This window comes from Immundisolibacter sp. (assembly GCF_050250495.1).
In the GTDB taxonomy this organism is placed as follows: domain Bacteria; phylum Pseudomonadota; class Gammaproteobacteria; order Immundisolibacterales; family Immundisolibacteraceae; genus Immundisolibacter.
This window is the reverse complement of sequence record NZ_JBFWOM010000011.1, coordinates 21293-78188: the sequence shown is the minus strand read 5'-3', so window position 1 is coordinate 78188 and position 56896 is coordinate 21293. Positions and strand designations below refer to the sequence as shown.

51 protein-coding genes and 1 tRNA gene (1 of these 52 only partly in view) are annotated in these 56896 nt (G+C 68.2%); 15 read left to right on the top strand and 37 right to left on the bottom strand.

Features of this window, described 5'->3' with window-relative positions:
- The 14 genes from AB7F93_RS09250 to AB7F93_RS09185 all read right to left on the bottom strand — a co-directional run.
- Positions 1 to 300, bottom strand: the 5' portion of a protein-coding gene (locus AB7F93_RS09250) for a DegT/DnrJ/EryC1/StrS family aminotransferase (RefSeq protein ID WP_428302614.1). It extends 969 nt beyond the left edge of the window; the window shows 300 of its 1269 coding nt (coding positions 1-300); it begins with the start codon at positions 298 to 300; its stop codon lies off the left edge, out of view.
- A gap of 9 nt (positions 301 to 309) precedes the next feature.
- Positions 310 to 957 carry an acetyltransferase gene (locus tag AB7F93_RS09245; protein WP_428302613.1) on the bottom strand — a complete coding sequence of 216 codons (648 nt, stop codon included), beginning with the start codon at positions 955 to 957 and terminating at the stop codon, positions 310 to 312.
- 2 nt (positions 958 to 959) lie between these two features.
- A complete protein-coding gene (locus tag AB7F93_RS09240) occupies positions 960 to 1583 on the bottom strand; it encodes a sugar transferase (RefSeq protein WP_428302612.1) in 624 nt (207 codons plus the stop codon).
- A gap of 233 nt (positions 1584 to 1816) precedes the next feature.
- A complete protein-coding gene (locus AB7F93_RS09235; protein WP_428302611.1) occupies positions 1817 to 2401 on the bottom strand; it encodes a Uma2 family endonuclease in 585 nt (194 codons plus the stop codon).
- Between the two features lie 205 nt (positions 2402 to 2606).
- Positions 2607 to 3776 (bottom strand): glycosyltransferase family 4 protein, encoded by a 1170-nt coding sequence (locus AB7F93_RS09230; RefSeq protein WP_428302610.1) that lies wholly within the window; start codon positions 3774 to 3776, stop codon positions 2607 to 2609.
- Between the two features lie 277 nt (positions 3777 to 4053).
- Entirely contained in the window at positions 4054 to 6000 is a 1947-nt protein-coding gene (gene asnB / locus AB7F93_RS09225; RefSeq protein ID WP_428302609.1) for an asparagine synthase (glutamine-hydrolyzing), read from the bottom strand.
- Between the two features lie 65 nt (positions 6001 to 6065).
- Positions 6066 to 7136, bottom strand: coding sequence for a hypothetical protein (locus AB7F93_RS09220; RefSeq protein ID WP_428302608.1), 1071 nt, complete (start codon positions 7134 to 7136; stop codon positions 6066 to 6068).
- Positions 7137 to 7176: 40 nt separating this feature from the next.
- A complete protein-coding gene (locus AB7F93_RS09215) occupies positions 7177 to 8313 on the bottom strand; it encodes an O-antigen ligase family protein (protein WP_428302607.1) in 1137 nt (378 codons plus the stop codon).
- A 255-nt stretch (positions 8314 to 8568) separates the two neighbouring features.
- The gene (locus AB7F93_RS09210; RefSeq protein ID WP_428302606.1) at positions 8569 to 9360 is read right to left on the bottom strand and encodes a class I SAM-dependent methyltransferase; all 792 of its coding nucleotides are present in this window, start codon (positions 9358 to 9360) and stop codon (positions 8569 to 8571) included.
- A 13-nt stretch (positions 9361 to 9373) separates the two neighbouring features.
- The gene (gene murJ / locus AB7F93_RS09205) at positions 9374 to 10678 is read right to left on the bottom strand and encodes a murein biosynthesis integral membrane protein MurJ (protein WP_428302605.1); all 1305 of its coding nucleotides are present in this window, start codon (positions 10676 to 10678) and stop codon (positions 9374 to 9376) included.
- Positions 10679 to 10862: 184 nt separating this feature from the next.
- The gene (locus AB7F93_RS09200) at positions 10863 to 11825 is read right to left on the bottom strand and encodes a Nudix family hydrolase (protein WP_428302604.1); all 963 of its coding nucleotides are present in this window, start codon (positions 11823 to 11825) and stop codon (positions 10863 to 10865) included.
- A gap of 10 nt (positions 11826 to 11835) precedes the next feature.
- Entirely contained in the window at positions 11836 to 13053 is a 1218-nt protein-coding gene (argJ, locus tag AB7F93_RS09195) for a bifunctional glutamate N-acetyltransferase/amino-acid acetyltransferase ArgJ (protein ID WP_428302603.1), read from the bottom strand.
- A 27-nt stretch (positions 13054 to 13080) separates the two neighbouring features.
- Positions 13081 to 15795, bottom strand: coding sequence for a preprotein translocase subunit SecA (gene secA / locus AB7F93_RS09190; RefSeq protein ID WP_428302602.1), 2715 nt, complete (start codon positions 15793 to 15795; stop codon positions 13081 to 13083).
- Positions 15796 to 15803: 8 nt separating this feature from the next.
- Entirely contained in the window at positions 15804 to 16727 is a 924-nt protein-coding gene (locus AB7F93_RS09185; RefSeq protein WP_428302601.1) for a M23 family metallopeptidase, read from the bottom strand.
- Between the two features lie 60 nt (positions 16728 to 16787).
- On the opposite strand from AB7F93_RS09185, the gene AB7F93_RS09180 reads away from it, so the two are divergent.
- A complete protein-coding gene (locus tag AB7F93_RS09180; RefSeq protein WP_428302600.1) occupies positions 16788 to 17219 on the top strand; it encodes a DciA family protein in 432 nt (143 codons plus the stop codon).
- 53 nt (positions 17220 to 17272) lie between these two features.
- On the opposite strand, the gene AB7F93_RS09175 is transcribed toward AB7F93_RS09180, so the two are convergent.
- Complete coding sequence (locus tag AB7F93_RS09175) at positions 17273 to 18424, bottom strand: alkane 1-monooxygenase (RefSeq protein ID WP_428302599.1); 1152 nt, start codon at positions 18422 to 18424, stop codon at positions 17273 to 17275.
- A gap of 163 nt (positions 18425 to 18587) precedes the next feature.
- Positions 18588 to 20015 (bottom strand): aldehyde dehydrogenase family protein, encoded by a 1428-nt coding sequence (locus AB7F93_RS09170; protein WP_428302598.1) that lies wholly within the window; start codon positions 20013 to 20015, stop codon positions 18588 to 18590.
- A gap of 95 nt (positions 20016 to 20110) precedes the next feature.
- Between AB7F93_RS09170 and AB7F93_RS09165 the strand changes: the two genes are divergently transcribed.
- Positions 20111 to 20803, top strand: a complete 693-nt coding sequence (locus AB7F93_RS09165; protein WP_428302597.1) for a class I SAM-dependent methyltransferase — start codon at positions 20111 to 20113, stop codon at positions 20801 to 20803.
- Between the two features lie 64 nt (positions 20804 to 20867).
- Here AB7F93_RS09165 and AB7F93_RS09160 read toward each other — a convergent pair whose 3' ends face one another.
- From AB7F93_RS09160 to AB7F93_RS09110, 11 genes are all read right to left on the bottom strand, one after another.
- Positions 20868 to 21554, bottom strand: coding sequence for an OmpW/AlkL family protein (locus AB7F93_RS09160; RefSeq protein ID WP_428302596.1), 687 nt, complete (start codon positions 21552 to 21554; stop codon positions 20868 to 20870).
- A gap of 189 nt (positions 21555 to 21743) precedes the next feature.
- Positions 21744 to 22892 carry an acetylornithine deacetylase gene (gene argE, locus AB7F93_RS09155; RefSeq protein ID WP_428302595.1) on the bottom strand — a complete coding sequence of 383 codons (1149 nt, stop codon included), beginning with the start codon at positions 22890 to 22892 and terminating at the stop codon, positions 21744 to 21746.
- A 1-nt stretch (position 22893) separates the two neighbouring features.
- A complete protein-coding gene (locus AB7F93_RS09150; RefSeq protein WP_428302594.1) occupies positions 22894 to 24138 on the bottom strand; it encodes a CaiB/BaiF CoA transferase family protein in 1245 nt (414 codons plus the stop codon).
- Positions 24139 to 24335: 197 nt separating this feature from the next.
- Complete coding sequence (locus AB7F93_RS09145; protein ID WP_428302593.1) at positions 24336 to 25583, bottom strand: DUF1329 domain-containing protein; 1248 nt, start codon at positions 25581 to 25583, stop codon at positions 24336 to 24338.
- A gap of 253 nt (positions 25584 to 25836) precedes the next feature.
- Positions 25837 to 26445, bottom strand: coding sequence for a nucleotidyltransferase family protein (locus AB7F93_RS09140; RefSeq protein WP_428302592.1), 609 nt, complete (start codon positions 26443 to 26445; stop codon positions 25837 to 25839).
- Complete coding sequence (locus AB7F93_RS09135; protein ID WP_428302591.1) at positions 26442 to 27446, bottom strand: XdhC family protein; 1005 nt, start codon at positions 27444 to 27446, stop codon at positions 26442 to 26444. The genes AB7F93_RS09140 and AB7F93_RS09135 overlap by 4 nt, the downstream gene beginning before the upstream one ends.
- A 76-nt stretch (positions 27447 to 27522) precedes the next feature.
- Positions 27523 to 28101 (bottom strand): class I SAM-dependent methyltransferase, encoded by a 579-nt coding sequence (locus AB7F93_RS09130; RefSeq protein ID WP_428302590.1) that lies wholly within the window; start codon positions 28099 to 28101, stop codon positions 27523 to 27525.
- A 55-nt stretch (positions 28102 to 28156) separates the two neighbouring features.
- Entirely contained in the window at positions 28157 to 29305 is a 1149-nt protein-coding gene (locus AB7F93_RS09125; RefSeq protein WP_428302589.1) for a CaiB/BaiF CoA transferase family protein, read from the bottom strand.
- Between the two features lie 43 nt (positions 29306 to 29348).
- Positions 29349 to 30509 carry an amidohydrolase family protein gene (locus tag AB7F93_RS09120; RefSeq protein WP_428302588.1) on the bottom strand — a complete coding sequence of 387 codons (1161 nt, stop codon included), beginning with the start codon at positions 30507 to 30509 and terminating at the stop codon, positions 29349 to 29351.
- A 12-nt stretch (positions 30510 to 30521) separates the two neighbouring features.
- On the bottom strand, positions 30522 to 31646 hold the full coding sequence (locus AB7F93_RS09115) for an amidohydrolase family protein (RefSeq protein ID WP_428302587.1): 1125 nt from the start codon (positions 31644 to 31646) through the stop codon (positions 30522 to 30524).
- A gap of 17 nt (positions 31647 to 31663) precedes the next feature.
- On the bottom strand, positions 31664 to 32920 hold the full coding sequence (locus AB7F93_RS09110; protein ID WP_428302586.1) for a CaiB/BaiF CoA transferase family protein: 1257 nt from the start codon (positions 32918 to 32920) through the stop codon (positions 31664 to 31666).
- A gap of 130 nt (positions 32921 to 33050) precedes the next feature.
- Between AB7F93_RS09110 and AB7F93_RS09105 the strand changes: the two genes are divergently transcribed.
- Positions 33051 to 34619 carry a class I adenylate-forming enzyme family protein gene (locus AB7F93_RS09105; protein ID WP_428302585.1) on the top strand — a complete coding sequence of 523 codons (1569 nt, stop codon included), beginning with the start codon at positions 33051 to 33053 and terminating at the stop codon, positions 34617 to 34619.
- 110 nt (positions 34620 to 34729) lie between these two features.
- Positions 34730 to 35260: a hypothetical protein gene (locus AB7F93_RS09100; protein WP_428302584.1), complete on the top strand. Its 531-nt coding sequence runs from the start codon at positions 34730 to 34732 to the stop codon at positions 35258 to 35260.
- A 20-nt stretch (positions 35261 to 35280) separates the two neighbouring features.
- On the opposite strand, the gene AB7F93_RS09095 is transcribed toward AB7F93_RS09100, so the two are convergent.
- The 5 genes from AB7F93_RS09095 to AB7F93_RS09075 form a co-directional block, all read right to left on the bottom strand.
- A complete protein-coding gene (locus tag AB7F93_RS09095) occupies positions 35281 to 36978 on the bottom strand; it encodes an N-acyl-D-amino-acid deacylase family protein (RefSeq protein WP_428302583.1) in 1698 nt (565 codons plus the stop codon).
- 49 nt (positions 36979 to 37027) lie between these two features.
- Complete coding sequence (locus AB7F93_RS09090) at positions 37028 to 38149, bottom strand: amidohydrolase family protein (protein WP_428302582.1); 1122 nt, start codon at positions 38147 to 38149, stop codon at positions 37028 to 37030.
- Between the two features lie 96 nt (positions 38150 to 38245).
- Positions 38246 to 38656 carry a hypothetical protein gene (locus AB7F93_RS09085; protein WP_428302581.1) on the bottom strand — a complete coding sequence of 137 codons (411 nt, stop codon included), beginning with the start codon at positions 38654 to 38656 and terminating at the stop codon, positions 38246 to 38248.
- Positions 38657 to 38697: 41 nt separating this feature from the next.
- Positions 38698 to 39099: an acyl-CoA thioesterase gene (locus AB7F93_RS09080; protein ID WP_428302580.1), complete on the bottom strand. Its 402-nt coding sequence runs from the start codon at positions 39097 to 39099 to the stop codon at positions 38698 to 38700.
- Between the two features lie 81 nt (positions 39100 to 39180).
- Positions 39181 to 39256: transfer RNA gene (locus AB7F93_RS09075), tRNA-Glu, on the bottom strand.
- A 101-nt stretch (positions 39257 to 39357) separates the two neighbouring features.
- Between AB7F93_RS09075 and pcnB the strand changes: the two genes are divergently transcribed.
- The 11 genes from pcnB to AB7F93_RS09020 all read left to right on the top strand — a co-directional run bounded on the left by pcnB (position 39358) and on the right by AB7F93_RS09020 (position 49146).
- On the top strand, positions 39358 to 40707 hold the full coding sequence (pcnB, locus tag AB7F93_RS09070) for a polynucleotide adenylyltransferase PcnB (RefSeq protein WP_428302579.1): 1350 nt from the start codon (positions 39358 to 39360) through the stop codon (positions 40705 to 40707).
- Positions 40704 to 41210: a 2-amino-4-hydroxy-6-hydroxymethyldihydropteridine diphosphokinase gene (gene folK / locus AB7F93_RS09065; protein WP_428302578.1), complete on the top strand. Its 507-nt coding sequence runs from the start codon at positions 40704 to 40706 to the stop codon at positions 41208 to 41210. The genes pcnB and folK overlap by 4 nt, the downstream gene beginning before the upstream one ends.
- 64 nt (positions 41211 to 41274) lie before the next feature.
- Positions 41275 to 42069 (top strand): 3-methyl-2-oxobutanoate hydroxymethyltransferase, encoded by a 795-nt coding sequence (gene panB / locus AB7F93_RS09060; RefSeq protein WP_428302577.1) that lies wholly within the window; start codon positions 41275 to 41277, stop codon positions 42067 to 42069.
- Positions 42069 to 42938 carry a pantoate--beta-alanine ligase gene (gene panC / locus AB7F93_RS09055; protein WP_428302576.1) on the top strand — a complete coding sequence of 290 codons (870 nt, stop codon included), beginning with the start codon at positions 42069 to 42071 and terminating at the stop codon, positions 42936 to 42938. The genes panB and panC overlap by 1 nt, the downstream gene beginning before the upstream one ends.
- A 36-nt stretch (positions 42939 to 42974) precedes the next feature.
- The gene (gene panD / locus AB7F93_RS09050; protein WP_428302575.1) at positions 42975 to 43355 is read left to right on the top strand and encodes an aspartate 1-decarboxylase; all 381 of its coding nucleotides are present in this window, start codon (positions 42975 to 42977) and stop codon (positions 43353 to 43355) included.
- 188 nt (positions 43356 to 43543) lie between these two features.
- Positions 43544 to 44620, top strand: a complete 1077-nt coding sequence (locus AB7F93_RS09045) for an efflux RND transporter periplasmic adaptor subunit (protein WP_428302574.1) — start codon at positions 43544 to 43546, stop codon at positions 44618 to 44620.
- 7 nt (positions 44621 to 44627) lie between these two features.
- Positions 44628 to 47750: an efflux RND transporter permease subunit gene (locus tag AB7F93_RS09040; protein WP_428302573.1), complete on the top strand. Its 3123-nt coding sequence runs from the start codon at positions 44628 to 44630 to the stop codon at positions 47748 to 47750.
- Positions 47751 to 47826: 76 nt separating this feature from the next.
- Positions 47827 to 48204 (top strand): hypothetical protein, encoded by a 378-nt coding sequence (locus AB7F93_RS09035; RefSeq protein ID WP_428302572.1) that lies wholly within the window; start codon positions 47827 to 47829, stop codon positions 48202 to 48204.
- A 3-nt stretch (positions 48205 to 48207) separates the two neighbouring features.
- Positions 48208 to 48501: a DUF1330 domain-containing protein gene (locus tag AB7F93_RS09030; RefSeq protein ID WP_428302571.1), complete on the top strand. Its 294-nt coding sequence runs from the start codon at positions 48208 to 48210 to the stop codon at positions 48499 to 48501.
- Positions 48498 to 48851 carry a DMT family protein gene (locus AB7F93_RS09025; protein ID WP_428302570.1) on the top strand — a complete coding sequence of 118 codons (354 nt, stop codon included), beginning with the start codon at positions 48498 to 48500 and terminating at the stop codon, positions 48849 to 48851. The genes AB7F93_RS09030 and AB7F93_RS09025 overlap by 4 nt, the downstream gene beginning before the upstream one ends.
- 4 nt (positions 48852 to 48855) lie before the next feature.
- Positions 48856 to 49146, top strand: coding sequence for a DUF2845 domain-containing protein (locus AB7F93_RS09020; protein ID WP_428302569.1), 291 nt, complete (start codon positions 48856 to 48858; stop codon positions 49144 to 49146).
- A 166-nt stretch (positions 49147 to 49312) separates the two neighbouring features.
- Here the strand turns inward: AB7F93_RS09020 and AB7F93_RS09015 are convergent, their stop codons facing one another.
- The 5 genes from AB7F93_RS09015 to AB7F93_RS08995 all read right to left on the bottom strand — a co-directional run.
- On the bottom strand, positions 49313 to 50494 hold the full coding sequence (locus AB7F93_RS09015) for an aromatic ring-hydroxylating oxygenase subunit alpha (RefSeq protein WP_428302568.1): 1182 nt from the start codon (positions 50492 to 50494) through the stop codon (positions 49313 to 49315).
- The gene (locus AB7F93_RS09010; RefSeq protein WP_428302567.1) at positions 50491 to 52035 is read right to left on the bottom strand and encodes a DUF1329 domain-containing protein; all 1545 of its coding nucleotides are present in this window, start codon (positions 52033 to 52035) and stop codon (positions 50491 to 50493) included. Before AB7F93_RS09010 ends, AB7F93_RS09015 begins: the two co-directional genes overlap by 4 nt.
- Positions 52036 to 52131: 96 nt before the next feature.
- Positions 52132 to 53571 carry a DUF1329 domain-containing protein gene (locus AB7F93_RS09005; RefSeq protein WP_428302566.1) on the bottom strand — a complete coding sequence of 480 codons (1440 nt, stop codon included), beginning with the start codon at positions 53569 to 53571 and terminating at the stop codon, positions 52132 to 52134.
- A 247-nt stretch (positions 53572 to 53818) separates the two neighbouring features.
- Positions 53819 to 54652 (bottom strand): universal stress protein, encoded by an 834-nt coding sequence (locus tag AB7F93_RS09000; protein ID WP_428302565.1) that lies wholly within the window; start codon positions 54650 to 54652, stop codon positions 53819 to 53821.
- Positions 54639 to 56896: Lon protease family protein (locus AB7F93_RS08995; protein ID WP_428302564.1), on the bottom strand; the 2258-nt coding region annotated here is incomplete at its 5' end. The genes AB7F93_RS09000 and AB7F93_RS08995, both read right to left, overlap by 14 nt.

The window sequence follows — 56896 nt, the reverse complement described above, 5'->3', positions numbered from 1 at the left end:
CACCGGCGTCGCACCCGCATTCACCACGCACGACACGCTTGCGATGAAGCTACGTGGCGTCACCACCACCTCGTCCCCCGGCCCGATGCCGAGCGCCTTCAGCGCCACATCCAGAGCCAGCGTGCCATTGGCCAAGGCCACGGCGTAGCGTGTTCCCGCCCACGCGGCAAACTCCTGCTCAAACTCGCGACCCTCAGCGCCCGTCCAATAGTTCACGCGGTTGGACAGCAACACCCGTCGCACAGCCTCGGCTTCTTCTTCGGTGAAGCTCGGCCACGGCGAAAAGCCCGTACCCAGCATCCTTTTCCCCTACTTCACTAGTGGCCGGGCCGGGTTGCCCACTACGGTCATGCCGGGCGGCACACTCCTGGTGACGACCGCCCCCATGCCCACCACAGCGCCGCGGCCTATTACGAGGGGCTCGCTGGGCCGGCCCTGCTTCAGTACCGCGCCCGTTCCAATGTAGGCGTGGTCCTCGATGATCACGTTGCCGTTGCACTTCACGCCCGGAGCAAAGGTCACGTAATCGCCAATCACGCAGTCGTGCTCCACATAGCTATACAGGTTTGCCTGGAAGTGCCGGCCGATGCGAATGTTGCTGGTCAGCGTCACAAACGGACACAAGATTGCCCCCTCGCCCAATTGGACGTCGTCCAGTTGCACCACGTTGGCGGCGCGTATCTCAAAGAAACGTAATCCATCCGCAGCGCAGCGCTGCACCAACTGCTCACGCACGATACTGTTGGCGATGGCCACGCTAATCCAGCGCTCCTGTGCCGGTCGGGCCAGCCATTCCGCATAGGTCGACACCGGATGTCCGTTGATTTGCGGTGCCGGCGGCTGATCATCCACAAATACCAGCTCGTGCGGTATGTCACTCACCGCCCACTGCGCGCGCGCCAATGGCATAACGCCACGACCACAGCCGCTGGCGCCAAAAATGGCCGCTTGAATCATGCTTACCGTTCCCGTGGCGTTGGACTTAGCGGCCCGCCGCCTGAGCCGGTAAACCGCGGCATGGTGGCCTCTCCGTTCGCGCTGATGCCTTCGCGCGCGAGCACCTTGCGCAGGGTCAGCCACAGGATGCGCAGGTCCAACCACAAGCTTTGGCGGTCTACGTACCACACATCCAGGCGGAACTTGTCTTCCCAGCTCAAGGCATTGCGGCCATTTACCTGCGCCCATCCCGTGATACCCGGGCGCACCTGGTGACGGCGCGCCTGCTCGGGCGTGTATAGCGGCAGGTACTCCATCAGCAGCGGACGCGGGCCCACCAGGCTCATGTCGCCGCGTAGCACGTTCCACAGCTCGGGCAGCTCGTCCAGGCTCGCCGAACGCAGAAGTCGGCCGAACGGCGTCATGCGCTCGGAGTCGGGTAGCGGTTGGCCGTCCGGGCCGACGGTGTTGCGCATGGTGCGGAACTTGATCATCTGGAAGGGCTTGCCATGCAGGCCGGGGCGCGTCTGTCGAAAAAAGACAGGGCTTCCAAGGCGATGGCGTACCAGTAGCGCGAGAGCCATCAGCGGGAAAGATAGGACCGCCAATACGATGGCCGCTACACAAAAGTCCAGTAGGCGCTTCACGCAGGTGCCACGGCGTTAAGCAAGTTTGCGTTCTGACCGTTCAAATCAAGGCGCTCTTTCGTCCATTGCCGTGGGCTTGAGTTCATGGCCAAGTCAAGTCAACTGGATTTACGGGTCAGGTTGAAAATGGCGCCGGTTCCGGCGGGCCGCTCGACCAAAGCACGGCCGACGAAGCCCGACGCCCCCGTGACGAGCACAGGCGCTGCCGATCCGCGCGACACCACCTTGCAGCCTCAATCCGCCGTCAGCGCGGCGATCGACTCCCAGTCGATCTCCACCTGCGCCAGCGCGTCGATCGCCTGGCGGCCCATGAACTCGCGCACTTCGGGCACGCCAAAGTGCCCGTCATGCAGGCGATAGACGGTCACGATGCGGTCCACCGGGTGCACCAGCCAGTACTCGCGTACCTCGGCGCGTTCATACAAGGCACGCTTGAGGATGTGGTCGTGCCCGGCGGTGGCCGGCGACAGCACCTCCACCACCCAGTCCGGCGCGCCGCGGCAGCCGCGCTCATCAAGCTTGCGCGGATCGCACACCACCGACAGGTCCGGCTGCACCACGGTGTCGACCGCGTCGTCCGCCTCGCCGGCACGCGGCAGGCGCACGTCGAACGGCGCGATGAAGGCGCGGCTGGGATGGCCGGCCAGCGCGTTGGCCACTTGGCGAAACAGTTCCCCCAGCACTTCCTGGTGTCGCCGCGCCGGCGCGGGCGCCATGGCATAGGCGACGCCGTCGATCAGTTCCCAGCGGCCGTCGTCCGGCCAGCCGCAGTACTCGGCGTAGGTGTGGCGCGCCTGGTCGCGCTTGGCCAATCCCATCGTGCGTTTCTCCAGAAGGCCTGGTCGGATTATGGGTCAGCCTGCCCAGCGCGCGGCCTGCTGGTGGGAGCAGCGCTCCTGGGAGATGCGCATGTGGGAGCGGCGCCCTCGCCGCGAATCCTCCAGTCCAGGCATTTGGCCCGAGGACGGGCCTCCCACAGCAGAAAGCCCCGCGGAGGCGGCGCGCTCGCCGCGAAAACGCCGCTCACCCCGTGCCGCTCGGCTTGGCCTGTGTCGGCGCGGGCGCGATACCCAGGACCTCCAGCAGCCGCGCGTTGATCCGGCGTACGTCGAACCGCTCCTCGGCCAGTTGTCGGCTGCGCCGGCCCATGGTTTCGATCAGCGCCGGATTCTCGATGAACCGCAGCATCCGCTCGGCCAGCGCGTCGACGTCGCGCACCGGCACCAGAAAGCCGTTCCCGCCGTCGATGACGGTCTCGCGGCAACCGGGTGCGTCGGTGGTGATCACCGGCCGGCCCATCGCCATCGCCTCCTGCGTGCTGCGCGGCACGCCCTCCCGGTAGGACGGCAGCACGTACACGCTCGCCCGGGCTAGCCAGGGCTGCACGTCCACATGCCCCGGCCATTCCAGCACGCCCTGCGCCACCCACGCCTCGACCTCGGCCCGGCTGAACCCGCCGGGGTTCGGGTCGAGGTCGCCGAGCAGCACGAAACGCGCGGCCGGATGACGGGCCTTTACCCGCCGGGCGGCCTCGGCGTACTCGGCAATGCCCTTCTCGCGCAGCAACCGCGCCGCCAGCACGAAGGTGACCGGCTCCAGCACCGGCGGTGCCGGGGACCACTCGGCGAGGTCGACGCCCGTGCCGCGGATACAGATCGCCCTGTTGGCCGCCACCCAGCGTGCGGTGACAAACGCCTCCACGTCGTCAGGGTTCTGGAACACCACCCGATCGGCGCGCGCCAGTGCCGTTCGGTAAAGGCGGCTCACGCCCGCTTGCAGCAGGCGCCGACGCCAGGGTAGGTACTCGCCCGAGTGAGTGAACACGTAACCGAGGCCGGGAATCAGGGCAAAACGTCGCGACACACCCGCCAGCCAGGCGGCCAGCGTGCCGTAAATCACCGGCTTGATGAAATAGGCGAAGCTCGTGTCCACGCGCAGGCGGCGCAACACCGCGGCCAGGCGCAGCATGTCGAACCCATCGCGCAGCGGGTTCATGCCGGTGCGGTCCAACGAAATGTCCACCGGCTGAGCGCCCAAGGCTCGCACGATGTCACGCTGCCGGTCGTCGTAATCCGGCGCCAGCGCGAACACCTCCACGCCGGCCTGCGCCAGATCGCGCACCAGCGGGCCGCGGAAATTGCCAATCGAAAAGGCCTGGCTGGAAATCAGGGCCAGGCGGCGGGGAGTGGGCATGTTGGAGAAGGTCAGGTCTTGGGGGCGGGAGGCTATCTGCGGCAGTTCAGAGGGAAGTCCGCGCGGTGTCCCCCCAATCGGCGTCAAGCTGGGTCTACCTGTGGGGCTCGGTCTAGTTGTGGGAGGCCCGCCCCGCCGCGGCGCGTATCGTCGAGCCGCGAGCCGAACGCGCGCGCGGCCCCGCCTCCCGGCGGACCACCTCGCGGACGTGGGCAGTCTGATCCGTGGACAAACACATGGGGAATTTCCATCGCCAGCGTCACCGGTACGCGCAATGCTACCCCGCCGCCTTGGCCTGTTCGCGCCACGCCTGGAACATGAGCACGTCCCACAGGTAGTAATGCCAGCGCCGCGTGCCGGCCTGGTGCTCTGACCACAGGCGGCGGATGGGCGCCGGGTCGAAAAATCCTTCCTCGCGCAGGCGTTTTTCGTCCAGCAGCGCCTCGCCCCAGTCGCGCAGCGGGCCGCGCAGCCAGGCGTCGATCGGCACGCCAAAGCCCATCTTGGGTCGTTCCATGAGCTGCCGCGGCACGTAGCGATACAGCACCTGCCGCAGCAGCCATTTGCCTTGTCCGCCGCGGTACTTGAGGTCGGTCGGTACCCGCCACGCGAATTCCACCAGGCGGTGATCGAGCAACGGCACGCGCGCTTCGAGACTCACCGCCATGCTGGCGCGGTCCACCTTGGTCAGGATGTCGTCCGGCAGGTAGGTGAGCATGTCGAGCAGCATCATGCGCTCGCGAAGGCCGGGCAGCGCGGGGAGGCGATCAAGATCGCTCAGGACGGTCCGCGGTTCACGCGCGTCGAGCACCAGGCGTTCCGGATCTTTCCAGTGTGAGACCAACGTTCGATAGAAGGCCGCGCCGTCGCGATGTTCCAGCACCTCGGCCAGTTTTGGTAGACGGTCCCCGAGATTCGGCAGGCGCAGCCGAGCGGGTAAGACACCACGCTGTAGCGCGTCGAGCGCCTGCCCCGGCGCGTTGCGCAGCAAGAAGGCCACGACCCGCCTCGCCGGCAATGGCAGCAGACGCAGCTTCTGCCATATCCGTTGGCCCATTACGTAGCGGTTATAGCCACAGAACAGCTCATCCCCACCGTCGCCGGAAAGCGCCACCGTCACGTGCCGCCGGGCGAGCTGGCTGACCAGGAAGGTCGGAATCTGTGACGAGTCCGAAAACGGCTCGTCGTAAATCGTCGGCAGCTTCGGGATCACCGCCAGCGCTTCGGCGGGTGTCACGTACAGCTCGGTGTGGTCGGTGCCGAGATGGCGCGCCACGGCCTTGGCGTGCTGCGACTCGTCGTAGCCTTGCTCGTGGAAGCCGACGGTGAACGTGCGCACCGCCCGTGCCGACTGTGCCTGCATCAGTGCGACCACGGTGGTTGAATCGAAGCCGCCGGAAAGAAATGCGCCGAGCGGTACATCCGCCACCATGCGCCTTGCGATAACGTCCCGCAGAAGCGCGTCGAGTTCGTCGGTCAGCGCCTGCGGCGTACCCGTGGCGCTGCGCACGCCGCGCTCCGCAAGCGCCGGTAGATCCCAATAGCGCTGCGGTGCCCCGACCTCGCGCCCACTGTCCCGCACCGCGACGAAATGTGCCGGCAGCAGCTTGTGGATGCCGCGGTAGATGCTCCACGGTGCCGGCACGTAGTTGTGCCGCATGAACAGCGCGAGCGCGTCGCGGTCGATCTCGCCCTGCCAGGCGGGGTGCCGGGTCAGCGCCTTCAGCTCCGAGCCGAACAGGAACGTCCCGCCACTGTGCCCGTAGTACAGCGGCTTCTCGCCCATGCGGTCGCGCGCCAGGAACAGCGCGCGTTCGGCGGCATCCCACAGTGCGAACGCGAACATGCCGTTCAGGCGCTGCAGCGCACCCTCCACCCCCCAGCGCCGTACCGCCGCGAGCAGGGTTTCGGTGTCCGAATGCCCGCGCCAGTCGAAGCCGGCGCCCCCCGCGTCGAGCTCGGCGCGCAAGTCGCCGTGGTTGTAAATCTCGCCGTTGTAGGCAATGACGAAACGCCCGCACGGCGACACCATCGGCTGGTGACCGGCTGGGGACGGATCGAGAATGGACAGCCGGCGATGGGCGAGCCCGATGCCGGCCGCGGTGTCCCACCAACTGCCGCTGTCATCCGGCCCGCGGTGCCGAAGGGTGTTGCCCAGAGCTTGCAGAATTGCGTCCGGGGAGTACACACCCCCACGTGAAAAATATCCTGCAAAGCCACACACAACACCCTCACCTCTCTACTTGAAGTAATAAGGAGACCATCGCCGCTTGCCAACCCCTTACCCACTCACTGACGGTTAGGCTTTCCGGGCCATCTGATGATGGTGTTGGCCAGCAGTTCCGCGTCATAGTCGTGCTGAGCGGACTCGCGTATTGTGAGGATCTCCGAGATTCCAAGCTCATCAAGGTCGTCCTTGAGACGGCGGGCGGAGTCGCCGTCGAAACAGCAGGGGTCGTCGCTATTGTAAGAAAGGAAAAGAGAAGTCGAAGACCCGTGAATATCTTTAATGAGGCCAAGCGTACTCACGTTGTTATGGAATCCGCTGCTGTGTTGCTCCGCGTCACCCAAGTTATTGACGGTGAGTCTGTGTGAAAGCGGCATTACCCCACTCATCAGAAAGCACGCGTCGACGAGGCGAGTCAGCAAACTGCACGTATAAAGACCGACAGTCGCGCCGCCGGACAGGCCGACGTAGAAAAAATCATCGTATGACTTTCGAAGAGCTACTACGCTCATTACAGCGCTATCAATGAAGATACGAATGTAATGAGACCTTCCGGTGTCCAGCGTCTCGAAAACCCCGTGCTGCATGGCCGGGTTCTCTACAAGCAATCCGGGGTCTAAAGTCGCCCATCCGTCCCACGTTTTGATCTTTACGGGCGTGTGTGCGACATCAATTCCAGTAAACGGCATACTAACCAGAAGAATATCTACCCCATACGTGAGGAGTTCTGTCAGGAAACGATGGGCATACGGCTCGTGATCATTCGGGAGTCCACCGTGGCCGTGATTGTAAACTACAAGCTTGCGGCGGTTGCCAATCCGTTTCGCCTGGCTTCTCAAAAGAAGAGCGTGAGGTGAAAAGTCCGTGACCTGATATCTGAAGGAATAGCAGGCGACTTCGATATTCGGAGGCTTGAATGCAAGGGGCGGAACACGTTTCGAGCACTCGTCTGCATCGAGTGACTCCGGGCCAATTACCTGAAAATCGTCATATAGCCAAACGAGGTCTCCGCTTATTAACTCTTTGAGCGCGGGGGACCCGACGCCAGCAAGAGAAACGTGGGAGTAGCACACTCCTACAGAAATGACGAGAGCCAGCAGATTATCCGCAGCACGCCGCAGCAACGGGTCCATTAGGGGTCGAGCGACGCGCATAGAAACCCCACGAGCTAGTCTAAGTTTTCTTCTCATTGGGACGCGGGGCGGCGAGATCGATAGCGAGCAGAGGCAAAAGCCAGAATATTGGTTGCCGTAACGTGAAATGGAACATGGAGAACAGTCCAATTGCCAGGAGCATTCCGGTAATAGACGGGTTTCTGCACCGGACGACAGTGTAGAAAATCCACGAAGAATACGCCAGTAATAGCGACAGGCCGACGATGCCTGTCTGGGTACCCCAGTCGAGAAAGGTGTTATGGGCTTCCTCGCCCTCAAAAGGACCGTTAAAGCCAGAGTGTGCCCCAGGGCCCAACCCGAAGACGGGCTCGTGCAAGATAGCCGCAACCGAGTTCCGCCAAAGCGCGCCACGTCGACTGACCTGAGCGCGATCCACCGCCGAAACGACTCCGTCATTGGAGTTCGCTGGAGAATCGTTCCCAATTCGAGGGGCGGTCTCGCCGGGCGGGAGGGGCGGCTGGGAAATAAGAACAGGCGCCAACGCGCCAAGGACGCCCAACATGGTTGGTCGAAAATACCATCCCGAACCGCACAGCAACGTTAGCACTAGAATCGTACTAAGCCACCGACAAGGCGCACTGAGGCAAGGCCCAGTCGGACGCCATTGGAAGAGCCCGTATGTCATTTTGACGTCGTATAACAATGCTCCGCCAACGAAAAACCCTCCCAAAAGCCACGCAGCCACGAGCGCGTCGCTCCGGCTTTTCCAGCCTAGAATCATAGCCAATAATGCTGCAAAGAAGACCAGAAACGCGCGCAATCCAAGGGGGTGCTGATGCAGGTAGTGAAGGGCCAGGAAGGGCAAGGGGAGCGCAATCAGAGCAAACTGATTTGGGTTGTTGGACAGGTGCTGCCACCTGACCCCATAGTAGAGTACATTGACCTCAGTCCACTCGCTAAGGAACCATCCCAGAACGAGCGCGGCCACGGTGCTGGCGACAAAGGCATGCAGAATTTTCTCCACCAGCAATCGGGCGTCGGTTTCACGAAGCGTGACATAGTTGACAGCAAGCAACGCACAGAACAAATAAGCGAGAGAATCATGCGTCGGTGACGGCCGAGTTTGGCTGGCTGGGTAGGAAGAACCGAAAAAGCCCATCGACAACAAGGCCGCAGCAGCGACCACAAGCGCCACAAGGCCCAAGCTGAATCGAGACGGCCAGGCTCGATTCTGAGATAGCGTGACGAGCGCCCAGGTGCTCAAGAGTAGTTCGCCGGGGCCAACGGGGATCGCCTGTAGTCTGAGCTGCGAGCTCACGGACAGCACAAAGCCGAAAGAAAATAGCCACAAGCCCAATTGGGGGTTTGCGAATTGACGGATGACTGTGCCGCCTATACGCGAGATAGTGCTATGCTTGCTTGCACACTGCGGCGTGGAATATTCCATGTATTATTGGACTGCGACGCAATAGGAATATGGCGAGGTGAACCGGTTCGGGGGTATGCCCCAGCCTGCACGTTCAACGCGCGAATAGATGTTGCAAGCTTGGTAAGCGAGACGAATCCCGCGACTAGCTCGGATGGGAGGGGTAATGATGCTTGGCAGTCCCAAAAGGTATCCGCTTTCCGTGACATTAAGACCGGCGCTAGCGTGGGCCGCTGCAAGCGAAGTCTTTGTATGTGGCACATGAAGTCTATAGATTGCGGGTCTTAGCAGCCGGTAGGCCAAGCCATACAGGCCCCGCATAGTGGGCACTAGGGTAAACATGGAGCCGCCGGGGCGCAGGTAGCGCGCACAAGCCGTGAGTACATCTGCGGGATGTCGGAAGTGTTCAACCACTCCGAAAGATACAACAATGTCGAAGTGACCGAGCCAGTCCGATGGAGGATCAAAGAGGTCGCCCTGTCGTATGTCGCCACAGACATTGGCATTGTCAAGAATCGCCTGTGCGCGCCTGACGCCAGAAGTAGTGTAGTCGATGCCACTGACTTCGAGGCCAAACCGCGTGCTGAAGTATGGCAACCAGCGAGACGTCCCACACCCGATTTCTAAAAGTCGGGTTGTGCGCTGTTCTGTTACGGGGAGGTGGTCGCTAAATAGTTTGTCTAACAGCCGGTAAAAATGATGCTCTGTCGGGTTGCTCAGGGGGTCGATAGGGAGGGGCAGCGCCTGATTCTCCCACTCATTTTCCCAGTATGACTGGGTTGTGATCGCTCCCGACGACGGATTTTCTACTGTCATGCGACGTGTCCTGCTACGTGTCGATCGTGTGCTGGGGTTGGGGGTGGCGCGCAGCCCTCAAGCTGCAACCGATGACCATAATAGCCCAGACCGCAAATGCGGTGACGGTTCCTAGTGCGATGCCTCTCAATCCCATGGATGGGAGCAGCCAGCTGTCAACAGCCAAATTGGTGAAGAAAGCGGCCAGGTTTATCAAGGCGAGTGTTCTGTTATGGCGTAGGCTATTCAGGAGGCGCACTCCAATGACAGCGGCCATGTAAAACGGAAGCTGGAATAAATACACAGTTTGTATTGCCGTCACGCTCTCAGCGTCGGAGCTGTGGAATGCGCCGCGTTCGTACAGCAGGGAGACGACCGTCGCGCAATTCGGCGCCCAAGTCGCCAGTACGAGCAACGAGATGGCAGCTGCTATCAAGAGCCAACGGCGGAAGTGATGTATGAGCTCGTTCTTGTTGGCCGATGTGGCGAGGCGGGAAAAGGTGGGTAGAATGACGTTGCCGATCGATACAGTTAGAAGTGCGATTACGAAAATCACTGGGCGTGTGGCGTAATTGTAGGTCGATAATTCGCCTTGTGGCCTGCTGGATGCTAGAAGGATGTCGGTCAGTATCACCCCTGCCAGCGTTGCTGATGAGATGACGTTCAAGAAGTAGTGCCTATTCACGCTCTTGCTGGCGGCGGGTTGCGGGTCGCGGTAAGGTTGCAAGAGTGATCGGTGCGTTAAATGCCGACCTAGTAGCCATAGGCAGATGCTTCCGCATAATGTGCCAATTGCGGTAGCGTAGATATGTAAAGTCTTTGAAAAAAGGATGGTGAATAGGATCGCGCCAATTGGCGCGAAGGCGGGGAATATTGAGGCGTTAAAAAAGCGTTTTTGGCTGTTTAAGTAGGCGGTCTCGATACCGGTGACGCCGACAAAGAAGAGTATCGGTGTTATCAGCCATAGAAGATGGATTGTGAGCGTGTGGGGTGCGGAGAGATCTACGTTCGACCGTTGTTCAAGTAACGAGTAGAGTACCGGCCAGGCGAGTGCGCTTGCGGCGAGAAGGCCACCAACTGATCGTCGCGCATATCGGATAACGTTCGTCACTTCGTTGTTGGCTTGATGGTGTGTTAGCCGTGTAAGTTCCGGGACGAGTACCGCCAGGAGCGTTCCGCCGGCGAGCACGTTGACCAGTAGCGACGGGACACTGACGGCCAGCTGATATGCGTCGACTGCACTGCTGGTGCCGAAGTAGTAGGCGAGTACGGTGTCTTGGGCAAGCATGGCGCTGCCTGCAAGGCCAGAGAGCAGCCCGACGGTCAGGACCGTACGCACCTGCGATCGGTGAGACGGTTCTTTGGTGGGAGGTGTCACGGGAGCGTCTTGGGTGAAGCGGCGGTGAGCGTCCCCGGGAAGAATGCCGGAGTGTGCATTGTTGAAGGTCGGTGCATTAGAGTGAAGATCACAACGACGATTGAGTGCGTAGTGGTGAGGACCGATCTGCGGTGCAGGTTGCAGGTCATCGCCAGAGCGACCGTTGGGCCGCGATGCCTCTCCCGCCCATTGAGCGCGACATCGTTGCGTCTTCCTGTCGGACACCGCCCAGCGCATAGACCGGCAGGCCGGATGCGTCGACGAGGTGCTTGAATCGCTGCCAACCGAGGGGGGGCTGGCCCGGATGGCTGGCAGTAACGGCTACCTGCGACAGCACGGCAAAGTCGCAACCTATGTGCGCGGCCTTCTCAAGCTGCGACGCATCGTGGCATGAGGCGGCCAGCCACAGGGACTGCGGCACCGGGCGCTTTGTGGTCGCTGCGAGCACGCGTCCCGGCAGGTGCACTCCGGCGGCGCCCAGTTCCATGGCCAGTGCCGCATCACCGTGTAGCAAGAGCGCGATGCCGTGTTGGCGGGCTCGCGCCAGGGCGTGTTCAGCGAGGTGTCGGTAGGCGGCGGAATCGAGCCCCGGGCTGCGCAGGCAGGCGAGGCGCACGCCGCGCGTGGCCCAGTGGTCGATGTGCGCGAGGTAGGCGTCGGGGGCGCCAGTGTACTCGGCGGAAATGGCGTAAAGATCGGGCAGGCGCGCGGCGGTCAGCAGCGGGCCGTTGGCGGGCGGCAGGCTCCCGGGGTCGATGGTGTCCGGCTGCGCCCAGTGCAGCGCCTGGCCCTGCACGCCGCGTGGCTCGCCGTTCCAGGCGGTGATTTCAAAGGTATGCAGCACGACTTGCCGGGCCGGGTGGTTTGCACCGGCGGGGTAGTGGTGACGGTGCCGGATGAGCGGCTCCGCGGCAACGATCTCGATGCCGAGTTCCTCGCGCAGTTCGCGGGCGAGGGCGGCTTGCGGGGTTTCGCCGGGTTCAAGCTTGCCGCCTGGGAATTCCCAATAGCCGGCGAGGTGGGTGCCAGCCATACGCTGACTCAGCAGCACGTCGCCATCGGCCCGGCGCAGCACGCCGACGGCGACATGTAGCGGCTCGGTGCTCATGGCGCGTGGCTCAGGTGCGGTACTCGGCGTTGATGCGCACGTAGTCGTAGGAGAAGTCGCAGGTCCATACGGTGGTGCGTGCCGTGCCGCGGCCGAGGTCCACGCGCACGGTGATTTCCTCCTGCGCCATCACGGCCTGGCCCTGTGCTTCGGTGTAGTTGCCGGCGCGGGCGCCGCCGCGCACGATGCAGACCTCGCCCAGGTGCACGTGCACGGCGTCGAGGTCGAGGTTGTCGAGGCCGGCATAGCCGACGGCGGCCAGGATGCGGCCCCAGTTGGGGTCGCTAGCGAAAAATGCGGTCTTGACCAGCGGCGAGCGGGCGATGGCGTAGGCCACTGTTGCGCATTCGGCCTCGTCGCGCCCGCCCTCGACCGCCACGGTGATGAACTTGGTGGCGCCCTCGCCGTCGCGCACGATGGCCTGGGCGAGTGTGCGGCACACGTCGTCAACGGCCGCTTGCAGCGTCTCCCCCGCGGGGCTGTCGAGATCATCCACCGCGACGGCGCCCTGGCCGGTGGCGATCAGCACGCAGGCGTCGTTGGTGGAGGTGTCGCCATCCACAGTGATGCGGTTGAAGCTGCCGCCCATGGCGCGTTCCAGGCAGCGTTGCAGCGCGGTCTGCGACACCGCGGCGTCGGTGGCGACGTAGGCCAGCATGGTCGCCATGTTCGGGTGGATCATGCCCGAGCCCTTGGCGATGCCGGTGACGGTCAGCGGCCCGTGCGGCGTGTCGCGGGTGACGCTGTGGCCCTTGGCCACGGTGTCGGTGGTCATGATGGCGCGGGCGGCGGTGTTCCAGCCGCGGGCATCGAGACCGGCGAGTGCGGTCGGCAGCACGGCGGTGATGCGATCGACCGGCAGCGGCTCGCCGATGACGCCGGTCGAGAATGGCAGCACGGCATCCGGCTCGCAGCCGGCGAGGCGAGCCAGCTCCGCGCAGCAGGCCTGCGCGGCGGCCATGCCGGGCCCGCCGGTGCCGGCGTTGGCGTTGCCGCTGTTGATCAGCAGATAGCGCGGCGCGGTGGTGGCGAGATGGCGCCTGGCGAGCGTGACCGGCGCGGCGCAGAAGGCGTTTTGCGTGAATACGGCCGCCGCGCGGCCGCCGGGCGCGAGTTCCAGCAGCACCACGTCGTCGCGGCCGGGCTTGCGCACGCCGGCGGCGACACTGGCGAGCCGCACGCCGGCGATCGGCGCAAGCGGGCCGGGCGCACTCAGACGAACCGCCATGTCAGCGTCCCCGGCGCGCGCCGGGCGTCATTGCAACTGCCCGTGACATTGCTTGTACTTACGTCCGGAGCCACACGGGCAGGGCTCGTTGCGGCCGACCTTGCGCTCGCCGCGCACGAAGGGCGCGGCTGTAGCCATCGGCCGGTCGGCCACCGCCACGTCGGCGTCGTCGGGTTGCGTGGCGCCGGCGAGTGCGCTCGCGTCCGCGTGCTGGTAGTCGTACTCACCGGCCGGGCGGCGCTGGCGGTCCACGGCCTCGACGTCCTCCTCGGCGCGCACCTGCACGCGCAGCACCGTCATCGCGACGTCGGTCTTGACGCGCTCCAGCATCTGCGTGAACAGCTCGAAGGCCTCGCGCTTGTACTCCTGCTTCGGGTTCTTCTGCGCGTAGCCGCGCAGGTGAATGCTGTGCCGCAGGTGGTCCATGGCGGCCAGATGGTCCTTCCAGTGGCTGTCCAGCACCTGCAGCATGACGGCCTTCTCGAAGTGCCGCATCACGGCCGGCTCGACGCGCGCCTGCTTTTGGGCAAGCTCGTCCAGCACGATGGCGACCAGCCGCTCGCGCAGCGCATCGCCGTCGACGTTTGGTTCCGCGGCCAGCGCCTGCGGCTCGGCAGCGCTGCCGAACTCGTCGTGCAGCGTGTCCTTGAGGCTCTTCAGATCCCACTGCTCCTCGACGCTGCCGGGCGGCAGGAAGCGGTCGATGAGCGCCCCCGCCACATCGCGCACCATGGCCTGCACGGTGTCGGCCACGTCGTCGGCCTCCAACAGTTCGTTGCGCTGCTGGTAGATGAGCTTGCGCTGCTCGTTGGCGATGTCGTCGTATTCGAGCAGCTGCTTGCGGATGTCGAAGTTGCGGCCCTCGACCTTCTTCTGTGCATTCTCGATGGCGCGCGTCACCCAGCGGTGCTCGATGGCCTCGCCGGGCTCAAGCCCCAGTTTCTGCATCCAGCCGGACACCCGGTCCGACGCGAAGATGCGCATCAGGTCGTCCTGCAGCGACAGATAAAACCGCGACGAGCCGGGATCGCCCTGGCGCCCGGAGCGGCCACGCAGCTGGTTGTCGACGCGGCGGGATTCGTTGCGCTCGGTGCCGACCACGTGCAGGCCGCCCAGCTCGACCACCCGGTCGTGTTGCGTTTGCCATTCGGCGCGGATGCGCTCGCGCTCGGCGGCGTCCTCCACGCCGTGCAGGCGCGCTTCGAGGTTGCCGCCGAGCACGATGTCGGTGCCGCGGCCGGCCATGTTGGTGGCGATGGTGACGGCGCCGATCTCGCCGGCGCGGGCGATGATCTGCGCCTCCTGCTCGTGGTACTTGGCGTTCAGCACCTGGTGCGGCACGCCAGCCTTCTTCAGGCGCCCGGACACCAGCTCGGAAGTCTCGATGGACGCGGTGCCCACCAGCACCGGCTGGCCGCGCTCGTGGGCGTCCTTGATGTCGGCGAGCACGGCGTCGTACTTCTCGTCGACCGTCAGGAACACCTGATCGCCAAGATCCTTGCGCACCATCGGCCGGTGTGTCGGGATCACCACGACTTCCAGGCCGTAGATTTGTGCGAGCTCGAAGGCCTCGGTGTCGGCGGTGCCGGTCATGCCGGACAGCTTGTCGTAGAGGCGAAAGTAGTTCTGGAAGGTGATGGTGGCGAGGGTCTGGTTTTCCTGCTTGACGGCCACACGCTCCTTGGCCTCGACCGCCTGGTGCAGGCCCTCCGACCAGCGCCGGCCGGGCATGAGGCGCCCGGTGAACTCGTCGACGATGATCACCTCGCCCTGATTGACCACGTAGTGCACGTCGCGCTGGAACAGCGTGTGCGCGCGCAGGCTGGCGTTCAGGTGATGCATCAGGGTGATGTTGGCCGCGTCGTAGAGGCTCTCGCCCTCGTCCAGCAGGCCGGCCGCAGTCAGCAGCTCCTCGGCGTGCTCGTGGCCGGCGTCGGTCAGCACCACCTGACGGGTCTTCTCGTCGACGTGGTAGTCGCCGGGGCCGTCGGGCTCGGTCTGGCGCGTGAGTTTTGGCACCAGCACGTTCACCTTGGCGTACAGCTCCGTGCCGCCCTGCGCCGGGCCGGAGATGATCAGCGGCGTGCGCGCCTCGTCGATGAGGATGGAGTCGACCTCGTCCACCACCGCGTAGTGGCGGCGCTGCACGCGGTCGTCGGCCGTGAAGGCCATGTTGTCCCGCAGGTAGTCGAAGCCGAACTCGTTGTTGGTGCCGTAGGTGATGTCGGCGGCGTAGGCGGCCTTGCGCTCGGCGGGGTCGAGGTTCGACACGATGATGCCGGTCGACAGCCCCAGGAATTCGTAGACGCGGCCCATCCAGGCACCGTCACGGCGGGCGAGGTAGTCGTTGACCGTCACCACGTGCACGCCGCGGCCCGCGATGGCGTTGAGGTACGCCGGCAGCGTCGCGACCAGCGTCTTGCCCTCGCCGGTGCGCATCTCGGCGATGCGGCCCTCGTGCAGCACCATGCCGCCGACCAGCTGCACGTCGAAGTGGCGCATGCCAAGCACGCGCCCGGCCGCCTCGCGCACCACGGCGAAGGCCTCCGGCAGCAGTTGGTCCAGCGTCTCGCCGGCGCCGTGGCGCTGCTTGAGCGTGTCCGTCCAGGCGCGCAGTTCGGCGTCGGTGAGCGCCTCGAACTGTGCGGCGAGCGCGTTCACGCGCGCCACGGCCTTGAAGTAGCGCTTCACCTCGCGCTGGTTGCGACTGCCGACGATGCGGCGCACGAGTGCCTGCAGCATGGCCGGCCTCAGCGCGCGGCGGTGCGCAGCGGCTCGCTGGCCGCCAGCGCGTTCAGGTAGCGGGCCGGATCGACCAGCCGGCCGTCGCGCAACACTTCCACGTGGACGTGCGAGCCCGTGGTGTGGCCGGTGCGGCCGACGCGAGCGATGAGTTGACTGCGTTTCACTGTCTGACCTGCTTTGACCAGATTGGCCTGATTGTGGGCGTAGCGGGTGCGAAAGCCGTCACCGTGGTCGATCTCGACCACGTTGCCGTAGCCGGATTCCCAGCCGCTGCTGACTACCTTGCCGCCCGCTATTGCGCGGATCGGTGCCCCGGGCGGGGCGCGAAAATCGATGCCGGTATGGAAATCACGAATACCGCTGAACGGATCGCTCCGGGCGCCGAACGACGACGACAACTGCGCGCCCCGCACCGGCGTTGCCAGCAGCGGGCCGCGCTCGATGATGCCGGCGCCGATGACCCGGTCGAGCGCCGCGAACTGAGCGGCGCGGCGGTCGATCTGCCGCGACAGGCCGTCGAGCTCGGCCACGAAGTCGAGCACCGCGAAGGGTTGACGCGGCTCGGCGTGAGTCGGGGTATTTTCCGGCGCCGCGTCGGGCAAGAGGCGGGCCGCCTTGCTGACGCGCTGGCCGACCGCCTCCAGCGTCTGCACGCGGCTTTGCAGTTCACCGACGCGGTCGATCAGGCCCTGCATCTGCGTCTGGGCGGCTACGCGGGTCTGGTCCACCACCGAGCGCTGCACGCGCAGCTCCTTGCGCACCGCTTCGCGGTCGCTGAAGGCCTCCTGCAGCGGCATGCTCGCGCCGAGCGCAAAGCTGCCGACCAGGGCTCCGAGGCCAAGGCCGCCGAGGGTGAGCAGGGCAGGTGCGTGCAGTCTGAAGCTGCGCTGGCTCCCGCTGCGAAGCCAGTGGATGTGCAGGCTGATCATCGCGGAACACTATAATCCGGGCGGTCTCGATGCCTTGAGGCCGGACCGGGGCTGGGCATTATGGGTTCCGCGCAATACCTTCACAAGCTGCTGGCCGGGGGCGGTTCGCTGTCCCCGCTGCTGACGGCGAGCCGTCACCACGCCGCCGTGCTCGCCGAGGTGCGCGCGCGTCTGCCGGCCGATCTCGCTGCGGCGGTGCACTGTGCGGCGGTCGACTCAGGCTGCCTGCGTCTAGGAATGAGCAGCAGCGTCTGGGCGGCGCGGGTGCGGTACCTCGCGCCGCGCCTGGCTCGCGATCTGTCCGACTTGTCCGCAGGCCCGGTCGCGACGGTCGAGGTGTACGTGGCGGCCGCGCCGGATGGTCGCCAGACGGCCCCGCCGCAGGCGCCGAAGCCACTGAGCGTCGCTTCGCGCGAGCACCTCGAATCGGTCGCCGCGGCCACTCACGATCCGCGCCTGGCCGAGGCGCTGCGGGCGCTGTCCCGTAGCTGATTGACCGGCACCGCGCCGCGGGCCATTGGTTGGCCGGCGGCGCGGTGTGTCGTTCAGTGGATGTGCGCCCCCGCGACGAAGCGCTGCGGCAGCGCGCCCGGCACGGCGTGCGGCACCACCTCGCCCTTGTCGTAAAAGGCTTCGAGCACCGGGTGCACCAGCCGCCGCCATACCGGCGGCACGAAGGCGGCGAAGATCATCGTGAGGTACCCGTACGGCAGTCGCGGCGCCTCCGGCCGCACGCGCAGGATCTGGAACGGCCGCCCGGAGTTCTCGTGGTGATCCGCGTGCCGGTCCACCGCCGTGAACAGGAAGTTGCTCAGCATGTAGCTGTCGTCCCAGGAGTGGATGGCGCGCGGCGCCTCATACTCGCCGCTCGGCAACTTGCGGCGGGACAGGCCGTAGTGCTCGAGGTAGTCGCCCACCGACAGCAGAAAGCGCGGCGCCGCGTATTGGAGCGCGAACAGACCGAGCGCGATCGGCCCGAAGTACCAGGTGAGGCCGACTACCCAGGCCAGCTCGTTCAGGGTCAGCCAGATCATGAGGTTGTAGGGCGACAGCCAGGGTTTGCCGAGCGTCTTCAGGCGACGCGCCTCGATCTGCCAGGACAGCACCAGCTTGCGGCCGATGTTGCGAAGCGTGAACTGCCAGAAGCTCTCGCCGTATCGCGCGGAGCCCGGATCCTCCGGCGTCGCCACCAGGTTGTGATGCCCGTAGTTGTGGTAGACGTGGAAGTTGGCCATGCCGCACAGGCAAAGCACCTGCACGCCGATGAAGCGGTCCAGGCGGGCCGGGTGGTGGCACAGCTCGTGCGCCAGCGTGGCGCCGAAGCCGACGCCGACCGCCATCGACAGCGCCAGACCCATCTTGGCGTTAAGCGCCATGTCGGTATTGATGATCTGGTCGTAGCTGAACAGTACCAGCGCAATCTGCGCCGGCAGGTACAGCCACAGCGTCAGGCGGTAATACAGAGCCTTCTCGTAGCGGGCTTCGAGCTGCGGCGGCACGTTCAGGTTGTCCTCGCCGAGCAGTCGATCGAGGAACGGCCCGACGCCGAAGATCAACGCGATGGGCAGCCAGTGCCACGCGCCGCCACCCAGCGCGTGGGCGAGAAACGGCAGCAGTGCCACGGCGGTGACCGGCAGGGCGCCGATCTTGGTCAGCGGGCTCAGGCGCGGGCGGCCCTGCTCCAGTGCAACGTCCATGTCGAGACTCCCTCCTTGGGTTAGTGGTTGAATGCCGAAAAATTCCGTCCATGGAATTTTTCGGCTCGCTGCATCGCGGTACACGCCCGCGATGCGCTGCGCGCACCCAAGGCCCGGGAGCCTTGCGTTCGCGCCGGGGCATCCTGCCCCGGAACGAGCTACATCACTTCACGAAGCGATCCAGCATGCGCGTCAACCGCGGCGAGTACGGCGGCATCATCCAGCGCGTGAAGCTGATGCGGCTGGTCTGGCGCAGCACGGCGCGCTCATTCGAGAACGCCTGAAAGCCGAACAGGCCGCCCGACTTGCCGATGCCGCTGTTGTTGACGCCGCCGAACGGCAGGTTCGGATGCAGGCCGTGCAGCATCACGTGGTTGATGGTGGTCCCGCCGGCGGACGTGCCGTGCAGGATGCGCTCGACGTTGGCCTTGATGCGGCTGAAGGCGTACAGCGCCAGCGGCTTCGGCTTCTCGTTGATGAGTTCGAGCGCGCGGTTGAGGTCGCGGTAGCCCAGCACCGGCAGCAGCGGGCCGAAGATTTCTTCCTGCATGAGCTTCGAATCGGGCGCCACGTCCGCCAGCACGGTCGGCGCGATGTAGCGCTCCGCCGCGTCCGACTGGCCGCCGGTCACCACCCGTGCGCCGCGCGCCAGCGCGTCGTCCAGCAGGCCCTGCACGCGGGCGTGGTGGCGCGTGTTCACGATGCGCGTCAGGTCTGGCAACTGGCCGCCCGCGCCGCTCGCGTGCGCCTTGAACTGGCGGTCGAGCGCGCCCAGCAGCTCGTCCTTGCGCGACTCGTGCACCAGCACGTAGTCCGGCGCCACGCACACCTGGCCGCCGTTCAGCAGCTTGCCCCACACCAGCCGCTCGGCGGCAGACTCGACATCCGCGCTCTCGTCGATGATCACCGGCGACTTGCCGCCAAGCTCCAGCGTGACCGACGCCAGGTGCTCGGCGGCGGCGCGCATCACCACCTTCCCGATTTCCGGGTTGCCCGTGTAGAAGATGTGGTCGAAGGGCTGGCGCAGCAGCGCCTGCGCGACCTCCGGCCCGCCTTCGAACACCGCCACCTCGGCCTCGTCGAACACCTCGGCGACGATGGTGCGGATCACCGCGCCGAGCGCGGGCGTCATCTCGGACGGCTTGATGATGGCCGCGCAGCCGGCGGCGACGGCGCTCGCCAGCGGCACGAAGCTCAGGAATACCGGCACGTTCCACGGCGCGATGATCAGCGCCGCGCCCTTGGGCTCGTAGCGGATCTCGCCGCGCGTGCCGAGCATGTTGATCGGGGTCTTGACGCGCTGCGGGCGCATCCAGCGCTTCAGGTGCTTCAGCGCCAGATCAATCGCCTGCGTGACCGGCATGATCTCGCCGAGCAGCGCATCCACGCGCGGCTTTCGCATGTCGCTGTGGGCGGCGGCGAGGATGTCCTCCTTGCGCGCCATCACCGCGGCGCGCAGGCGGCCTAGCTTCTCCAGGCGCTGGTCGGCGGTGGTGTCGCGCAATTCGAGCTTGCGCTGCTGCTGGAGTGCGAACACGCGCTCGATTTCCGTATCGAGGCGCCCCGCGGGCAGTTCGTTGATCGCGTTCATCGGCATCCTCCTTAGGTCCGCGTCAAGGCGGCGACTATAAACTGAATGGACGTTAAGGCGCCTCACCCGCGGCCTTTGCCCCGTCAGGAGACACCATGGTTTCCCCCAACACCCCGCAGCACGATTTCACCGCCGGCGCCGGCGACTACGAGCGGCGTATCCGCACTCTGGTGCCGGGTTACGACACGCTGCACGAGCTGTCCGCCGCGGTGCTGCGCGCGCAGTTGCCGGATGCGGCGCGCGTGCTGTGCGTGGGCGCCGGCACGGGGGAGGAAATTGCGCGTCTGGCCACGGCCGGGCCGCAGTGGCGATTTGTGGGCGCCGACCCATCCGCCGACATGCTGGCACAGGCCCGCGCACGCTTGCAGCAGGCCGGCGTGCTGGACCGCGTGGCGCTGGTAGCCGGGCACGCCCAGACCCTGCCGGCATCGTCACCCTACGATGCCGGCACGCTGATCCTGGTGCTGCATTTCCTGAAAGACGACGCCGCGCGGGCGGCGCTGCTCGGCGCGATTGCCGAGCGCCTGAAACCCGGCGCGCCGCTGCTGCTGGCGAGCCTGTATCGCGAGGGCAACGCCGCCGCCGTGCTCGACGCCTGGAAGGCCCTGCAGGTGCTGGGCGGCCTGCCGCACGCCGCGGTGGAGGAACGCATGGCGCCGCGCCTGGCCGAGGCGCGGCCGGTCGCCGACGACGAACTCGCGGGCCTGCTCGCCGACGCCGGTTTCGGCCCGCCGACGCGGTATTTCCAGGGCCTGATGATGGCCGCCTGGGTGGCCTGGCGACGGTGACTGGACGCGCCCAGCGCGGACGGCGTGGCGTCCGCGCTGGGGTTACAAGACGGAAGTCGGGGCCTCAGAAGCGCCGGCCGATGCCGATGCCGTACACCCAGGGGTCGATGTCCACGTCCACCTTCAGGCGACCCAGTGCGTTGGTCGTGATGGTGGCCTCGGTGTCCATGTCGATGTACTTCACGTCGGCGTTGATGAACCAGTCCTTGTTGATGGCGTAGTCCACGCCGACGTTGGCCGCGAGACCCCAGGAGTCGTTAAGCTCCACGTCGGCCTTGCCGCCCATCGCGATCTTGAAGTCGGACGTCGCGTCCTCGTTGAAGAACAGCGTGTAGTTGAGGCCGATGCCGGCGTACGGCCGCACCGTGCCGTTGGTGTTGAAGTGGTACTGCACGGTCAGTGTCGGCGGCAGGGTGCGGGCGTCGAACAGCTTGCCGAGCCCGGCCACGGAGCCCGTGCCGTAGGCATCGTGCTCGCTCGACGCGAGGATCAGTTCGAGGCCCCAGCTCGGCGTCAGCATGTAGGTGAAGTCGACTTCCGGCACCACGCTGGAATCGACCCCCACACCGCTGCCGGCGATCGGCCCGGCCACGCTGCTCTTGACCGTACCGCTGTCCTCGCGCGGGTCGACGGCGATCACGCGGCCACGGACCAGCCAGTCACCGGTCTCGAAAGCCGTGGCAGGTGCGGCACCGGCCAGAGCCATCGCACCGGCCAGTGCAGCAACGGCAGTGTTCTTGTTAACAGTCATTCGAATGCACCTCTGGGTTGGCGAAACACTGTTCGCATCGCCCGCTCCCTGCGGGCCTGGCGGCAGTGTCTGCAAGGTGCGCGTGGGGGCTGTTGACGCGTGTCGGGAGCGGGGGCTCGCACCCTTGATCGACATCAATACCCAGGAGGCAGGTCGGCCTTCGGTGGCCAAGTTTGACGGTGAGGGAACTCAGCAACAAAGCCGCCGCACCGCCTCGCGCAGCAGCGCGACGGTCGGGGCGAGCCGGTCGAGTGCGAGGTACTCGTCCGGCTGGTGCGCCTGGGCGATGTCGCCGGGACCGAGGATGACGGTCTCGCAGCCGAGCGCGTTGTAGTACGTCCCCTCGGTACCGAAGGCCGCCGCGCCGGCGGCGTGGCCGGCGAGTTGTTCGGCAAGGCGCACCACGTGGGCGTCGGCGGGGGTCGCCATCGGCGGCAGGCCGTCGAAGATGGCCTCGAATTCCACTGTCAGCCCGCGTGGCGCCACGGCTTTAAGAACACGTTCATGCAGTTCTTCGCGCAGCGCGGCCGTGTCCATGCCGGGCAGCGGTCGCAGGTCCAGCGTCAGTTCACACGCGCCGCAGATGCGGTTCGGGTTGTCGCCGCCGTGGATGTGGCCGAGGTTCAGCGTCGGCACTGGCACCGCAAACGCCGGGTCGCGGTAGCGGGTCTGGAGTTCGTCCCGCCAGGCGAGCAGGGCGCCGATGGCGGCATGCATGCCTTCGAGCGCGCTGTTGCCGAGCGCGGGGTCGCTGCTGTGGCCGCTGCGGCCGACGAGACGAATGCGCTCGTCGAAGATGCCCTTGTGCTGGCGAATGGGTTTCAGGCCCGTCGGCTCGCCGACGATGCAGTGCCGGCCAAGCCGCCGGCCGGCCTCCACCAGGCGCCGGGCGCCCAGCATGCCGCTTTCCTCGTCAGCGGTGGCGAGCAGCACGAGGGGGCGCTTGAGGTCCGTGTCGCGGATGTCCCGCACGGCCTCGATGGCGAGCGCCAGAAACGCCTTCATGTCGGCGGTGCCAAGGCCGTACAGCCGCCCGTCCGCCTCGTGCAGGGTGAACGGGTCGCGCCGCCACAGCGCGGGGTCGCACGGCACCGTGTCGGTGTGGCCGGCGAGCACCAGGCCATCGTCGCCCGAGCCCAAGGTCGCGATGAGGTTGGCCTTGGCCGGATCGGTGCCCAAGTCCTGAATCTCGACCGCGAAGCCGAGGTCTTCGAGCCAGGTGGCGAGGCGGTCGATCACCGCCCGGTTGCCGCGGTCGAGACCGCGCTCGAAGCTGCTGACCGACGGCGTGCCGATGAGCGCGCCGATCAGGTCCAGCAGCCGCGGCGGGCGGGGCATGTCAGATGATCTTGCGCGACTTCAAGTCGGCCAGATCCGCTTCGCCGAGACCGAGCTCGCCGCCGAGGATCTCGGCGTTGTGCTCGCCCAGCAGCGGCGCCGCCCGGCGCACGCCGCCCGGCGTGCGCGAGTGCTTGGTGGCGACGCCGTAGTGCGTGATCGGGCCGTGCACCGCGTGCTCCGCCTTCACGATCATGTCGCGGGCCTGGTAGTGGGGGAAGTTCACGATCTCGCCGAAGTCCATCACCGGTGCGGCCACGATGTCGGCGGCCTCCAGCGTGGCTTCCGCCTGCGCGGCGGTCTGCGTGGCGATCCAGGCGGCGACCTCTAGGTCCACGAATTCGGCGTTGGCGACGCGCGCGTCCCAGTCCTTGCAGCGCGGGTCGCTGGCGAGTTCAGGCTTGCCCATTACCGCGCACAGCGCCTGCCATTGCTTCTCGAACGGCGCGAACAGGCACAGCCAGTGGTCGTCCGCGGTGCGGTAGGTGTTCATCGGCGCGCCGCCGCCGATGGCGTTGCCGGAGCGCTGCCAGATGTAGTCGCACTCGGCCGCCGCCATGATGCCGTACGAGGTGGCATACAGCTGCGAGTCGGTGAGGCAGGCATCGATACGCTGGCCCTCGCCGGTGGCGTTGCGATGATGCAGCGCGGCCAGCGTGCCGATGGCCGCCTGCCAGCCGGCCATGTCGTCGGCGATCACCGTGCCGGCACGCAGCGGGCGCCCGCCGGCCTCGCCGGTGACGCTCATGAGGCCGCCCATGGCCTGACCGACCGGATCGAAACCGCGCTTGTGCGACAGCGGCCCGTACAGGCCAAAGCCCGAGATCGACGTGTAGATGATGTCCGGCTTGATGGCGCGGATGGCGTCGTAGCCGAGACCCCAGCCGTCCATGGTGCCGGGCGCGAAGTTCTCGATCAGGATGTCGGCCCGGGCCGCCAGGCGCCGGAACAGCGCCTGCCCCTCGGGCTTGCGGAAATCGAGCGTCACGCAGCGCTTGCCGCGGTTCATGCTGTTGTAGACCACCGACGATTCGCCGTCGCGCTGGCCGCGGATGAACGGCGGCACGAAGCGGTTGGGGTCACCCGTGCCCGGCAGCTCGCACTTGATGGACTCGGCGCCGAGGTCCGACAGGATCATTCCGCACACCGGGCCGGACGCGTAGTTGGTGGCCTCCAGCACGCGAAGGCCGGTCAACGGGCCCTGGGTGTCTGGGCGGGCATTGGCGAAGAACTCGGACTTGTCCACGGGGTCTCCTCGGGTGCGCGTGTTGCTTTGGTGCGGGCGAAACATAGCACCCGCCGGAGCCGGCTGGCGGGCACAAAAAACGCCCGCGGGCCACGAGGGCCGGCGGGCGTTTGACCAGCCGCGCGGCTGGAAGGCGGTCCGGGAGGCGCGGAGTTACGCCGCGCATCCCATCCGGGGCGGGACGCCCCGGCGTCCAATCAATTGATCAGACGCGGAATGGCATCCGGCGTGAACTCGGTTGCCTTGGCGTCCTTGTAGTTGTGCCGGCCCTTCGGGTCGGCGAACACGATGGTGGCGTGCAGACGCTGCAGGTCATACACCGGCACGTAGGTCACGGTCGGCGCCATGCTGCCGTCGTCGCGCTTGGTCGGACGGTAGTTGCAGTTCTCGATGCGCCACAGCTCGTTCTTCTTGTCGTAGAACTCCTGCCAGTGCAGCATCGGCGCGTGGATGTCGGCGTCGTAGTACTGCACCTTGCGGCTGAGCAGGTGGCCCTGGCCGGGCGTGCCCTCCACCACGTACACCTCGCGCGGCTCCCAGTCGTCCAGGATGTTCCAGTACGGTGCCTTGGTCATGTCGATCATCGGGAAGCGCTCGTTGGCGGTTCCGGAGACGGCGATAGTCGAGTGTGCCGAGGCCAGGATCCAGCGCTTGCCGACCAGCTTCCAGCCCTCGTACCAGGATGGGTCCGCACTCATCCCGAACGACTCGTCGTTCAGCAGGTCGGTGGAGGACAGCGGATCCGCCCAGGCGTTGCTGGACAGGCGCCGCACGCGGCGCACGCTGCGCACGTAGGCATACACATCCGGCAGGCGGGCGTCGGTGTACTGCACGGTCAGCACGCCAAGCCCGCGCGAGTCGTTCGGGTACTTGTTCAGCACCACCTCGTACTTGGCAATTTCACCCTTTGGGTCCGTCAGCGCCGGGTTCAGCGCGCCGTCGGCGAGGTAGCGGGCGAAGCGCCAGTGCTGCTCGCGCTCGAAGCCCTTCTGGCCGTTGATCAGCGCGAAGTACATCGGGTTGTAGTCCACCACGTCGGCGTACCAGGCGCCGCGCATGAAGTTGTATGCCAGCTTGGCGCCGTCGGCCGGGTTGGCCGCGTCGATGCTGGCGAACGGCATGCCGGTGACGAAGCCCTGCAGCTTCTTGTCCGCCCCGATGCTGGCCTTGCCAGCGTTTTCCTTGGTGGCGGCGACCAGCTTGGGGTCGACCTGCATCGCCTCGGTCTTGCGCAGGCGCATCTGCAAGCCGAACTCGCGGATCATCTTTTCCTGCGTCGGCAGGATGAGGTCCGAAAGCGGCTTGCCTGCGAACGTCTGGGACTTGATCTGATCGATGTTGGCCGCACTGATGACGGTGCCTTCGGCGACATCGGCCGCCTGGGCGTGGGTCAGGAATCCCGCCAGCGCGAGCGCGCCCAGAGCGGTTGTGGATGGTTTGAACATGACTTTCCTTGTCCAGTGAGAGGATGCCGACGGGTGCTGCCGGCCGTGAGCGTGACGTGTGAACGATTCGACAGGGGTGATGACAGACCTCCGGCTACGTGGACAAACGCACCATCGCGCCCCGGTCGTGATGATCGGGGGGGTGCCTGAACCTGGTGGGGGAAGAAGCAGGTGCGTGAACTGGCGTGTAGGCCAGCCACGGTGCGCAAGGATACCGCACGGGCCAGGCGCGCATGAAGGAATGCGGGTCTTTTCAGCCTGGACTTGACCGAAGTCGGGCCAGCTGACCGGTCGCGGCGGTCAGGTCGGCCGGGGTGTCGATGTCGGTGAGGATGCCGGCGTCGTCGACCGGAAGCTCCCGGATCTGCTCGGCGTGTCGGTGCAGCAGCGCACGCGCGCCCTGATCGGCCTGCAGCGCCCCGAGTGCCGGCACGAAGTGCGCCGCAAACCCCACCGGGTGGCCGCGCCGGCCTCGATACACCGGCAGGGCAATGGCGGCTCCCGTATCGAGCGCGTCCCGCACCTTGCGCGCGCTGGGCACCGCGATTGCCGGCATGTCGCCGAGCGCGATCAGGACAGGGTGGCCAGCCGGCACCTCGCGCGCGGCGCAGGCCAGGCTGAAGCCCATGCCGTCGGCGGCGCGCCCGCACAGCACCAATCGCGCGCCGGCGTCCCGCAGCACGGCGTGCAGCGCCTCGTCGCCCGGTCGAACCACGGCGATTACCTCGTCGACCGCGCCTTGCAGTGTCGCCAGCGCGTGCAGCACCAGCGGCTGGCCGTGCAGCGGCGCCAGCAGCTTGCCGCCGCCAAAGCGCGTGCCGGCGCCGGCGGCGAGCAGGATGCCGACGGTCGGCGTCGTCACGCGGCGCTTACCGCCTTGCGCGTGGCGTTGTCGAGCAGACCCGCGCGCGCGGTGGCGAGCGCGCCGTTGCGGGCCGCGATCAGTTCCGCGGCGATGGCGACTGCGATTTCCATCGGCGCGTGCGAGCCGATGGGCAGGCCGATCGGTGCGTGCAAACGGCCGATGGCCGCGTCCGGCACGTCGAGTTCGCGCAGGCGTTCAAGGCGCTTGTCCGTGGTGCGCTGCGAACCGAGCGCGCCGACGTAGAACGCCGGCGATTCCAGCGCCTCGATCAGCGCCATGTCATCGACACGCGGGTCGTGCGTGAGCGTGATGACCGCCGAGCGCTTGTCGGTGACGCGGGCGCGGATCACGTCGTCCGGCAGGCCGGCCACCACTTCCGTGCCCGGCACGTCCCAGGCCGCGGCGTAGTCCGGGCGCGGGTCGCACACCACCACGTGGTAGTCGAGCGCCTGCGCGAGCTGCGCGATGCAGCGCGACAGCTCGGCCGCGCCGATGATGATGAGCTGCCACTGCGGGCCGAACACCTTGCGCAGCACGCCGCCTTTCACCTGGCAGGCGGCGGTGTGCGTGTCGGCCGGCAGCAGACGGCTCGCGCCGGAGTAGAGATCAAGCTCGCGGCAGACGGCGCGGCGCTCGGCGAGCGCGTCCTGTACCGGCCCCAGCGCGGCGGCGTCGCAGATCGGCTCGCACACCAGCTCCAGCGTGCCGCCGCAGGGCAGGCCAAAGCGCTCGCCTTCCTCGCGCGTCATGCCGTAGGTCACCCGCTCGGGGCCAGCGGCGGCCAGCCGGCCCTCGCGCAGTTTGGCGATCAGGTCGTCTTCCACGCAGCCGCCGGACACCGAGCCCATGAGCTGGCCCGGCCCGCCGACGGCGAGCAGCGAGCCCGCCGGCCGCGGCGACGAGCCCCAGGTCTGCACCACCGTGACCAGGTGCGCCCGCGCGCCGGCGCGAACCCAGTCCAGCAGGGCGCGGATGACGTTCAGATCGCTGCTGTCCATTGCCGTAAGTAAGGGTGTCGAGGTGAAGGTGCGTGACGATTTTACGTGCCGCCGCATGCACGGCGGGGCGGCACGCTCAGTGGTGCTTTAGGCCGACGGCCCGCGCCAGCGCAAGCCGCTCGCCGTCACGGCCATCGAACGGCCCTTCCGCGTAATGCAGGATGTCGAGCTGCCACAGCAGGTGCCGCAGTTCGCCCGGGCGCAGGCGAAAGTGGTCCGAGCCGGGCCCGTCCACCGGCGTCGGCCAGCGCAGGTGCTGCTCGAACAGCACGTGGCCACCGGGGCGTAGGGCTTCCGCGAACTGGGCGGTGAGGTCCCGGTTCACGTAATGGATGTTGACGATGAGGTCGTACTGCGCCGGCGGCAAGCGCAGGTCCGACAAGTCCGCGCACTGCCAGTCCACGGTCACGCCGCGCCGCTCGGCCTCTGTTCGGGCGCGCGCCAGCGCCGTCGGCGCGATGTCGACGGCGGTGACGTCGAAGCCCGCCTCGGCCAGTGCGATGGCGGTGGCGCCAAGGCCGCAGGCCACGTCGAGTGCCCGCCCGCGCGGCAGGCGCGGCAACCAGTCGAGCACGAACGCGGACGGCTGGGCGGCGTAGGCGGCGGTGCCGGCCTGGTAGCGCGCTTCCCAGCGCGCGGCGTCGGATTGGCTCATCGGGTGGCGGTGGTTGGCGAGTGGCGGCGGCCAACCGTATCGCAGAGCGGAGTGCTCAGCCGGCTTTCGGCCCGGCCACCGCGCCGCTGGTCAGAAGCTGTGCAATTTCTCCGGCGCCAAACCCCCAGCCGGCGAGGATCTGCTCGCTGTCCGCCCCCACCGGCCGCGGGCCGTGGGCGATTTGCGGCCGCGTACGGCTGAAGCGTGGCGCCGGCGCCGGATGCAGCATGCCGTCCACCTCGACGAAGCTCTCGCGCGCCACGTTGTGCGGATGGTTGGGCGCCTCGGCCAGCGACAGCACCGGCGCAAAACACGCGTCGCCGCCTTCCAGCAGCGCGCACCATTCGTCGCGGGTCTTGGTCCTGAAGATGCGCGCCAGTTCTTCCTTGAGCTGCGGCCAGGCGCGCGCGTCGTGCTGGTTCTTGAACAGATCGGGATCGGCGCCGGTCTCACGGATCAGCGTGGCGTAGAACTGCGGCTCCATGGCGCCCACGGACACCCACTTGCCGTCGGCGGTCTCGTAGGTGTTGTAGTAGTGCGAGGCGCCGTCCAGCATGTTGCTGCCGCGCTCGTCCCGCCACATGCCGGCCTGGTGCATGGCGTAGAACATGCCCATCAGCACGGCGCTGCCTTCCACCATGGAGCAGTCGATCACCTGGCCTTGGCCGGAGTTTCTGGCCTCGATCAGTCCGCAGGCGATGCCGAATGCCAGGAACATGCCGCCGCCGCCGAAGTCGCCGACCAGATTCAGCGGCGGGATCGGCCGGCCGCCTTTCTCGCCGATGCCGTGCAGCGCGCCAGCCAGCGCGATGTAGTTGATGTCGTGCCCGGCGCCCTGCGCCAGCGGGCCGTCCTGGCCCCAGCCGGTCATGCGGCCGTAGATGAGCCTGGGATTGCGGGCAAGGCACGCGTCGGGCCCCAAGCCCAAACGCTCCATCACGCCCGGGCGAAAGCCCTCGATCAGCGCGTCGGCCTGCTCGACCAGTTTCAGCACCGTGGCGATGCCGTCCGGGTGCTTCAGATCCACCGCCAGCGACTTGCGGTTGCGGCCGAGGATGTCCGCCCTGGCGCCGCTGAACATATTGCCGCCCGGCCGGTCGACGCGGATTACTTCCGCACCCATGTCCGCCAGCATCATGGCGCACAGCGGTCCCGGCCCGAGGCCGACCATTTCGATGATTTTGATGCCCTTCAGTGGACCCACGGTGTGCTCCTGGTGCGGATGAAAGTGCCTGGCCGCGGCCCGGTCAGGCGGTCGGGAAGCCGAAGATCGACACCGCGTTGTCGTGCACGATGCGCTGCGTGTCGGCGGCCGGAATGCCGGCGAAATCGTGTGCGATCTGCTTGCGCGAGAACGGCCACACGCCTTCCGTGTGCGGGTAATCGGAACCCCACAACAGCGTCTCGACGCCGGTGACCTCGCGCGTGAGGATGCCGGCGCGGTCGTCCTCGAAGGTGGCTGCGAAGCTGCGCCGGAAATAAAAGCTCGGCGGCTGCGGCAGCGGCGGGTCCATCCACTGCCCGCGCGCCCGGCCCTCGTGCCACCAGGCGTCGGCGTGGCCGAGCGCGGCGGCGATCCAGCCGATGCCGCCCTCGGTGATGACCCATTTCATCCCTGGGAAACGCTGCGGCGCGCCGCCCCAGATCACCTGCTGCAGCGCGATGTTGAAGTCAAAGCGCCCGCCGCACACGATGAGCGCGCCCGCGCCCGGCCCCCGGTAGCGGCCGAAGGTCTCCTGCCCGCCGCCGACATGCAGCGAGCAGGGCATGGCGAGTGCCTCAAGGCGCTCCCACAGCACGTCCCAGTCCGGCAGGTTGTAGGGCCGGTTGGGCGCCACGATCGGCAGCATGGCGCCGACCAGGCCGAGCTTGCGGCAGCGTTCCGCCTCGTCGGCCGACCGGCGCAGTTCACCCGCCGTCGGCAGCACCGCCATGCCTTTCAGGCGCCGCGGATGGGCGGCGCAGAACTCCGCCAGCCAGTCGTTGTAGACGCGGCAGGCGGCGAGTTGGTAGTCCGCGTCCGGCGCCAGCGCCATGAACAGCCCGAGACCCGGGTAGATCAGCTCGCCGGCCACGCCGTCGATGTCCTGATCCTGCATGCGCGCGTCGGGGTCGTAACAGCCGGGGCGGATGTGGTCCGCGTAGCGGTAGCCCTTGGGCGCCGGGATTTCGAGCCCGGCCGCCTTGATGTCCGCCATCGGCCCCTCAAAGGCCAGCGGGCGCGGGCGCATGCCGTCGATGATGAAGTAGTCGCCGGTCTCGTCGAGCGCCTCGATGCGCGGCGCGCGCTCGCGCCACTGGCGGTCCATGCGCGTGGTCCACAGGTCCGGCGGCTCCACGATGTGCGAATCCGCCGACAGGATGCGCTGCTGATAGGGCTCGGTCACCTGTTCGTAGCGGGCGTGCATGGGCGTGTCCTCTTAAATCTCGATGCCGAACAGCCGCGCCGCGTTGCCGCTGGCGATCGCTGCGGCGTCGGTGTCGGGCAGCGCATTCAGTTCGCTGCCGAGTGCATCGGTGGCGGCGTCCGGCCCAAGACCCCACAGCAGGTTTTGCGTGCCGATGATCTGCCGCGTCGCAAGACCCGCGGTGTCCGCCCGCAGTGTGGCGAAGCCCTGCTGGTGCCAGAAGTGGCTCGGCGCGTGCGCCAGGCGCGGCTCCATCCAGCCCTTGTGGTCGCTCCACCAGTGATCCATGAGGTTGATCTGCGTGGCGAGCCAGCCGGCGCCGCTGCCGACCAGGCCAAAGCGCAGGCCCGGAAAGCGCTGCGCGCCGGCGCCCCAGACGATCATCTGCAGGAACTCGTTCAGTTCGTACTTGCCGGTGCTGAGCAGGATGCCGCCGGCGCCGGGCCCGGTGGGCGATAGCGCGGCGCCTTCCTCCGGGCCAAGGTGCACGGCGCACACAAGACGGTGTGCTTGCATTGCCGCCCAGGCGGCGTCCCACGCCGGCATGTTGTAGGGCGTGACGGCGTGCCTGGCCGGCAGCACCACGCCGGCAAGGCCGAGCGCCGCCGCGTGCTCGATCTCGGCGACGATGTCAGCCATTTCCGCTCTCGCCGGCAGCAGCGCCATGCCCTTGAGGCGCTTGGGATCGGCGGCGCAAAAGGCGGCGAGCCAGTCGTTGTAGACGCGGCAGCACAGCTGTTGGAGCTGCGCGTCTGGACTCGTGGTGACGAGCAGGCCGAGCGTCGGGTACAGCACCTCGGCCGCGAGCCCGGCGGCGCGCTGCCAGGCGAGTCGCGCGGCGCCGTCCCGATCCTGGGACGCCTGCCGGTAGCAGCCGGCCTCGTACCCGGCGCCGACGTCAATGCCGATGCGGGACAACTGCGTCAGCGGCGCGGGCAGGCCGAGCGGACGGGGCGCCACGCCGTCGATCTCGAACTGATCGCCCCGCGCGCCTCGCGTGACCTGCGGCCCCCGGTCTCGCCACTGCGCCGGCAGTGCCTGCTGCCACAGGTCGGCGGGCTCGGTGAGGTAGGACTCGGCCGAGATCAGCGTGCCCGCGTACGCGGCCGGCTGGGCTTTGGTCGCGGCTTGTGCCATGCGTTGTTCCCTGGCGGTCAGATGATGTTGCGCGCCCTGAGATCGGCCAGGCGCGCGGCGTCGAGTCCGAGTTCGTCGCCGTACACCGTATCGTTGTGCTGGCCCATGTCCGGCGCCGGGCCACGCACGCGCGCCGGGGTGCGCGAGAACTTGGGCACCACGCCATAGGTACGCAGCGTGCCGTAGCGCGGGTGCTGCATGTCGATGACGCTCTCGTGTTCGAGGAACTGCTCGTACTGCGCGACTTCCGTGTGGTCCAGGACCGGCCCGACGCTGACGCCGGCCGCCTGCAGGCGGCGCACCACATCGTCCCGGTCGTGCGCGGCCACCCAGTCGGCGGTGATCTGATCGACGAACTCGCGGTTCTGCGCCCGCGCCCGCATGCCGTTGCAGCGCGGGTCGTCGATCAGATCCTCGCGACCCATCACGGCGCACACGCGCGGCCACAGCGTGTCCAGGATGGCGAACAGGAACACGTGGCCGCCGTCGCGGCAGCGGTAGCAGTTCATGGGCGCGCCAAGGTCGATGCTGTTGCCCATGCGCGGCCACTGCCGGCCGGCGTTATGGGCGGCCATGATGCGCTGGTCGCTCGCGTAGATCGCCGTGTCGGCCAGCGCCACGTCGATGTACTGGCCCTCGCCGGTGCGCTCGCGGTGCAGCAGCGCCGCCATTGCGCCCATCGCGCCCTGCCAGCCGGTGAGGTGGTCGATGAGGTTGGCGGTCGAGATCAGCGGGTCGCCGCCCGGCACGCCGTTCATGGACATCATGCCGGACACCGCCTGCGCCACCGTGTCCACGCCGCGCATGGCGCTGAGCGGTCCCCACTGGCCGAAGCCGCTGACGGACACATAGACGACGGCCGGGTTGATGGCGCGGATGGCCGGGTAGTCGAGGCCGAGGGCCTGCATGGAGCCCGGCGTGAAGTTCTCGACCAGCACGTCGGCCTCGCGCGCCAGATCGCGGAAGATCGCCTGGCCGTCCGGTGTGCGGATGTCGAGCGTCACCGCGCGCTTGCCGCGGTTCACGGACATGTGCCAGCAGGCGGCGTTCGGGTTGCGGCCCCCGTCGAGATCCCCGTCGAGAAAGGGCTCCATCCAGCGCGTCATGTCGCCCTGGCCGGGCAGCTCGCAGCGCAGGACGTCGGCGCCGAGGTCCGCGAACACGGTGCCGACCACCGGGCCGGCCACGGCCTGCGTCACTTCCAGCACGCGGTAGCCGGCCAGCGGGCCGCGGCTGTCGGGGTCGGCTTCGCGATAGAACTCGTCGCGGGTCATGGGGTTCCCCTCGCTCGTCGGCGGCTGCCCGGTGCTTCTTGTTCTGCGGGCGGTTGACGCTCGGCGGCGCCGTCCGCAAGATTCATCCTAAACGAACGATCAGGCGATTGAAACCAAGCTGGAGGGGACGATGGCGACACGCGATGTCACGCTGCGCGACATGCTGCACCGGGCGGCCGACTGGTTCCCGCAAGGCGAGCGGGTGGTGGACGAGCTGTTCCGCTACACCTACCCGCAGCTGCGCGCCCAGGTGCAGCGCTGCGCGGCGCTGTACCACGCGCTTGGCGTTCGCAAGGGCGACCGCGTGGCGCTGCTCACGGTGGGCTCTGTGCAGCACGTGGTGGCGCTGTTCGGCGCGTTCGAGATCGGCGCCATTCCGTCCGCGCTGCACGTGCGCGAGTCGGTCGGCACGCTGAGCGCGGTGCTGACGGAGCTGTCGCCACGCGTGCTGGTGTACGACGGCGCCTTCGCGGAGTTGGCGGACCAATTGCGCACGCGCAATCCGCTGATCACGGGCTTCGTGCGCGTGGTGTCGCCGCACACGCCGCCGGAGGCGCGCGACGCGGGCGCCGATCCTGTCCTGCCGCGCGATCTCGAAAACTACCGGCTCGACTTCGAGCCGATGGACATCCACGAGCACGACCTGGCCATCATCGCGCTGTCGTCCGGCACCACGGGCCTGCCGAAGGGCGTGATGCACAGCAACCGCACGCTGATGGAAAGCGCCCGCGGCGGCAGCTACCTGTGGCGCATGATGCCGTCCGACGCCATGTGCAACATGATGTCGACCGCCTTCATCGGCTGGTACAACGTGACGCTGCCGGTGATCAACGCCGGCAGCAAGGTGGTGTTCCTGCCGCACTGGGACCCGCGGCGGTTCCTGGAGGCGGTGCAGAACGAGCGCTGCACGCACGCGTTCCTGGCGCCGACCATGTGGCGCATGCTGCTGCGGCACGGCCTGGACGGATTCGATCTGTCATCCATCACGTCCGCCGGTTTCGCCGGCGAGCCGATGGACACCGCCACGCTGCGCGAGATCAAGGCGCGCGTGTCGCCCAACATCTTCAACATCTACGGCAGCACCGAGTCCGGCTCGTGCTCGGCCGGCACCGTGATGTTCCCGAGCGACCTCGAGGACGAAGCGCGCATCGACAGCGTCGGCCGGCCGATGCTGAACGGCGACGTGCGCGTCATCAAACCGGGCGGCACGGCTGATGATGTGCTGCCTCCGGGCGAGGAGGGCGAGGTGCTGATCCGCGGCCCGTCGGTGGCGGTCGGCTTCTGGTACCGGCCGTCGCTGGCGCGCAAGGTGTTCGAGGGCCCGTGGTGGCACTCCGGCGACATGGGCATGATCGACGCGGACCGCTACGTGTACCTGCGCGGGCGCATCGACGACATGATCATCTCCGGCGGCATCAACATCCTGCCGTCCGCCGTCGAGGACGCCGTCATGCGCCACCCGGCGGTGAGCGAGGCGGCCGTCATCGGCGTGCCGGACGAGCGCTGGGGCCAGCGCGTGGTCGCGTGCGTGGTGACACGCGCGCCGGTGACCGCCGAAGACCTCGACGCCTTCGTGCACGAGACCGATCTTGCGGCTTATGCCCGCCCGCGCGAGTACCGCTTCATGGACGAACTGCCGAAGGGCAACACCGGCAAGGTGAGCCGCAAGATGCTGCGCTCGCAGTTGGCGGGTGGGTGAGGCGGCGCCGCTCGCGTCGATCGCGAAGCGCGCTTTCCGGCGGCCAACATCGCGTCCCGACCGGAGCACGGGCGCGGTGATCGGCGCGTCCCGGGGGAGGGGAGGCGCGGATGGATAGCCTGGCGCAGCAACTGCCGCAGATCATCGCCGCCGCGGCGCAGAGCGAGCTTGGCATCCTCGCCCTGCTGGTGGTGGCGCTCGCGGCGCTGGCCTACGTGTTTTTTGCCCGCGCCTCGGAGCGGGCACGGCTTGGTGTGTTCGTGCTGCTGTTCGCCGGCGTGGTCGGGTTTGCAGCGGCGATGTTTCAGGCCGCGCCGCGCGAGCCGACGGACGCTGAGGCGGATGGAACGTCGGCATTCGGTCCCGAAGCGCTGTCGGCCGAGGCGCAGGTGGTGCTGCGTGAGGCAGCGGCCGATCCCGGCGGCGTGGTGACGCTTGTGCATTACGGCGGGGGTTCGGAACTCACCGCCGGCGACAGGAACCTGCTGCCCGACCAGAGCCCGCGCACGCGTGCGGTGTGGGAAGGCGCCTTGCGGGAGCTGCTGGCGGCGGGCCTGCTGTCGGCCAACAGCGCCGACGCTGAGATCTTTCGCGTCACGCGCGAGGGCTATGAGGTGGCCGGTCGCCTGCGCGGGCGGTAGGCGACCGGCCAGGGCGCGCCTTACTGGACCACTTCCCCGCTGCGCAGCGCCCGGCCCGGCATCGGCCCCTGGTGCTCGCCGTGTTCGTACAGCACGGCGCCATTGACGACGGTGGCGGCCACGCCTTCGGCATGCTGCACCCAGCGCTTGCCGCCGCCCGGCAGGTCGAAGGCTTTTTGTGATTCGAGCGGCCGCACGCGCGCGGCGTCGAATAGCGCCAGATCCGCGTACCAGCCGGGCTTGAGGGTGCCGCGGCCGGGGATGCCGAAGAACTCGGCCTGCTCGGCGGTGAGGCGGCGCACGGCGTCTTCCATGGTCAGCACCTTCTGCTCGCGTACCCAGCGGGCGAGCATGTAGGTGGCGTAGCCGGCGTCGCACATCATGTCCACGTGCGCACCGGCGTCGGAAAGGCCAATCAGCAGGCGCGGGTCCTTGATCAGCGGTACCACCTCGGCGGCATCGTGATTGAGCGCCACCAGTTCGAAGATGGCGCCGAGTTCGTCCGCAAACGCAATGTCGAACATCAGGTCCACCGGGTCGCGGCCGGCGTCCGCCGCCATGCGGGCCACGGTGTGCTTGGACTCGGCCAGCTTCAGCGTGGCCGCGCTGTCGCCGTCGACGAGGCGCACGCGGTCCCAGAAATCCGCCCGCAGCGCCTCGTTCTTCAGGATGTCGCGGCGGAACTGCTCGCGGAACTCCGGCGACCGGTAGGTGCGGACCTTGTCGGCTAGCGACATCGCCATTACCGGCCGCCAGCACTCGAAAAGCCCGAGGATGAACGGGTTCCTGAGGTGGAACTGGAACTTGATCGGGTGGCAGGTGGTCTGCGGCACGAGGCGGTCCCGGCCGGTCAGATCCGTCAGCGCCGCCATCTTCTGGATGTAGGTGTCGCCCGTGCCGGGCGTGTTGAAGCTGCCGACGTAGGTGACCGGCCGGCCGCTTTCCTCGACCAGCAGCGCCAACAGTTCGCGCTGCGCTTCGGACACCGTGTCGGTGGGCGTGACGGTGAGTTCGATCGCCCCACGGCCGAGTTCGTTCAGCACGCGGGCGAGCGCCCGGTACTCGCCGTGATCGGCGTGGCGGCAGGCGAGCGGCTTGCCCTCGTGGCCGACGTGGATGCCGAGCACGGTGGTCGAGAAGCCGAACGCGCCGTCCTGCATGGCCTGCCGGAACACGCTCGCCATTTCGGCGGCTTCGGCAGGTGTCGCTGCGCGCTCGCGCGCCGCCGCGCCCATCACCCAGTGCCGCAGCGGCGTCATTGCCACGAGACCGGCCACGTTGATGCCTAGCCCGCCCGCGTCCATGGCGTCGAGGTACTCGCCGAACGTCTGCCAGCGCCAGTCGACGCCGCGGCGCAGCGCCTCCTCGGGCATGCCCTCTACGTGCACGAGATCGCCGATCAGCACGTCGTGCAGGTCCGGCCGGGCGGGGGCGAGGCCGACGCCGCAGTTGCCGGTGACGACCGTCGTGACGCCGTGCTCGGGCGACGAGGTCAGCAGGCCGTCCCAGCAGAACTGCGCGTCGTAGTGCGTGTGCGGGTCGATGAAGCCCGGCGTCACGGTCAGACCATCCGCCTTGATGCGCCGGCGCGCGCGGGCGGTGCTGCGCGTGCGGGTGATGGTGGTGATGCGGTCGGCGTCAATGACGAGGTCGCCGGTATAGGCCGGCGCACCCGTGCCGTCGACGACGGTGCCGCCCTCGATGATGAGGTCGTGCATGGCGTTCTCCTCGGGCCGGGTCGTTGCCCGGCGGTCGTTCTCTTCGGGCTCAGTTCAGCGGCAGCCGGAACACGCCGCGCACGTTGTCGCGCACGATCTTGCGTCGCTCGGTGGCGGTCAGGTCCGCCGTATGGCGGTCCAGGATCTCCTGCGACCACGGCCAGGTGGAGTCCGAGTGCGGGTAGTCGTTGGCCCACAGCAGGTGGTCCACGTTCAGCAGATCCTTCACCTTGAAGGCGCTCCAGTCGTCCTGGAAGGTGACCCAGACGTTGTCGCGGATGTACTCGCTCGGCATTTTCGAGAAGCCCTCGATGTTGCCGCCGGGGTTGTGGAAGCTCACCGCGTGGTCGATGCGGTACGAGTAGTGCGGCAGCCAGCCGGCGTCGCCCTCGGCGCACACCATCCGCAGCCGCGGGTGGCGCTCGAACACGCCGCCGAGCACGAACAGGCCGATCATGTCCTGCACCGTGCGCATGATCTTGAGGAACGCCGTCAGCGGGTGGCCACGGCGGTTGTCGAGCGCCGCCGCGATCTCGCCGCCACGGGCGGTGAGGATGTGAAAGCAGATCGGCAGATCAAGATCCACCGCGCACTGCCACAGCGCGTCGTACTCCGGCTGGTCGTAGTCGCCCTGCTGGGGGTTGCCCGGCATCATCATGCCGACGAAGCCCATCGCCTTGGCGCGCTCGAAGTCGCGGATGGCGGCATCGACCGACGTGACCGCCGTCTGCGCCAGGCCAAAGAGGCGCCCCGGCGCCGCGCCGCAGAAGGTTTGCAGCCAGCGGTTGTAGGCCTGAAAGCAGGCGTCCATGTAGGCGTAGTCGGGATGGCTGCACAGCACCATGCCGAGCGAGGCGTAGATCACTTCGGCGTCCAGGCCGTCCCGCTGCTGCGCCTCGACGCGCGCCGTCGGGTCCCAGCCGCCGGCCGGCAGCTGGTCGAAGGTGGCGTGGGCGATGAAGTCCTGCTTGGCGTGGTCCTTGAGGCCCGCGCTCGCCAGCAGGCCGACCGTGGTGGTACGCGGCAGGTCACGCACCCAGTAGGTGTCGTAGCCGTCCGCGTGGCGCACCACGCGTGGCGCCACGTCGCGGTACTTCGGCTCGATGAAGTCGGCGTAACAGTGGGGCGGCTCCACGATGTGAGAGTCCGCGGAAATGCAGCGCATGTCCATGATCGCTCCTCCTGCCCGTGTGGTTTTGTGTAGGGCGGGGGCGAGTGTAGCGCCGGCTGGCGCGGACGATTGCAGGGCCGTCTGGCGGCCCACAGGTCAGGGGTCGGGAATCACGCGGCCGGGCTCGGCCGGACGGCTAAGCGGTGGCCGCGGCGCGGCCTGTTCGAGGTCCCGAATCAGGCGTTCGCCCTGCACGCGTTGCGCGTCCTGCGCCGCGCTGCCCGGAGTTGGCGCCGCGCGTTGCTGCTCGCCGGTCAGGCGCCGCCGGGTGTCGTGCAACTTCGCATCGGCATCGCGCGCGCAGGTGGCGTAATCCTGCGCCGCGGCGCATTCCCGCAGCGCGCGGGTATGACGTGCCTCGGCCTCGGTTTCGGCCTGGCGGATGCTGCCTTCGCGATTGCTCGTGTTCGGCGCGCCGTCGGTTGCGGCGGCGACAGGCGGGCCTGCGAGCAGCCAGGCCGCGACGGCCAGCCGGGCTAGCCTTCCGATCAAGCGGGGGTCACGCATTGGCATCGTCCCGCTCGCTGATCGGTACTCGGCGCCCGGCTTCAGGGCGCTGCGCCGTCGAGTTCCGGCACCGGCCGCGGCCGGCGCTGATCGTCTACCGCGACGAAGGTGGCGGTGGCTTCGGTGACCTTGACCACCTGGCCCGGGTCGGCGGCACGTTCGGCGTAGGCTTCAAGATGCAGCGTGAGCGAGGTGCGACCGACGCGCACGACGCGGCCGTAGCAGCTCACAAGATCACCCACGAACACCGGCTGGTGGAACTCGAAGGCGTTCATGGCGACGGTAACGACACGCCCGCGCGCCCGGCGGCTCGCGACGATGCCGCCGGCGAGGTCGATCTGGGACATCAGCCAGCCGCCGAAGATGTCGCCGGTCGGGTTGGTGTCGGCCGGCATGGCCAGCACGCGAATCGCCGGCTCCGTGCCGGCAAGGACGGGATCCATGGCGGGGCGGCCCCTTGAAACGGCGCGCTGGCGCCCAATGTGACTGTGCGATGCGCCGGTACGTCAGACAGACCGGGCGAATGGCGCTCCCTAGGGGACTCGAACCCCTGTTTTCGCCGTGAGAGGGCGACGTCCTGGGCCACTAGACGAAGGGAGCCGGTGGCCGAAAAGGCAAGCTGCTACTATACCCGACACACGTCCTGTCGCGACAAGCGGGCACAAGCCCGCCCCCGGGACGCACCCCGCCACACGAGACCTATGCCGGAACTCTCCCTCGGTCCGCCCCGCATTCTTTCCCGCGCCGAACACTCCGTTTCCCGCGCGCACATCAGCAAGAACGCGCTGAACGTGCTCTACGGCCTGCACAAGGCCGGCTACGAGGCCTGCCTGGTCGGCGGCGGCGTGCGCGACCTGCTGCTGGGTGTGACGCCCAAGGATTTCGACATCGCCACCAACGCCTCGCCGGAGCAGGTGCGGGCGACGTTTCGCAACTGCCGGTTGATTGGCCGGCGCTTCCGCCTGGCGCACGTGCACTTCGGGCCGGAGATCATCGAGGTCGCCACCTACCGCGCCTCGCATGACAAGGCCGAGGACGACGACGACGCCCGGCTCGACGGCGACCGCATCCTGCGCGACAACGTGTACGGCACGCGCGAGGAGGACGTGATCCGGCGCGACTTCACCGTGAACGCGCTGTACTACCGGATCGAGGATTTCTCGCTCATCGACCACGTGGGCGCGCTCGACGACATCGAGCAGCGGCGCCTGCGCACCATCGGTGATCCGGAACAGCGCTACCGCGAGGATCCGGTGCGCATGCTGCGCGCGGTGCGTCTTGCGGCCAAGCTCGGCCTCAGCATTGAATCGGCCACCGAGGCGCCGCTGTTCGAGCTGGGCTATCTGCTCGAAACCGTGCCGCAGGCGCGCCTGTTCGACGAGGCGGTCAAGCTGCTGCTGGCCGGTCACGGCGTGCGCAGCTACGAGCTGCTGCGCCAGTACCGCCTGCTCGACTACCTGTTCCCGATCGAGTCCGGCGCGCCGGAACCCGAGCGCGATCGGCTCATCGAAGCCGCGCTCGCCAACACCGACCAGCGCGTGGCGGCGGGGTTGCCGGTGACGCCCGCGTTCCTGATCGCGGTGCTGCTGTGGGAGCCGGTGCAGGAGGCGATGACGCACCAGCTCGTGCGCGGCGTGTCCGAGCACGACGCGCTGCTCAAGGCGCAGGAAGACGTGCTGCGCGACCAGAACGACCTGCTCGCGGTGCCCAAGCGCTTCACCCTGCCGGCAGCGGAAATCTGGGCCATGCAGGGCCGCCTCGTGCGCCGCCGTCAACCGGATCGGCTGCTGGGCCACCCGCGGTTTCGAGCGGCGTTCGATTTCCTCGCGCTGCGGGCGCGGTTCGATGCCGATTTGCAGGGCCACGTGGATTTCTGGGCGGCGCGGATGAGCGGCCTGGACCTGCCGGCCGATGTCGACCTTGGCGATGACGAGCCTGCCTCCGCCACTGCGCCTGTCCCAGGCGATGCGCCACCGCGCCGTCGACGCCGTCGCCGCGGCCGGCGCCGCGGTGCCGGCAACGCCCAGCCGCCGGTCAGCGCCGACGCATGAGGGAAATCGCCTTCATCGGGCTTGGGGCAAATCTCGACGATCCGGTGGCGCAGATCGAGCGCGCACTCGCCGCCATCGCGGCGCTGCCGCATACGGGCCTGCTGCGCCGGTCGGGCCTCTACGGCAGCCGGCCGATGGGGCCGGCGGACCAGCCCGACTACGTGAACGCCGTGGCGCAGGTTGATACCCGCCTGCCACCGGAAGACTTGCTGACCGCGTTGCTCGCCATCGAGCGCCGGCAGGGGCGCGAGCGCAGCCGGGCGCAGCGCAATGGCCCACGCACGCTGGACCTCGACCTGCTGTTGCACGGCGATGCAGTGCGCGCGGATCCCGCCCTGACGCTCCCGCACCCGGGCGCGCACGAGCGGGATTTCGTGCTGCTGCCGCTCGCCGAAATCGCGCCGGACCTCATCATCCCCGGCCGCGGGGCGGTGCGGGACCTGCTGGCCGGGTGCGTCGGCCACGGCGTGCGCCGCTTGACGCCCGCCGCGCTTGCCGGCTGAGTCGCACTCCCTTAAGAATTGCGCCCCCCGCAGCCGGCACCGGCTGCCGCACGGAGCCCGCCTGATGGCCGTCACCGTCGACACGCTACGCAAGATGAAACAGGCCGGTCAGCGCATCGCCTCGCTGACTGCCTACGACTATTCGTTCGCCCGGCTGCTGGACGCGGCCGGCGTGGACGTGCTGCTGGTGGGCGACTCGCTCGGCAACGTCATGCAGGGCCAGGCCACCACCGTGCCGGTGACGCTCGACGACATGGTCTACCACACGCGCTGCGTGGCGCGCGGCGTCGAGCGCGCGCTGCTGATGGCCGACCTGCCGTTCCTGAGCTACCAGGAAAGCCCGGTGCAGGCGCTGCGCAGCGCCGGACGCCTGATGAAGGAAGGCCTCGCCCACATGGTGAAGCTCGAAGGCGGCGCCGCCATGGCGCCGACGGTCGAGTTTCTGGTTGAGCGCGGCGTGCCGGTGTGCGGGCATCTGGGGCTCACGCCGCAGTCCGTGCACCAGCTCGGGGGCTACAAGGTGCAGGGCCGCGGCGAGGCGGCGGCGCAGCGGCTGTTCGATGACGCGCTGGCGTTACAGCAGGCCGGGGCGGCGGTGCTGGTGCTGGAGGCCGTGCCGCGCACGCTCGCCGCGCGCGTCACGCGCGAGCTTGTCATCCCGACCATCGGTATTGGTGCCGGCGTGGACTGCAACGGTCAGGTGCTGGTGCTGCAGGACGCGCTCGGCATGAATCCCGCTCCGGCGCGCTTCGTGCGCAACTTCATGGCCGGGCAGGGCGATCTTCAGGCCGCCATCGCCGCGTATGTCCAAGCGGTGCGCGACGGCAGTTTCCCGGCCGCCGAGCACGGTTACGACTGATGCGGCGGGTGTCGGACGCCGCCACGCTGCGGGCGCAGCTCGACGCCTGGCGGGCGGCCGGCGAGCGCATCGGCTTCGTGCCGACCATGGGCAACATCCACGAAGGGCATCTGCGCCTGGTGGATGCGGCCCGCCAGCACGCCACGCGCGTGGTGGTGAGCGTGTTCGTGAACCCGACGCAGTTCGACCGGGCGGACGATTTCGAGCGCTACCCCCGCACGCTCGACGCCGACGCCGCCGCGCTGGCTGGCCGCGGCGTGGACCTGTTGCTGACGCCGACGGTGGACGTGATGTACCCGGACGGCCTCGATCTGGCGGCCCACATCGAGCCGACGCACAGCGCCCAGCCGCTCGAAGGCGAATTCCGGCCCGGCCACTTTCGCGGCATGGCGACCGTGGTCACCAAGCTGCTGAACCTGGTGCAGCCGCACTCGGCGGTGTTCGGCGAGAAGGACTACCAGCAGCTCGCCGTGGTGCGCGCGGTGGTGCGCGAGTTGCTGCTGCCGGTCGAGATCATCGGCCTGCCGACCGTGCGCGAGCCGGACGGGCTCGCCATGAGTTCCCGCAACCAGTACCTCACGCTGGCCGAGCGGGCAGTGGCGCCGCGGTTGTATTCGGCCCTGCAGGCCGCGGCCCGGGACGGGGCCGCCCCGGATGCGCCGCTGGCGGTCATCGAAGCCGGTCAGACCAAGCTACTGAACGACGCCGGCTTTCGTGTTGAATATTTCCAATTTCGCGATGCACAATTGCGCCCCCCCGCGCCGGCCGACCGCCAGCGTGTGGTATTGGCAGCCGCCTGGCTGGGGAAGGCCAGGCTGATCGACAACCAACCGTTCGACGTGACCGGCGGCCAGGGAGCGCCGCGCTGATCGTCCCCCCCTCGCCAGTCACCGCAGGTACAGGCAATGATTCAGTACATGCTCAAGGCCAAGCTGCACCGGGTCACGGTGACCCGCGTCGAGCTTGACTACGAGGGCTCGTGCGCCATCGATGCCGACCTGCTGGATGCCGCCGGCATCCGCGAGTACGAGCAGATCGACATCTACAACATCGCCAACGGCGAGCGCTTCACCACCTACGCCATCCGCGCCGAGCGCGGCAGCCGCGTGATCTCGGTGAACGGCGCCGCCGCGCACAAGGCGAACGTGGGCGACAAGGTCATCATCGCCGCCTACTGTGGCCTGGACCGCGCCGAGGTGCTCACGCACAAGCCGCGCCTGGTGTACGTGGATGCCGGCAACGGCATCACCCGTATCGGCAACGACATTCCGGAGCAGGCGGCCTGAGCCGCCCGCCGGCCCGTAACGGGCTGGCAATTCACGCTATAAATCCTCCCGGCGACACGCGCCCACCGGCGGGTGTCGCCCAATGTTGCGCGCCCTGAATCGATGAAGGCGTGATCCCAGGGGCACGAAACCCGCGGGATCCCCAGTTCGTGCGCGCAAACGGTTCGAGCATCCGTGGGAGGAGACCCATGCGCAGATCGCTGCTGCCCGGCGCCGTGCTGGGCTGGCTGCTGGCGGGGCCGCTGCTCGCCGCCGAGGACGCCGCGCCGGTGTCGGTGGCGAGTGTCGAGCACACCACGCCACAGGCGCAGTGGGTGCTGCCCGGCACGGCGCTGGCGCGGCGCAGCGCGCTGCTGTCGGTGGAAGTGGCGGGCGTCGTCGCCGAGCTCGGCGTAGATGACGGCGACACAGTCCGCGCGGGTGACGTGCTGCTGCGCCTGCGCGATCGCCCGCAGGTGCTGGCGCTGGAGGCGGCGCGTGCCGACGTGCGCCGCGCGCAGGCGGCGGCGGAACTTGCCACCGTGCAGGAGCGCCGCCAGGCGAGCCTGCTCGCGCAGCGCATGACGCCCGAGGACAGCCATGACCAGGCGCGCGCGCAGCATTGGCAGGCGCTGGCCGACGCCGCCGCGGCGCGTGCCCGCGTGGCCTTGCTGGAAGACGAGCTCGCCCGCCATGCACTGAAGGCCCCCTTCGATGGCGTGATCGCGCGCAAGCGCACCGAGCTTGGCGCCTGGGTGCGGCCCGGTGACGGCGTGCTGGAGCTGGTCGAGACGGGCGCGCTGCGGGTCGAGTTCGCCCTGCCGCAGGCGTACTACGGCGCGGTGCGCGCCGGCACGCCGGTCGCGCTGCGTTTCGATGCCGTGCCCGGCGAGCCGCTGGCGGCGCAGGTGTCGCAGCTGATCCCGATCGGCCAGGAAGCGGCGCGCAGCTTTCGCGTGCGCATCGAGCTGCCCAACCCCGATCGCCTCTACGCCCCCGGCATGTCGGTCGACGTGACGCTGCCCGCGGGCGGCGACGACAAGCCCGTGGCGAGCGTGCCGGCCGACGCGCTCGTGCGCAGCGCCGACGGCGGCGCGGTGGTCTGGACCGTGCGCGGCGAGGGCGACGCGCTGCAGGCGGCGCCGGTGCCGGTGCAGCCCGGGCGGGCGTTTGGCGAGCGCGTCGAGCTGCTGGGCAGCGCGCTGCCGCCCGGCACGCGCGTGGTGGTGCACGGCAACGAGCGCCTGCGGCCCGGGCAGGCGCTGCGCATCGTAGGCGGCAGCTGAGGCGGCCATGCTGGACGGCATCATCCGGCACGGCGTGGTGGTCACGGTCGCCGCGGTCGTGGTGTGTCTGCTCGGTGCGGCGGCGATCTTCCGCGTGCCGGTGCAGATGATCCCGGACATGGACATCACGTCCCTCACCGTCGCCACCAGTTGGCCGGGCGCCTCGCCGCAGGACGTGGAGCGCGAGATCCTGATCGAGCAGGAGGAGTACCTGCGGTCGATTCCGGGCCTCACGCGCATGACCGCCGAGGCCAGCACCGGCACCGCCACCGTCGAGCTCGAGTTCGGCCTCGGCCGGAACCTGAGCGAGGTGCTGGCACTGACCAACAACGCACTCTCGCAGGTGCCACGCTACCCGGACAACGTGGACCGGCCGCGCATCTTCACGACCGCGTTCTCGGACAACTACTTCATGTTCTACGTGATCCAGCCGGCGGCCGGGAACCCGCGCGGGCTGGACATCGCGGGCGAGTTCGACTTCGTCGAGGACCACATCAAGGCGGCGCTCGAGCGCACGCCGGGCGTGGCGGAGGTCAAGGTCGAAGGCGGCGCCGAGCGCCAGCTTAGGGTGTACGTGGATCCGGGTCGCCTGGCGCAGCGGCGCATCACGCTCGCCGAGCTGCGCGACGCGCTGCTGGCGCGCAACCGTGATCTTTCCGGCGGCGACATCGACGCCGGCAAGCGCCGGTATCTGGTGCGCACGCTCGGCCGCTTCGCGGACGCGGGCGAGGTCGAGGACGCCATCGTCGCCGAGCGCGACGGCGCGCCGGTGTATTTGCGGGACCTCGCGCGGGTCGAGCTCACGCACGCGGAGCTGCGCACGCATTCCCGTTTCGGCGGCGAGCCGGGCCTCATGGTGATGGTCAAAAAAGCGCGCGGCACCAACGTGGTGGCGGTGGAGCGCGCGGTGACCGAAACCGCCGCGCGCCTGCAGCAGGCGGTGCTGCCGGCGGCGGGCCTGCAGATGCACCTGATGCACTCGGACGTGAACTACGTGCGCCAGGCGGTGGGCGTGGTGCGCGAGAACCTGATCTCGGGCGCGCTGCTGGCGGTGCTGGCGCTGTGGCTGTTCCTGCGCCGGGCGACGCCGACGCTGATCGGCGCGCTCGGCATTCCGGTGGCGACATTGGCCGCGTTCATCGGGCTGCTGTGGGCCGGGCGCACCATCAACGTGGTGTCGCTGGCCGGCGTCGCGCTCGCCATCGGCATGACGCTCGACAACAACATCGTGGTGCTGGAGAACATCCACCGCCAGCGTGCCGCCGGCCGGCGGGGTCTCGACGCCGTGCTCGCCGGCACGCGCGAGGTGTGGGGCGCGGTGCTGGCCTCGACCGCCACCACGGTGATCGTGTTCATCCCGCTGCTGCTGGTGCGCGAGGAGGCGGGGCAGCTGTACTCGGACATCGCCATCGCCATCTCGGCCGCCATCGTCGCCTCGCTGCTGGTCGCGCTCACGCTGGTGCCGGTGGCGGAAGCGCGCCTGGCAGGTGCTGCGCGCGAGGCGGACGGCGGCGGCTGGCTGGCGCGTGTCGGGCGCGCGGTGGCGGGCGCCTACACGCGCCAGCTCGCCTGGCTGCTGGCTTCCCGGTCCCGCAGCGCGGCCTGGGTGGCGGCGCTGGCGCTCATCGCCGGCGCGGTTGCGGTGCTGCTCACGCCGCGCGCCGAGTACCTGCCGGAGGGCGAGGAGGCGGTCACGTTCTCGATGCTGTTCCCGCCGCCCGGCTACAACATCGACACCATGGACCGCATCGGGCGCGAAATGGACGCCGCCTTCGCGCCGGCCCTGGGTGGTGATCCGGCGGCATTCGACGCGAGCCGCGACGCCATCCCGCCGCTGCGCTGGTTCATGACCAACGCCAGCGCGGGCGGGCTCGAAATCATCGCCGGCACGCGCGATCGCGCCCACATCACGCCGCTGATCGACACCCTCGGCCAGCGCCTGGGCGAGTACCCCGGCATGATCTCGTTCTCGGCGCGCGGGTCGATTTTTTCCGGCAACGAGGGCGGCACGCGCAGCATGGAGCTCGACATCTCGGGCGAGAACCTGCAGCAGTTGTTCGATCTGGGCTTGAAGGCGTTCCTGAAGACGCGGGAGGTGCTGGGCGACCCGCAGATCCTGCCCGACCCGCCGAGCCTGAGTCTCGGCCAGCCGTTCATCGAGGTGCGCCCGGACTGGGAGCGCGCGGCGGAGCTCGGCGTCAGCGCCAGCGAGCTCGGTTATCTCGTGTGGGCGCTGGCGGACGGCGCCTACCACGACGATTTCTACCTCGGCGACCGCAAGGTGGACCTGTTCCTGTACGGCAGCGAGCGGCCGCCGCGCCGGCCGGCGGATCTCGCCGCGCTGCCGCTGTACACCGGGCGGGGCGGCATCGTGCCGGTGTCGGCGCTGGCGCGGCTCGAAGAAACCGTGGACACCGACACCATCCGGCGCCTGAACGGCCAGCGCACGGTGACGCTGAACATCGTGGCGCCGACCGACCTGCCGCTAGAAACGGCGGTGCAGAAGGTGCAGACGGACGTGGTCGGCGCGCTGCACGCGGCGGGCGAGGTGCCGGCCGGCGTGCGCATCGCCATCGGCGGCGCCAGCGACAAGCTGGCCGCCACGCGCGCGGCGCTGGCCGACAACATGCTGCTGGCGCTGGCACTGGTGTACCTGGTCATGGTGGCCATCCTGCGCCACTGGGGCTGGCCGCTCGTCATCATGCTGACGGTGCCGCTCGGCTACGCCGGCGGGGTGCTGGGTCTTTGGCTGATGAACGCGGCCGGCATCCGCGCCGCGTTCGACATGATCACCGTGCTTGGCTTTGCGGTGCTGATCGGCGTGGTGGTGAACAACCCCATCCTGCTGGTGGAGCGCTACCGCGAGAACCTCGCCGCGGGACTGGCGTCGGCGGATGCGCTGCTCGACGCCGCCGGCACGCGCCTGCGGCCGATCATGATGACCACGCTGACCACGCTGTTTGGTCTGTTTCCGCTGGTGTTCCTGCCGCGCGAGGGCACCGAGCTGTACCGCGGGCTTGGCATCGTGCTGCTGTTCGGGCTGCTGTTCTCCACGGTGGTGACGCTGAGCTTCACGCCCTGCGTCATGCGGCTGCTGGCGCGCGACGGGCTGCGCCGGACGCCGGTCTGAAACGCACTGGCGGCCGGCCAGCCCGCGCGGGCCGGTGGTACCCTGCCGCGCCCTGTGTCGCCTGCCGGGCTGCCCCATGTCGCCGATTCGCCTGCCGCTGTTCCTGCTCGCCGCCTACGGGCTGATTGCGCTCGCCGAAGGCGCACGCATGGCGCTCGGCAGCGGCGTCGGCACCGAGCTGTCGCGCGGTGTGCTGACTGTGGCCGGCGTGCTGTGGCTGCTGCATGGCCTGCGGCGTGGCCAGGCCTGGGCGTGGTGGCTCGCCACCGGCGGCGCGACGGTGTTCCTGATCTCGGTGCTGACGGCGCTGGTGGTGGCCGGGCTCGACGGGGCGCGCCCGGCGCTGCCGCCGACGCTGCTCGCCAAGACCGTGCTGTTGGCCATCACCACTGTGCTGCTGCTGCTGCCCACGAGCCGGCGGCATTATCTTGGCCGGCGCGCGCCGCCGCCCTGACCGATGCCCGCCTACCTCATCTACCGCGCGCACGTGCACGAGGCCGAGGCTTACCGCGCCTACATGGCGCGCACGCCGGACGCCATCGCCGCGTTCGGCGGGCGTTTTCTCGCCCGCGGCGGCGAGACGGTGACGCTGGAGGGCGCGCCCGAAACGGCGCGCGTCATCATCGTGGAGTTCCCGAGCCTCGACGCCGCCCGGGCGTTCTACGACTCGGACGTCTACCGCGAGGCGATGCCGTTCCGGCGCGACTGCGCGGACGTGCAGATGGTCGTCGTGGACGGTATCGGATCATGAGCGACACGGGATTCGCGCTGCTGCGCACAGGCGCGCTGCTGACGCTGTCGAACGTGTTCATGACCTTCGCCTGGTACGCGCATTTGCGCGATTTGCAGCACAAGCCGTGGCTGGTGGCGGCGCTGGCGAGCTGGGGCATCGCGCTCGGCGAGTACCTGCTGCAGGTGCCGGCAAACCGCCTGGGTTATGGCCCGCTCAGCCTGGCGCAGCTCAAGGTGATGCAGGAGATCATCGCGCTGTCGGTGTTCGTGCCGTTTGCGGTGTTCTACATGCATCAGCCGCTGCGGCTCGATTATCTGTGGGCGGCGCTGTGCCTGGTCGGCGCGGCGTATTTCATCTTTCGGGGTTGAGGCGATGAAGCTCTGGCCGATTGCGTTGACGCTTGCCGGGCTCGCCTATTCGCATGGGGCTGCGGCCGGCATCCGCTGCGGCAGCAAGCTGATCGACGTGGGCGATTTTTCTGCCTACGTGCTCGAACGCTGCGGCGAGCCGAAGTCGCGGCAGGTGATTTCCGGGTCCATCGGTGCCGACAGCCCGGTGATCGAGCAGTGGGTTTACGACTTCGGCAGCCGAAAGCCGCTGCGCATCCTCACCATCGTGGGCGGGCGCGTGACGCGCATCGAGGACAGCGGCCGCTCGCGCTGAGCCGGCTGCCGGTTCGGAGTTTGTGAAGAAATGCACGTCCTGTGCATTTCTTGCGTCGCACGTCCGGTACACGCCCAGACGTGCTCCCGCGAATCAAGCCCTGGCGTGCTTGATTCGCGTCCGGCCATCCCTGGCCGGCCTGAGAGCTTGAAAAATTCACAAGCTCTCAGGCCCGCTCGCGCACGAAGCCGAGCGCCTTGCGGTACCACTCCCAGCGCGGCATGTTGCCGGCCTCGTCGTTCTGCTTGAAGTCGAACCACAGGCCCTGCTCGTCGTGCACGCCCTTCTGGAACAGGGCGTTGCCGGGCGTGCGGTTGCCGGCCTGGATGCGGTGGAAGATGGCCGCGTCCTCGATCGACACCAGCCCGCTCGGCCCCAGCATGTTGCCGGCCTGGCGCAGGCGGTGGCGGATCATGTCGGCGTCGTCGTCCAGATGATGGAAATAGCCGTAGTGCACCTCGGTCTTGCCGACCGCGCGCGGGATGGCGAAGCGGATGTTGATCATGTCCAGATGCATCGTGATCACCGTCAGCGGGCTGATCACCACCGCGACGGAGCCCTTGGAGCGATGCGCCTGGCGGAATTCGAGCAGTGAGGCGTCGCGCAGAAAGCCCGGGTTGTCCGGCAGCGTCAGCTCGGCCTCGATCACCACGTGCCCGCGCTCGGTGGCGTACTGCGTGCCCTTGCCGCCCTGCCAGTTCAGCATCTTGAAGGCGCGGTGCAGCAGGGGCGGGTGGTAGCCGTCGTTGTCGACGTAGGCCTTCCAGTTGGTGTCGTAGACCACCTTCTGGTAGCCGAGCAGTCCCAGCCGGCCGTCGCCGCCAAGCGCCGTGCGCAGCGCCGGACCGATGCGGCCGAGGAAGTCTTCGAGGCTCGGCGCTGCGTCGCTCAGCGTGACGAACAGCAGCCCGCCGAAATCCTCTGAGCGCACCTCGGTCAGGCCGAAATCGTCCGTGCTGAAGCTGGGCGCGAAATCCTCCTTGCCAGGCGCGCCGCGCAGCCGGCCCTGCGCGTCGAACAGCCAGCGGTGATACGGGCACTCGAACTCGCTGCGGTTGCCGCAAGAGCGCGTTTCGAGCAGCGTGCCGCGGTGCGAGCAGGCGTTGTAGAACACCCGCAGACGGTCGTCGTCGCCGCGTACCACCAGCAGCGGCCGATGGCCGACGTGGATGGTCTTGAAGTCGCCCCGGCGCGGCAGTTCGCCGCTCACCGCCACCGGATGCCACTCGGGGCCGTAGAAGATGGCTTCGAGCTCGCGCTCGAACAGCGCCGGGTCGTCGAAGATGGCCTTCGGCACCGCGTTGGTGGCGGCGGGCCAGCGCAGGTCAGGGCGCTGCGGCGCGTTCATTCAGGGTCTCCCGGTGCCGGCAGCCGTGCGTGAGATACCAAGACAAGGGCGCCGGCTGGACCCGCCGGCGCCCCTTGGGCGTGCGCGTTACCGCACGCCGAACTTGCGCAGCCCCGCCGGGGTGAACAGCTCCGGATCGGGCATGCCCTTCTTGGTGAAGTCCGGCGGCGCTGCCGTGCCTTCCGGGCCCACGTTGTAGAAGGAGTTGAGGGCCGGTGCCGGCCGGAGATCAGGTCGGAATGATCGTCACCCCAGAAGTACTGCACCGGCACGTTGTAGAAGTTCATCAGGTACGACTCGGACACGCGCCAGAGGTCACCCCGGGCATCGAACATGTCCCCCAAGGCCCCATCCCAGCTGTCTTCGTCAAAGTAGGCGAAGCGGTGTGGAGACAAGTGTCGCAGGCCCGGCCGCAGCGTCGCCTCGACCACCCACACGCGGTGCAGCTCGTAGCGCTTGTGCTCGGGGTTGTTGTGGCCAGCCCAGACGATGTCCTTGAAGGTCAGGCCGGGCTGGGAGAGCTTGTAGCTGTTGTACGGGATGTACATCTCCACGCGCTTGACGGGCGAGAACTCGTACCACTCCTCGCTGCCGGTCAGCCAGTACATCCAGCGCGAATCGGCCGTGCGCAGGCCGTCCGAGCCCGTGCCCGGGCTGTCATAGAAGCCGATCTCCGGCGCCTTGCGTACGCGGCGTTGTCCGGGGACGTAGAGGTAAGCGTCGAAGTCGGTGTTCTGCAGGTACAGGCACGCGCTGAAGATGGAGCCGGCCGTGCGCGGGGGCTGCACGTCCTCCTGCGAGGCGCACAGGCCACCACCGCCAAGCCGCGTGAAGCGCTCCTGCGTCAGTGACCAGTTGTCGCCGGCGTCCGGGCCGATCCACAGCGGCATCAGGAAGCGGTCTTTCTTGACGTGCTCTGCGTAACTGCCGTCCGGGAAGGCGTTGTAGCCGTAGCTGAGCGAGGTGTACCACTTGCCGACCCAGCGGAAGGTGTGGTTCCACATCACCTCGGCGTTGTCGTTCGGAATCGGAAAGAACACGCCGGGCTTCCAGGTATCGGAGGCCAGGCAGCGCTTTTCGCGATTCGGACCCGGCGACGGGTTGCACCAGTCGGCGCGGGTGGCGTTGTAGATCGAGTTGTCGTAGTGCCACTGCGGAAACGACGCGCTGCGCCGGGTCGGATACACGTTCATCTTGTAGGTATCCGGGTACTTCTTGAACATCGCAATTTGACCCGCGGACAGTTTGTCGGCGTATTGCTGATAGTTCTGCGCGGTGATCGTGAACAGAATCTTGTCGTCGGCGTACGGGTCGACGTACCAGTCGCCTTCCTTGTAGCCAGCGGGCGGCGTCTTGATGCCGCCCTCCCAGGCCGGGATGGTGCCGTCCGCGTTACCGGCCCGGATGGCGCCGAACGGCGTCAGTTCGGTGCCCTCCATGCCCAGCTTGGCGGCCTGCTCGGGGGAAACCTTGGCAGCTGCATTTCCGGCCAGCGCGGCGGTGAGCGCCACCGCGAGACCGGCTTGTTCGATCCTCGTCACGTCGTTCTCCTCGTTTCGATAGTTGTCTTGCGCACCCGCACCGGGGTGGGGTGCCTCGGCCGCACCCCGCCCGAAAGAAACAGACCTCCCGATTGGTCAGCGAACGCCGAACTTGCGCAGCCCCGCCGGCGTGTACAACTCCGGATCGGGCAGCCCTTTCTTGGTGAAATCCGGCGGCGTCGCCTTGTCCGACGGGCCGACGTTGTAGTACGCGTTCAGGGCCGAATGGCGACCGGAGATGAGGTCCGAGTGGTCGTCGCCCCAGAAATACACCATCGGCAGGTTGTAGAAGTTCATCGCGTAGGCTTCGGACACGCGCCACAGGTTGTCCTGCGCGTCATGCATGTCGCCGAGCACGCCAACCCAGCTGTCCTCGTCCACGTACAGCTTGCGGTGCGGCGACAGGTGCCGGAAGCCGGGCTTCAGCTTCAGCTCCAGTTCCCACACGCGATGCAGCTCGTAGCGCTTCAGGTCCGGGTTGTTGTGCCCTGGCCGCACGATGTCCTTGAACGTAATCCCCGGCTGGGAAATCTTGTAGCTGTTGTACGGGATATACATCTCCCGGCGCACCGGCTTGGAATACTCGTACCACTCCTCGGTGCCGGTGACGAAGAACATCCAGCGCGAGTCCGCCGTGCGCAGGCCGTCCGACCCCGTGCCGGGGCTGTCGTAAAAGCCGATCTCGGGCGCCTTGCGCACGCGCCGCTGACCCGGCACATACAGGTAGGCGTCGGCGTCCGTGTCGTGAAAATAGATGCAGGCACTGAAGATGGTGCCCGCGACCCGCGGTGGCGCCAGATCCTCCTGCGAGAAACACAGCGCCGCGCCGCCCTTGCGGGTGTAGACGTCGGCCGTGGGCCGATCCGCGTCGCTCATCCACATCGGCAGGAAAAACCGGTCGCGCTTCAGGTGCTCCGCATAGGTGCCGTCGACGAAGGCGTTGTAGCCGTAGCTGTCGGAGGTGTAGCCCTCGCCCATGTAGAAAAACGTGTGGTTGAACATGATCTCGCCGCCGTCCTTCGGAATCGGGAAGAACGTGCCGGCCCGCCACGAGCCCTCCGCGAGGCAGCGTTTCTCCCGGTTAGTGCCCGGCGAGGGGTTGCACCAGTCCGTGTTGGTCGCGTTCCAGATGCTGTTTTCGTAGTGCCACTTCGGGAACGAGGCACTGCGCCGGCTGGGGTAGATATCCATGCGGTAGGTCTGCGGATATTTCTTGAACATCGCGACCTGTCCGGCGGACAGCTTGTCGGCGTACTGCTGATAGTTCTGTGCGGTGATGCTGAACAGAATCTTGTCGTCGGCGTACGGGTCGACGTACCAGCCGCCTTCCTTGTAGCCCGCCGGGGGCTGCGTGATGCCGCCCTCCCAGGCCGGGATGGAGCCGTCGGCATTACCGGCGCGGATGGCGCCCATGGGCGTCAGTTCCGTGCCTTCGATGCCTAGCCTTGCTGCTTCCTCGGGCGACACCTTGGCCACTGCGGCGCTGGCCGCGAGTGTTGTCAGCGTCACGAAAATCCACTTGCGCCATACCTGCATGACCGTCCTCCTACGCGACACGAAAGCACTCGGGCGAGTGCCGGTTACGCACCAGACATTGCAGGCCGTCCGTGGCCGGGAAGGTGAGAGGCGAGATTCTTCGAGAACTCCCCCTCGCACATGGGTGGCGCGGAACCGCCCCACCCGAACGCGCATCTCCTCCCCACCCGTCACTGTTTCATCGTTGTAAGGCGGGCGGCCGGATGCTGTCACCGGCGCGGGGCGGTGTCAACGATCGTTCGGGAACTCACGCCTCGGTTGGCTCGGAGCCGGCTGAACTCACGCGCAGGACCGCCCAGTTGTCGCCGGCCAGCAGGCGATCGAGCAGGGGTGGCTGACCGAGCGGGCTGCGCGCGCTCACAATCACGCCCCGCGCCGCGCAGCCGCGCAGGGCGGCGATTACCGCCTGCAAATCGCCGGGCTCGGGGAGCTGGACGCACGCCAGCGAGGGCGCCAGGCGTTGCCGCGCATCCTGACACGCGGCCTGCATCGACCGCGTCATCAACAGCACCGGCGGATCGGCCAACGGCGCCAGCGAGCCCGCGAGTGCGAGCACTCCGCGCGCGTCCTCGGCCGTGTCGACCACCGCCACCCAGCGGCCGCCGGCCGGATGTCGCGACGGCGCCAGCAGCAGCGGTATGCCGACCAGGCGCAGGGCGGCTTGCGCCATCACGGCCGAGGGTCGCTCGCCGAAGCCCAGCCCCATGAGCCGCGCGCCGCGCGCGGCCGCACGCAGCACGTCGCCGGCCGGCCCGCGGGTAACCTCGAAGCTCCAGTCGAGCCGCCGGGCGTGGGCGATCTGCGCCAGCGTGTCGCGCGCCCGGGAGGCCAGCGCGCGCCATTGACGTTCGAGCGCATCGGGAGTGAACGGCGTCGGCCGTCCGGACTGCGCGCCGATGCTGCGCACGAACGGCAAACCGGCTGCGTGCAGCAGGCCTTCTTCTTCGACGTACAGGCCCGTGAGGCGCGTGCCGAGCGCGGCGGCAAGATCGGCCGCCAGTTCGAGCGCCAGCCGGCTGGCGGCCGAGGCGTCGACCGCCACCACGATGCGTTCCGTGACCGGTTCGTCAGGTGTCGCCATTGCCATTGCCATTGCCCTCGCCGCCGTGCGCCAGCGCGGCGCGGATGCGCGCGTACTCGGCGAGGCGATCCGACACCAGGCCGTTGATGCTGCCATCGGGGTAGACGCCTTCGGCATCGGCCACGCCGGCCGGCAGGCCGGTCAGCAGCTCGATGCCCTCATCCACGCTACGCACGGCGTAAACGTGGAACTGCCCGGCGGCGACCGCATCGCGCACGTCGGCGCGCAGCATCAGGTGCTGCACGTTCGCGGCCGGGATCAGCACGCCTTGGTTGCCGGAGAGGCCACGCGCGCGGCAGATGTCGAAAAAGCCTTCGATCTTCTCGTTGACGCCGCCGATGGCCTGCACCTCGCCGAACTGGTTCACCGAACCCGTCACCGCCAGCGACTGGCGTATTGGCGCATCGGCCAGCGCCGACAGCAGCGCGTACAGCTCGGCGCACGACGCGCTGTCGCCGTCGACACCGCTGTAGGACTGCTCGAACACCAGGCTCGCCGACAGCGACAGCGCCTCGCCGGTGGCGTAACGGGCGGCAAGAAAGCTCGACAGGATCAGCACGCCCTTGGAGTGCAGCGGGCCGCCGAGTTCCACCTCGCGCTCGATGTCGAGCACGCGCCCCTGGCCCGGCCGCACGCGGGCGGTGATGCGGCTCGGCCGACCGAACATGACGCCACCGAGGCCCAGCACGGCGAGCCCATTGATCTGCCCCACGCGCTCACCGGCCGTGTCGATCAGCAGGGTGTCGCGCAGGATGGCCTCCTGCACGCGCTCGCGGATGCGCCCGCTGCGTTCCTCGGCGGCGTCGATGGTCTGCTGCACGTGCAGCGCCTCCACCTCGCCCGCGTTGGCGCGGCGGGCGAAGTAGTCGGCCTGCGTCAGCAGATCCGTCAGGTAATTCAGGCGCACGTCCACGCGCTGCGCGTCACCGATGCTGCGCGAGGCGTGCTCGATCAGCCGCGCCACCGCGCCGGCCGCAAACGGCAACAGGCGCTCGCGCTGGACCTGCGTCGCCAGCAGGCGGGCGAGCTCGGCCACCGTGTCCGGGCTGCGGCGAAGATCATCCTCGAAGTCCGCCGCCACCTTGAACAGCTCGGCGAACTCGGGGTCGTACTCGGCAAGCAGGTAGTACAGGCGGCGGTCGCCGATCAACAGCACGGTCACGGCGAGCGGAATCGGCTCCGGGTCCAGCGACACCGTGGTCAGCAGACCGATAGCGCGCTCCAGCGGCTCGATGCGCAGCTCCTTGGCGCGCAGCGCCCGCTTCATGGCGTCCCAGGCATAGGGCTGCGTCAGCAGGCGCAGGGCGTCCAGCAGCAGGTAGCCGCCGTTGGCCTCGTGCAGCGCGCCCGGCTTGATCAGCGTGAAGTCGGTCGACAGCGTGCCAAAGCGCGCCTGGTGGTCGAGACGCCCGACCAGGTTCGGGTAGTTCGGCAGGTCCGCGTACACCACCGGCGCGCCGCGCGCGGGCGGGTGCTGGATCAGCAGGTTCACCTCGTAGCGCGTGAAGCTCGGCTCGGGCGCGAACGGCATCCGCGGGCCGGCCTCCTCGCGCGCGGTCATGAAATCGCCGACGTTGTCGACCACGTCGCGGCAGGCGGCGTCGAGGTACTCGGCCACGCCCGGCGTGTCCGCAAAATCGCCCTTCAGTTCCGCAAACGCCGGCTGCACGATGCCGAGCGCGACGTCGCGATCGAGCTCGCGGATACGCCGGCGGGCCTCCTTCTGCCACTGCGGCAGGCGTCGCAGGCGCTCGCCGAGCTCCTGTTCGAGCTGCTCGATGTCGGCCTCGATGCGCTTGCGCGTCTCCTCCGGCAGCTTGTGGAAGGCCGCCGGGGACATCACCTCGCCGGCCGCCAGCGGCGCAAACGCGAAGCCGCCGGGCGTGGTGATCAGCGCCACGTCCTTGGCGCGGGCGCGCTCGCGAATCTCGTCGATGGCCTGCTCGTGGCGGTCCTTGAACTCCTGCTCCACCACGCGCCGGCGGGCCTGGTACTCGTCGCCTTCGAAGGCGCCCGGAATGCTGCCCTGCAAGTCTTCGACCAGTTGCGTCATGGCCTCGCAAAAGCGCCGCCCCTGGCCGGGCGCGAAGCGCAGCGCGCGCGGCCGGTGCGGCTGCTCGAAGTTGTGCACGTAGCACCAGTCGGCCGGCGTCGGCTGGCTCGCCGCGCGCTGCTCCAGAAACCGCCGCACCACGCCGTGCCGGCCGGCGCCCGGTGTGCCGAGGATGAACAGGTTGTAGCCGT

Bases quoted from the DNA above. Each gene is read 5' to 3' on its own strand.
- AB7F93_RS09230 (WP_428302610.1), bottom strand. From the start codon at position 3,776: ATGCCCACTCCCCGCCGCCTGGCCCTGATTTCCAGCCAGGCCTTTTCG.
- AB7F93_RS09165 (WP_428302597.1), top strand. From the start codon at position 20,111: ATGGTTTCCCCCAACACCCCGCAGCACGATTTCACCGCCGGCGCCGGC.
- AB7F93_RS09235 (WP_428302611.1), bottom strand. From the start codon at position 2,401: ATGGGATTGGCCAAGCGCGACCAGGCGCGCCACACCTACGCCGAGTAC.
- AB7F93_RS09145 (WP_428302593.1), bottom strand. From the start codon at position 25,583: ATGTTCAAACCATCCACAACCGCTCTGGGCGCGCTCGCGCTGGCGGGA.
- secA (WP_428302602.1), bottom strand. From the start codon at position 15,795: ATGCTGCAGGCACTCGTGCGCCGCATCGTCGGCAGTCGCAACCAGCGC.
- AB7F93_RS09015 (WP_428302568.1), bottom strand. From the start codon at position 50,494: ATGAACGCGCCGCAGCGCCCTGACCTGCGCTGGCCCGCCGCCACCAAC.
- AB7F93_RS09135 (WP_428302591.1), bottom strand. From the start codon at position 27,446: ATGGACAGCAGCGATCTGAACGTCATCCGCGCCCTGCTGGACTGGGTT.
- pcnB (WP_428302579.1), top strand. From the start codon at position 39,358: ATGCCGGAACTCTCCCTCGGTCCGCCCCGCATTCTTTCCCGCGCCGAA.
- AB7F93_RS09040 (WP_428302573.1), top strand. From the start codon at position 44,628: ATGCTGGACGGCATCATCCGGCACGGCGTGGTGGTCACGGTCGCCGCG.
- panD (WP_428302575.1), top strand. From the start codon at position 42,975: ATGATTCAGTACATGCTCAAGGCCAAGCTGCACCGGGTCACGGTGACC.
- panB (WP_428302577.1), top strand. From the start codon at position 41,275: ATGGCCGTCACCGTCGACACGCTACGCAAGATGAAACAGGCCGGTCAG.
- AB7F93_RS09175 (WP_428302599.1), bottom strand. From the start codon at position 18,424: ATGGACGTTGCACTGGAGCAGGGCCGCCCGCGCCTGAGCCCGCTGACC.
- AB7F93_RS09025 (WP_428302570.1), top strand. From the start codon at position 48,498: ATGAGCGACACGGGATTCGCGCTGCTGCGCACAGGCGCGCTGCTGACG.
- argJ (WP_428302603.1), bottom strand. From the start codon at position 13,053: ATGGCGGTTCGTCTGAGTGCGCCCGGCCCGCTTGCGCCGATCGCCGGC.
- AB7F93_RS09245 (WP_428302613.1), bottom strand. From the start codon at position 957: ATGATTCAAGCGGCCATTTTTGGCGCCAGCGGCTGTGGTCGTGGCGTT.
- AB7F93_RS09115 (WP_428302587.1), bottom strand. From the start codon at position 31,646: ATGGCACAAGCCGCGACCAAAGCCCAGCCGGCCGCGTACGCGGGCACG.
- AB7F93_RS09185 (WP_428302601.1), bottom strand. From the start codon at position 16,727: ATGATCAGCCTGCACATCCACTGGCTTCGCAGCGGGAGCCAGCGCAGC.
- AB7F93_RS09090 (WP_428302582.1), bottom strand. From the start codon at position 38,149: ATGGACATGCGCTGCATTTCCGCGGACTCTCACATCGTGGAGCCGCCC.
- AB7F93_RS09110 (WP_428302586.1), bottom strand. From the start codon at position 32,920: ATGACCCGCGACGAGTTCTATCGCGAAGCCGACCCCGACAGCCGCGGC.
- AB7F93_RS09220 (WP_428302608.1), bottom strand. From the start codon at position 7,136: ATGGACCCGTTGCTGCGGCGTGCTGCGGATAATCTGCTGGCTCTCGTC.
- AB7F93_RS09170 (WP_428302598.1), bottom strand. From the start codon at position 20,015: ATGAACGCGATCAACGAACTGCCCGCGGGGCGCCTCGATACGGAAATC.
- AB7F93_RS09035 (WP_428302572.1), top strand. From the start codon at position 47,827: ATGTCGCCGATTCGCCTGCCGCTGTTCCTGCTCGCCGCCTACGGGCTG.
- AB7F93_RS09160 (WP_428302596.1), bottom strand. From the start codon at position 21,554: ATGACTGTTAACAAGAACACTGCCGTTGCTGCACTGGCCGGTGCGATG.
- AB7F93_RS09130 (WP_428302590.1), bottom strand. From the start codon at position 28,101: ATGAGCCAATCCGACGCCGCGCGCTGGGAAGCGCGCTACCAGGCCGGC.
- AB7F93_RS09180 (WP_428302600.1), top strand. From the start codon at position 16,788: ATGGGTTCCGCGCAATACCTTCACAAGCTGCTGGCCGGGGGCGGTTCG.
- AB7F93_RS09020 (WP_428302569.1), top strand. From the start codon at position 48,856: ATGAAGCTCTGGCCGATTGCGTTGACGCTTGCCGGGCTCGCCTATTCG.
- argE (WP_428302595.1), bottom strand. From the start codon at position 22,892: ATGCCCCGCCCGCCGCGGCTGCTGGACCTGATCGGCGCGCTCATCGGC.
- AB7F93_RS09100 (WP_428302584.1), top strand. From the start codon at position 34,730: ATGGATAGCCTGGCGCAGCAACTGCCGCAGATCATCGCCGCCGCGGCG.
- AB7F93_RS09005 (WP_428302566.1), bottom strand. From the start codon at position 53,571: ATGCAGGTATGGCGCAAGTGGATTTTCGTGACGCTGACAACACTCGCG.
- AB7F93_RS09000 (WP_428302565.1), bottom strand. From the start codon at position 54,652: ATGGCGACACCTGACGAACCGGTCACGGAACGCATCGTGGTGGCGGTC.
- panC (WP_428302576.1), top strand. From the start codon at position 42,069: ATGCGGCGGGTGTCGGACGCCGCCACGCTGCGGGCGCAGCTCGACGCC.
- AB7F93_RS09030 (WP_428302571.1), top strand. From the start codon at position 48,208: ATGCCCGCCTACCTCATCTACCGCGCGCACGTGCACGAGGCCGAGGCT.
- AB7F93_RS09095 (WP_428302583.1), bottom strand. From the start codon at position 36,978: ATGCACGACCTCATCATCGAGGGCGGCACCGTCGTCGACGGCACGGGT.
- AB7F93_RS09080 (WP_428302580.1), bottom strand. From the start codon at position 39,099: ATGGATCCCGTCCTTGCCGGCACGGAGCCGGCGATTCGCGTGCTGGCC.
- AB7F93_RS09120 (WP_428302588.1), bottom strand. From the start codon at position 30,509: ATGCACGCCCGCTACGAACAGGTGACCGAGCCCTATCAGCAGCGCATC.
- AB7F93_RS09105 (WP_428302585.1), top strand. From the start codon at position 33,051: ATGGCGACACGCGATGTCACGCTGCGCGACATGCTGCACCGGGCGGCC.
- folK (WP_428302578.1), top strand. From the start codon at position 40,704: ATGAGGGAAATCGCCTTCATCGGGCTTGGGGCAAATCTCGACGATCCG.
- AB7F93_RS09085 (WP_428302581.1), bottom strand. From the start codon at position 38,656: ATGCGTGACCCCCGCTTGATCGGAAGGCTAGCCCGGCTGGCCGTCGCG.
- AB7F93_RS09200 (WP_428302604.1), bottom strand. From the start codon at position 11,825: ATGAGCACCGAGCCGCTACATGTCGCCGTCGGCGTGCTGCGCCGGGCC.
- AB7F93_RS09210 (WP_428302606.1), bottom strand. From the start codon at position 9,360: ATGACAGTAGAAAATCCGTCGTCGGGAGCGATCACAACCCAGTCATAC.
- AB7F93_RS09045 (WP_428302574.1), top strand. From the start codon at position 43,544: ATGCGCAGATCGCTGCTGCCCGGCGCCGTGCTGGGCTGGCTGCTGGCG.